49 protein-coding genes and 2 tRNA genes (1 of these 51 running past the window's edge) are annotated in these 56,063 nt (G+C 67.7%); 27 read left to right on the forward strand and 24 right to left on the reverse strand.

Annotated features, from left to right (window positions below; all coding sequences use genetic code 11):
• Positions 1–112: 112 nt before the first annotated feature.
• Positions 113–1,477 (forward strand): DNA recombination protein RmuC, encoded by a 1,365-nt coding sequence (rmuC, locus tag LPB260_RS26960; RefSeq protein WP_208710194.1) that lies wholly within the window; start codon positions 113–115, stop codon positions 1,475–1,477.
• 5 nt (positions 1,478–1,482) lie between these two features.
• On the opposite strand, the gene LPB260_RS26965 is transcribed toward rmuC, so the two are convergent.
• Both LPB260_RS26965 and LPB260_RS26970 read right to left on the reverse strand, forming a co-directional pair.
• Positions 1,483–2,739 carry an MgtC/SapB family protein gene (locus tag LPB260_RS26965; RefSeq protein WP_208708948.1) on the reverse strand — a complete coding sequence of 419 codons (1,257 nt, stop codon included), beginning with the start codon at positions 2,737–2,739 and terminating at the stop codon, positions 1,483–1,485.
• An 84-nt stretch (positions 2,740–2,823) separates the two neighbouring features.
• A complete protein-coding gene (locus LPB260_RS26970) occupies positions 2,824–6,306 on the reverse strand; it encodes a PAS domain-containing hybrid sensor histidine kinase/response regulator (RefSeq protein ID WP_208708949.1) in 3,483 nt (1,160 codons plus the stop codon).
• Positions 6,307–6,552: 246 nt separating this feature from the next.
• Here LPB260_RS26970 and LPB260_RS26975 point away from each other — a divergent pair, with 246 nt between their 5' ends.
• The 4 genes from LPB260_RS26975 to LPB260_RS26990 all read left to right on the forward strand — a co-directional run bounded on the left by LPB260_RS26975 (position 6,553) and on the right by LPB260_RS26990 (position 10,244).
• Positions 6,553–7,122 (forward strand): GNAT family N-acetyltransferase, encoded by a 570-nt coding sequence (locus tag LPB260_RS26975; protein WP_208708950.1) that lies wholly within the window; start codon positions 6,553–6,555, stop codon positions 7,120–7,122.
• 83 nt (positions 7,123–7,205) lie between these two features.
• Positions 7,206–7,919: an AzlC family ABC transporter permease gene (locus LPB260_RS26980; protein WP_208708951.1), complete on the forward strand. Its 714-nt coding sequence runs from the start codon at positions 7,206–7,208 to the stop codon at positions 7,917–7,919.
• On the forward strand, positions 7,919–8,248 hold the full coding sequence (locus LPB260_RS26985) for an AzlD domain-containing protein (protein WP_208708952.1): 330 nt from the start codon (positions 7,919–7,921) through the stop codon (positions 8,246–8,248). Before LPB260_RS26980 ends, LPB260_RS26985 begins: the two co-directional genes overlap by 1 nt.
• 118 nt (positions 8,249–8,366) lie before the next feature.
• Positions 8,367–10,244: an MFS transporter gene (locus LPB260_RS26990; RefSeq protein WP_208708953.1), complete on the forward strand. Its 1,878-nt coding sequence runs from the start codon at positions 8,367–8,369 to the stop codon at positions 10,242–10,244.
• A 37-nt stretch (positions 10,245–10,281) separates the two neighbouring features.
• Here the strand turns inward: LPB260_RS26990 and sugE are convergent, their stop codons facing one another.
• Together sugE and rdgC are read right to left on the reverse strand one after the other, a co-directional pair.
• Positions 10,282–10,596, reverse strand: coding sequence for a quaternary ammonium compound efflux SMR transporter SugE (sugE, locus tag LPB260_RS26995; protein WP_208708954.1), 315 nt, complete (start codon positions 10,594–10,596; stop codon positions 10,282–10,284).
• 153 nt (positions 10,597–10,749) lie between these two features.
• Positions 10,750–11,670 carry a recombination-associated protein RdgC gene (gene rdgC, locus LPB260_RS27000; protein WP_208708955.1) on the reverse strand — a complete coding sequence of 307 codons (921 nt, stop codon included), beginning with the start codon at positions 11,668–11,670 and terminating at the stop codon, positions 10,750–10,752.
• A gap of 161 nt (positions 11,671–11,831) precedes the next feature.
• On the opposite strand from rdgC, the gene LPB260_RS27005 reads away from it, so the two are divergent.
• From LPB260_RS27005 to LPB260_RS27035, 7 genes are all read left to right on the forward strand, one after another.
• Positions 11,832–11,907, forward strand: a tRNA-Val gene (locus tag LPB260_RS27005).
• A 21-nt stretch (positions 11,908–11,928) separates the two neighbouring features.
• Positions 11,929–12,005: transfer RNA gene (locus tag LPB260_RS27010), tRNA-Asp, on the forward strand.
• 197 nt (positions 12,006–12,202) lie between these two features.
• On the forward strand, positions 12,203–12,907 hold the full coding sequence (locus LPB260_RS27015) for an FKBP-type peptidyl-prolyl cis-trans isomerase (RefSeq protein ID WP_208708956.1): 705 nt from the start codon (positions 12,203–12,205) through the stop codon (positions 12,905–12,907).
• 367 nt (positions 12,908–13,274) lie between these two features.
• On the forward strand, positions 13,275–13,724 hold the full coding sequence (locus LPB260_RS27020) for a YkvA family protein (protein WP_208708957.1): 450 nt from the start codon (positions 13,275–13,277) through the stop codon (positions 13,722–13,724).
• Between the two features lie 221 nt (positions 13,725–13,945).
• Entirely contained in the window at positions 13,946–14,269 is a 324-nt protein-coding gene (locus LPB260_RS27025; protein ID WP_208708958.1) for a helix-turn-helix transcriptional regulator, read from the forward strand.
• On the forward strand, positions 14,266–14,631 hold the full coding sequence (locus tag LPB260_RS27030) for a hypothetical protein (RefSeq protein ID WP_208708959.1): 366 nt from the start codon (positions 14,266–14,268) through the stop codon (positions 14,629–14,631). Before LPB260_RS27025 ends, LPB260_RS27030 begins: the two co-directional genes overlap by 4 nt.
• Positions 14,631–15,098: a sel1 repeat family protein gene (locus tag LPB260_RS27035; protein WP_208708960.1), complete on the forward strand. Its 468-nt coding sequence runs from the start codon at positions 14,631–14,633 to the stop codon at positions 15,096–15,098. The genes LPB260_RS27030 and LPB260_RS27035 overlap by 1 nt, the downstream gene beginning before the upstream one ends.
• Here LPB260_RS27035 and LPB260_RS27040 read toward each other — a convergent pair.
• Together LPB260_RS27040 and LPB260_RS27045 are read right to left on the reverse strand one after the other, a co-directional pair.
• Entirely contained in the window at positions 15,095–16,855 is a 1,761-nt protein-coding gene (locus tag LPB260_RS27040; RefSeq protein WP_208708961.1) for a bifunctional diguanylate cyclase/phosphodiesterase, read from the reverse strand. The two genes, LPB260_RS27035 and LPB260_RS27040, sit on opposite strands and share 4 nt — an antisense overlap.
• 97 nt (positions 16,856–16,952) lie before the next feature.
• The gene (locus LPB260_RS27045) at positions 16,953–19,028 is read right to left on the reverse strand and encodes a carboxy terminal-processing peptidase (RefSeq protein WP_208708962.1); all 2,076 of its coding nucleotides are present in this window, start codon (positions 19,026–19,028) and stop codon (positions 16,953–16,955) included.
• A 128-nt stretch (positions 19,029–19,156) separates the two neighbouring features.
• Between LPB260_RS27045 and LPB260_RS27050 the strand changes: the two genes are divergently transcribed.
• The 3 genes from LPB260_RS27050 (at position 19,157) to ahpF (ending at position 22,575) form a co-directional block, all read left to right on the forward strand.
• The gene (locus tag LPB260_RS27050; RefSeq protein WP_208708963.1) at positions 19,157–20,122 is read left to right on the forward strand and encodes an NAD(P)H-quinone oxidoreductase; all 966 of its coding nucleotides are present in this window, start codon (positions 19,157–19,159) and stop codon (positions 20,120–20,122) included.
• A 177-nt stretch (positions 20,123–20,299) separates the two neighbouring features.
• Positions 20,300–20,863, forward strand: coding sequence for an alkyl hydroperoxide reductase subunit C (gene ahpC / locus LPB260_RS27055; RefSeq protein WP_208708964.1), 564 nt, complete (start codon positions 20,300–20,302; stop codon positions 20,861–20,863).
• A gap of 155 nt (positions 20,864–21,018) precedes the next feature.
• On the forward strand, positions 21,019–22,575 hold the full coding sequence (gene ahpF, locus LPB260_RS27060) for an alkyl hydroperoxide reductase subunit F (protein ID WP_208708965.1): 1,557 nt from the start codon (positions 21,019–21,021) through the stop codon (positions 22,573–22,575).
• A 118-nt stretch (positions 22,576–22,693) separates the two neighbouring features.
• On the opposite strand, the gene LPB260_RS27065 is transcribed toward ahpF, so the two are convergent.
• Positions 22,694–23,116 (reverse strand): organic hydroperoxide resistance protein, encoded by a 423-nt coding sequence (locus LPB260_RS27065; protein WP_208708966.1) that lies wholly within the window; start codon positions 23,114–23,116, stop codon positions 22,694–22,696.
• 156 nt (positions 23,117–23,272) lie between these two features.
• On the opposite strand from LPB260_RS27065, the gene LPB260_RS27070 reads away from it, so the two are divergent.
• From LPB260_RS27070 to LPB260_RS27080, 3 genes are read left to right on the forward strand one after another with little or no spacing between them, the layout of a single operon-like run.
• Positions 23,273–23,941 carry an ABC transporter ATP-binding protein gene (locus tag LPB260_RS27070; RefSeq protein ID WP_208708967.1) on the forward strand — a complete coding sequence of 223 codons (669 nt, stop codon included), beginning with the start codon at positions 23,273–23,275 and terminating at the stop codon, positions 23,939–23,941.
• 1 nt (position 23,942) lies between these two features.
• Positions 23,943–26,420, forward strand: a complete 2,478-nt coding sequence (locus LPB260_RS27075; RefSeq protein ID WP_208708968.1) for an FtsX-like permease family protein — start codon at positions 23,943–23,945, stop codon at positions 26,418–26,420.
• Positions 26,410–27,489 (forward strand): lipocalin-like domain-containing protein, encoded by a 1,080-nt coding sequence (locus LPB260_RS27080; RefSeq protein ID WP_208708969.1) that lies wholly within the window; start codon positions 26,410–26,412, stop codon positions 27,487–27,489. Before LPB260_RS27075 ends, LPB260_RS27080 begins: the two co-directional genes overlap by 11 nt.
• Before the next feature lie 5 nt (positions 27,490–27,494).
• Here the strand turns inward: LPB260_RS27080 and LPB260_RS27085 are convergent, their stop codons facing one another.
• The 4 genes from LPB260_RS27085 to LPB260_RS27100 all read right to left on the reverse strand — a co-directional run bounded on the left by LPB260_RS27085 (position 27,495) and on the right by LPB260_RS27100 (position 31,804).
• Positions 27,495–28,232, reverse strand: a complete 738-nt coding sequence (locus LPB260_RS27085; protein WP_208708970.1) for a TSUP family transporter — start codon at positions 28,230–28,232, stop codon at positions 27,495–27,497.
• Between the two features lie 25 nt (positions 28,233–28,257).
• The gene (locus LPB260_RS27090; protein ID WP_208708971.1) at positions 28,258–29,004 is read right to left on the reverse strand and encodes a DUF3726 domain-containing protein; all 747 of its coding nucleotides are present in this window, start codon (positions 29,002–29,004) and stop codon (positions 28,258–28,260) included.
• Positions 29,004–30,725: a hypothetical protein gene (locus LPB260_RS27095; protein WP_208708972.1), complete on the reverse strand. Its 1,722-nt coding sequence runs from the start codon at positions 30,723–30,725 to the stop codon at positions 29,004–29,006. The genes LPB260_RS27090 and LPB260_RS27095 overlap by 1 nt, the downstream gene beginning before the upstream one ends.
• 161 nt (positions 30,726–30,886) lie before the next feature.
• A complete protein-coding gene (locus tag LPB260_RS27100) occupies positions 30,887–31,804 on the reverse strand; it encodes a LysR family transcriptional regulator (protein WP_208708973.1) in 918 nt (305 codons plus the stop codon).
• A gap of 93 nt (positions 31,805–31,897) precedes the next feature.
• Between LPB260_RS27100 and LPB260_RS27105 the strand changes: the two genes are divergently transcribed.
• From LPB260_RS27105 to LPB260_RS27130, 6 genes are all read left to right on the forward strand, one after another.
• Positions 31,898–33,340 carry an aldehyde dehydrogenase family protein gene (locus LPB260_RS27105; RefSeq protein ID WP_208708974.1) on the forward strand — a complete coding sequence of 481 codons (1,443 nt, stop codon included), beginning with the start codon at positions 31,898–31,900 and terminating at the stop codon, positions 33,338–33,340.
• Between the two features lie 11 nt (positions 33,341–33,351).
• Entirely contained in the window at positions 33,352–34,341 is a 990-nt protein-coding gene (locus LPB260_RS27110) for a membrane dipeptidase (protein ID WP_208708975.1), read from the forward strand.
• A gap of 47 nt (positions 34,342–34,388) precedes the next feature.
• On the forward strand, positions 34,389–35,951 hold the full coding sequence (locus tag LPB260_RS27115; protein ID WP_208708976.1) for a BCCT family transporter: 1,563 nt from the start codon (positions 34,389–34,391) through the stop codon (positions 35,949–35,951).
• A gap of 76 nt (positions 35,952–36,027) precedes the next feature.
• Complete coding sequence (locus tag LPB260_RS27120; RefSeq protein ID WP_208708977.1) at positions 36,028–36,399, forward strand: RidA family protein; 372 nt, start codon at positions 36,028–36,030, stop codon at positions 36,397–36,399.
• A 398-nt stretch (positions 36,400–36,797) separates the two neighbouring features.
• A complete protein-coding gene (locus LPB260_RS27125) occupies positions 36,798–40,358 on the forward strand; it encodes a PAS domain S-box protein (protein ID WP_208708978.1) in 3,561 nt (1,186 codons plus the stop codon).
• Positions 40,355–41,329 carry a diguanylate cyclase domain-containing protein gene (locus LPB260_RS27130; protein ID WP_208708979.1) on the forward strand — a complete coding sequence of 325 codons (975 nt, stop codon included), beginning with the start codon at positions 40,355–40,357 and terminating at the stop codon, positions 41,327–41,329. Before LPB260_RS27125 ends, LPB260_RS27130 begins: the two co-directional genes overlap by 4 nt.
• Positions 41,330–41,368: 39 nt before the next feature.
• Here the strand turns inward: LPB260_RS27130 and LPB260_RS27135 are convergent, their stop codons facing one another.
• From LPB260_RS27135 to LPB260_RS27150, 4 genes are all read right to left on the reverse strand, one after another.
• Positions 41,369–41,953, reverse strand: coding sequence for an HD domain-containing protein (locus LPB260_RS27135; RefSeq protein WP_208708980.1), 585 nt, complete (start codon positions 41,951–41,953; stop codon positions 41,369–41,371).
• On the reverse strand, positions 41,953–43,080 hold the full coding sequence (locus LPB260_RS27140; protein WP_208708981.1) for a TauD/TfdA family dioxygenase: 1,128 nt from the start codon (positions 43,078–43,080) through the stop codon (positions 41,953–41,955). The genes LPB260_RS27135 and LPB260_RS27140 overlap by 1 nt, the downstream gene beginning before the upstream one ends.
• A gap of 346 nt (positions 43,081–43,426) precedes the next feature.
• Positions 43,427–44,704: a Coenzyme F420 hydrogenase/dehydrogenase, beta subunit C-terminal domain gene (locus LPB260_RS27145; RefSeq protein ID WP_208708982.1), complete on the reverse strand. Its 1,278-nt coding sequence runs from the start codon at positions 44,702–44,704 to the stop codon at positions 43,427–43,429.
• A 10-nt stretch (positions 44,705–44,714) separates the two neighbouring features.
• Entirely contained in the window at positions 44,715–44,885 is a 171-nt protein-coding gene (locus LPB260_RS27150; protein ID WP_208708983.1) for a hypothetical protein, read from the reverse strand.
• Between the two features lie 201 nt (positions 44,886–45,086).
• Between LPB260_RS27150 and LPB260_RS27155 the strand changes: the two genes are divergently transcribed.
• Positions 45,087–46,013, forward strand: coding sequence for a LysR substrate-binding domain-containing protein (locus LPB260_RS27155; protein WP_208708984.1), 927 nt, complete (start codon positions 45,087–45,089; stop codon positions 46,011–46,013).
• Between the two features lie 30 nt (positions 46,014–46,043).
• On the opposite strand, the gene LPB260_RS27160 is transcribed toward LPB260_RS27155, so the two are convergent.
• The 7 genes from LPB260_RS27160 to LPB260_RS27190 form a co-directional block, all read right to left on the reverse strand.
• Positions 46,044–46,457 (reverse strand): hypothetical protein, encoded by a 414-nt coding sequence (locus LPB260_RS27160; protein WP_208708985.1) that lies wholly within the window; start codon positions 46,455–46,457, stop codon positions 46,044–46,046.
• Positions 46,458–46,542: 85 nt separating this feature from the next.
• Positions 46,543–47,196, reverse strand: coding sequence for an HAD family phosphatase (locus tag LPB260_RS27165; protein WP_208708986.1), 654 nt, complete (start codon positions 47,194–47,196; stop codon positions 46,543–46,545).
• Entirely contained in the window at positions 47,196–48,185 is a 990-nt protein-coding gene (locus tag LPB260_RS27170) for an ABC transporter ATP-binding protein (protein WP_208708987.1), read from the reverse strand. Before LPB260_RS27170 ends, LPB260_RS27165 begins: the two co-directional genes overlap by 1 nt.
• Positions 48,182–48,979 (reverse strand): ABC transporter permease, encoded by a 798-nt coding sequence (locus tag LPB260_RS27175; protein WP_208708988.1) that lies wholly within the window; start codon positions 48,977–48,979, stop codon positions 48,182–48,184. The genes LPB260_RS27170 and LPB260_RS27175 overlap by 4 nt, the downstream gene beginning before the upstream one ends.
• Complete coding sequence (locus tag LPB260_RS27180) at positions 48,966–49,880, reverse strand: ABC transporter permease subunit (RefSeq protein WP_208708989.1); 915 nt, start codon at positions 49,878–49,880, stop codon at positions 48,966–48,968. Before LPB260_RS27180 ends, LPB260_RS27175 begins: the two co-directional genes overlap by 14 nt.
• Entirely contained in the window at positions 49,877–50,683 is an 807-nt protein-coding gene (locus tag LPB260_RS27185; protein WP_208708990.1) for an alkaline phosphatase family protein, read from the reverse strand. The genes LPB260_RS27180 and LPB260_RS27185 overlap by 4 nt, the downstream gene beginning before the upstream one ends.
• Positions 50,684–50,777: 94 nt before the next feature.
• Positions 50,778–51,836 carry an ABC transporter substrate-binding protein gene (locus LPB260_RS27190; RefSeq protein WP_208708991.1) on the reverse strand — a complete coding sequence of 353 codons (1,059 nt, stop codon included), beginning with the start codon at positions 51,834–51,836 and terminating at the stop codon, positions 50,778–50,780.
• 326 nt (positions 51,837–52,162) lie between these two features.
• Here LPB260_RS27190 and LPB260_RS27195 point away from each other — a divergent pair, with 326 nt between their 5' ends.
• Positions 52,163–52,879 (forward strand): UTRA domain-containing protein, encoded by a 717-nt coding sequence (locus LPB260_RS27195; RefSeq protein WP_208708992.1) that lies wholly within the window; start codon positions 52,163–52,165, stop codon positions 52,877–52,879.
• 10 nt (positions 52,880–52,889) lie between these two features.
• On the opposite strand, the gene LPB260_RS27200 is transcribed toward LPB260_RS27195, so the two are convergent.
• Together LPB260_RS27200 and LPB260_RS27205 are read right to left on the reverse strand one after the other, a co-directional pair.
• Positions 52,890–54,179 carry a M18 family aminopeptidase gene (locus LPB260_RS27200; RefSeq protein WP_208708993.1) on the reverse strand — a complete coding sequence of 430 codons (1,290 nt, stop codon included), beginning with the start codon at positions 54,177–54,179 and terminating at the stop codon, positions 52,890–52,892.
• A gap of 107 nt (positions 54,180–54,286) precedes the next feature.
• Positions 54,287–54,997, reverse strand: coding sequence for a 4'-phosphopantetheinyl transferase (locus LPB260_RS27205; protein ID WP_208708994.1), 711 nt, complete (start codon positions 54,995–54,997; stop codon positions 54,287–54,289).
• Positions 54,998–55,403: 406 nt separating this feature from the next.
• Between LPB260_RS27205 and LPB260_RS27210 the strand changes: the two genes are divergently transcribed.
• A protein-coding gene (locus LPB260_RS27210) for an AraC family transcriptional regulator (RefSeq protein WP_208708995.1) crosses the window boundary here: on the forward strand, positions 55,404–56,063 show its 5' portion. The gene runs 141 nt beyond the window's last position; only the first 660 of its 801 coding nucleotides appear in the window; it begins with the start codon at positions 55,404–55,406; the stop codon falls past the right edge of the window.

The following is a 56,063-nucleotide window of genomic DNA, read 5'->3' on the forward strand; positions in this document are numbered from 1 at the left end:
CTCTTCAATGTTGCCGGCCGTGCTGCTCGGTGTCGTCGCCGCGGGTCTGCCCGCGCTGGCGTTGGCCTGGGCGCTGCAGCGTCGCGCCGCCGAGGCGCGCCTGCAGTGCAGCCTGTTGCAGGAGCGCCTGAGCGCTGCCCAGCTGGCCCAGGCCGGCCTCGGCGCCCAGCTCGATGCCTGTCGCCAGGAGGTCTCGGAGATCGTCGAGATCAAGGCCGACCAGCAGGCCGAACTGGCCGCCCTGCGCCGCGAGACCGAGTTGCTGCAGCACGAGCGGCAGGTCGCCCGGGAAGCGGCCCAGGCCTGGCACGCGCAACGCGAACAGCAGGAAGCCGAGCTGCGCCGGCTGGGCGCCGAGAAGGCGGCCCTGAGCGCCGAGTTGCACGAGCAGCAGGACAGCCATCAGCAGCGTCTGGCGGACCTGCAGGGCTCGCGTGACGAGCTGCGCGCGCAGTTCGCCGAGCTGGCCGGGAAGATCTTCGACGAGCGCGAGCAGCGCTTCGCCGAAACCAGCCAGCAGCGTCTCGGTCAGTTGCTCGATCCGCTCAAGGAGCGCATCCAGGCCTTCGAGAAACGCGTCGAGGAAAGCTATCAGCAGGAAGCGCGCGAGCGCTTCTCCCTGGGCAAGGAGCTGGAGCGCCTGCAGCAGCTCAATCAGCGCCTGGGCGACGAGGCAATTACGCTGAGTCGCGCCCTGAAGGGGCAGAAGACCCAGGGCAACTGGGGTGAGCTGGTGCTGGAGCGGGTGCTGGAGCACGCGGGCCTGGAGAAGGGCCGCGAGTACCAGACCCAGGTCAGCCTGAAAAGCGCCGAGGGCGAGCGCTTCCAGCCGGACGTGCTGATCCAGCTGCCCGGCGACAAGCAGGTGGTGGTGGACGCCAAGGTCAGCCTGACGGCCTACCAGCAGTTCGTCGGTGCCGACGACGAGGCGGCCCGTCAGCAGGCCCTGAAGCAGCATGTGCAGTCGCTGCGTGCTCATCTCAAGGGCCTGTCGCTGAAGGACTACCAGCGCCTGGAAGGCCTGCACAGCCTGGACTTCGTCCTGCTCTTCGTGCCGATAGAGGCGGCCTTCGCCGCCGCCCTGCAGGCCGACCCGGGGCTGTTCCAGGAGGCCTTCGAGCAGAACATCGTGATCGTCAGCCCGACCACCCTGCTGGCCACCCTGCGGGTGATCGACAGCCTCTGGCGCCAGGAGCGGCAGAGCCAGAACGCCCGCGAGATCGCCGAGCGCGCCGGCGCGCTGTACGACAAGTTCGTCGCCTTCATCCAGGACCTCGACGAGATGGGCGCTCGCCTGCAGCAGCTGGACAAGGCCTATGCGGCCGCACGCAACAAGCTGTGCGATGGCCGCGGCAATATCATCAGCCGCGTGGAGAACCTCAAGCTGCTCGGTGCGCGGGCCAGCAAGAGCCTGCCGGCCGAGTTGCTCGAGCAGGCCGCCGGTGTGCCGCTGCTCGATGGGGTCGGCGACGACTGAGGGCGTTAGATCAGCAGCAGGATCAGCAGCCCGGCGCACAGGCCGGCGGCCATCACCGGCAGGGTGCGCAGGGCCAGTTCGCGCCCGCCGATCAGGGCGATGAGCAGGCCCTTGGCCAGGCTGTTGCTCAGGGTGGCGAGGAAGATGCCGCGCACCGCCACCTCGGCGTCCAGTTCGCTGCGGGCGCTGCGGGCCAGGGACAGGGTGATGGCGTCGACGTCCGCCAGGCCGGACAGCAGCGCCACCAGGTACACGCCGGCATCGCCGAACCAGCGCCGCGCCCCCTCGACGACGAACAGGATCGCCACCAGCAGCGCGGCGAAGCGCAGCGCCGGGCCGAGCTCGAAGGGGTTCTTCAGCGGCGGCTCGGCGTTTTCCGTTGGCGCCGGGTTGCCCTGCAGGGCGTAGGCCAGGGCGCCGCCGGCGTACACCAGCATGGCGGCGCTCAGGGGCCAGAGCAGTTGCGGTAGCAGCTGGGCGTTGACCAGGCTGACCTCCAGCAGCACCCGCGGGAACATCAGCGCCGAGGTGGCCAGCAGGCCGCAGGCGATGATGGCGCGTAGTTCGCGGGCGCGGTCGAGGCGGGCCAGGGTGATGGTCATCGCCGTGGAGGAGACCACGCCGCCGAGCAGCGCGGTGATCAGCAGGCCTTGGCGGGTGCCGGCCAGGCGAATCGCCATGTAGGCGACAAAGCCCATCCCGGCGATCAGCACCACCATCCACCAGGTGACGTAGGGGTTGAAGACCTGCCAGGGCCCGTAGCTTTGATTGGGCAGGGCCGGCAACAGCACCAGGGAGATGAACAGCAGCTTCAGCGCGCCGGACAGTTCGAGTTCGCTCAGCCGATGCAGCGAGCCGTGCAGCACCTGTTTGAGGCTCAGCAACAGGGCCACTGCCACGGCGCCGGCGGCGGCCAGTTGCGGATGGCCGGCGACCGCCAGGCTGCCGAGCAGGAAGGTGGTCAGCAGTGCCACCTCGCTGGTCATGCCCATGTCGCCGTGGCGCCTCAGTTCGCCGAAATAGGCGGCGATCACCAGGGCGCAGAAGCCGGCGAAGATCGATGCCCAGGCGATGACCCCGAGGTGTTCGCCGAGCAGTTCGGCCAGGCCGCCGAGCAGGCCGCACAGAGCGAAGGTGCGGATGCCGGCGGAGAAGCGGCCGTCCTCCAGATCGCGCTGCTGCCAGCCGCGCTCGGCACCGATCAGCAGGCCGACCGCCAGGGCGCTGGCTAGGTTCAATAGGGTGTCGAGGGCATCGGGCACGGCGCGTCCTTGAGCGGGGGCATCATGCAAGCAGTCTAGCCAGTGGCCAGCGAGCGCATGTTGCGCGAGGTCAAGGCGCGCGGCTCAGCGCAGGCTCAGATGGCGGCTCAGCAAGGCGCGCAGGGCCGCCGGCTTGACCGGCTTGGCCAGGTAGTCGAGGCCGGCGGCATGCACCTCGGCGATCAGCTCGGCGCGCCCGTCGGCGCTGATCACCACGCCGGGTACCGGCTCGCCCAGGCGGGTGCGCAGCCAGGCCATCAGCTCGGTGCCGGTCTCGCCCTCGTCGAGGTGGTAGTCGACCAGGGCCAACTGCGGGCGCACGTCCTCGCTGAGCAGGTGCTCGCACTCCAGGCGGTTGCGCGCCGTCCACACCTGGCAGCCCCAGCGCGACAGCAGGCTGTGCATGCCGGCGAGGATGCTGTCCTCGTTGTCGATGCAGATCACCTGGGAGCCGCTCAGGGGCTGGCCATTGATCTCGGCCGGGGCGCGCTGCGGCGCGGCCGCCGGCAGTCGCGCCAGCGGCACGCTGACGCTGAACACGCTGCCCTTGCCCGGCCAGGAGCGTACCTGCAGCGGATGCTCGAGTACCCGGCAGAGGCCGTCGGCGATCGCCAGGCCGAGACCCAGGCCTTTCTCCGCGCGGGTCTGGTGGCTGTCCAGGCGCTTGAACTCCTCGAAGATCACCTTGCGCTTGTCCTCGGGGATGCCCGGGCCGCGGTCCCAGACCTCCAGGCGCAGCTGCCCGCCCTGGCGGCGCACGCCGAGCAGCACCCGGCCCTTGGCATAACGGAAGGCGTTGGTGAGGAAGTTCTGCAGCACCCGGCGCAGCAGCTTGATGTCGCTGTCGATGCGCAGGCGGCTGCCGCGCAGGCGGAAGTCGATGCCCTGTTCGGCGGCCAGCACCTTGAACTCGGCGCCCAGGGTGTCGAACAGGCTGCTCAGGGCGAAGGCATTGCGATCGGGGGAGATGCGCCCGCTTTCCAGGCGCGAGATGTCCAGCAGGTCGGTGATCAGGTCCTCGGCCGAGCGCAGCGAGCTGTCCAGGTGGCGCACCAGCTCCTGGGCCTCGCGCGGCAGTGCATCGTCCTGGTGGGAGAGGGCGGCGGAGAACAGCCGCGCCGCGTTCAGCGGCTGCATCAGGTCATGGCTGACCGCGGCGAGGAAGCGGGTCTTCGACTGGTTGGCGCCCTCGGCGCGGGCCTTGGCCTCGCTCAGCGCCTGGTTCAGCTGCGACAGCTCGAAGGTGCGCTCTGCCACGCGCTGCTCCAGGCCCTCGTTGGCGGCCTTGAGCGCGCGCTCGGCCTCGCGGAACTCGGTGATGTCGGTGAAGCTCATGACGAAACCGCCGCCGGGCATGGGGTTGCCGATCAGTTCGATGACCCGGCCGTTGGGAAACAGCCGCTCGTATTTGTGCGCGGTGCCCTGGCGCATCCAGTGCAGACGCTTGGCGACGTTCTCCTCGATGTCGATGTCGCCTTTGCCGAGCATGCCGCGCTCGGCGTTGAAGCGGATGATCTCGGCGATCGGCCGGCCGACGTAGATCATGCCGTCCGGGTAGTCGAACAGCTCCAGGTAGCGGTGGTTCCAGGCCACCAGGCGCAGGGACTGGTCGACCACGCTGATGCCCTGGGTGATGTTCTCGATCGCCCCCTGCAGCAGTGCGCGGTTGAACTGCAGCACCTGGCTGGCTTCGCCGACGATGCGCACCACGTCCTCGACCTGCATCTCCCGGCCCTCGATGGCCGCCTTGACCACCGCGCGGGTCGAGGAGGCGCCCAGCACACCGGCGAGCAGGCGTTCGGTGTGGGCGATCCAGTCGCCGTTGGCCGGCTGGTCGAGGTCGAGCTCCTGGCCCTGGCGGGCGGCGATACGCTGGAAACTCTGCCGTGCGCGCTCGTCGCCGACGAAGCGGCTGGCCAGCAGCAGCAGGTCGTCGACCTGCACCGCCAGCAGGCTGCGGTTGCTCGGCTTGGCGCCGAAGTCATGGCCGATGAAGCGGCCGGCCTGCCAGTGCTCGGCCACCCGGGTGCGGGAGAAGTACGAGACCCCGGCAAACAGCAGGAAGTTGCCGGCCAGCGACAGCACCACGCCGCGGGTCAGCGGGTCGACCTCGAAGCCCAGCGGCGCGTAGAGCAGGGCGTGCAGGCCGGGCAGGCTCTCCAGCGGCCAGCCCAGGCTGCGCGCCACCAGCGGCATGATCAGGGTGTAGAACCACAGCAGGGAGCCGACGCCCAGGCCGGCGAACACCCCGCGGCGATTGGCCTGCTTCCACACCAGGGCGCCGAACATGGCCGGGCCGATCTGGCCGATGGCAGCGAACGACACCTGGCCGATGGTCGCCAGGCTGACGCCTTCGCCGAGCAGGCGGTAGCACACGTAGGCCAGCAGCAGGATCAGCACGATGCTCACCCGCCGGGCCGTGAGCATCCAGTGGCGGAAGGCCTCGAACGGCCGTTCGGTGTTCTGTCGGCGCAGCAGCCAGGGCAGCAGCATGTCGTTGGAGATCATGGTCGACAGCGCCACCGAGGCGACGATGACCATGCCGGTGGCCGCCGAGGCGCCACCGATAAAGGCCAGCAGGGCCAGGGCCGGATGGGCCTCGGCCAGCGGCAGGCTGATGACGAAGGAGTCCGGGCTGACCCCGGCCGGCAGCAGCATCTGGCCGGCCAGGGCGATAGGTACGACGAACAAGGCGGCCAGCACCAGGTAGGCGGGAAACACCCAGCGGGCCAGGCGCAGGTCATTCGGGTCGATGTTCTCCACCACGGCGACGTGGAACTGCCGCGGCAGGCAGACGATGGCGATCATCGCCACCGCGGTCTGCACCAGCATCGCGGGCCAGTTCACCGCCTCGGCCCAGAATGCCGTCAGCTCGGGGGTGACCTCGGCCTGGCCGAGCAGGTCGTCGAAGCCGTTGTACAGGCCGTAGGTGACGAAGGCGCCGACGGCGAGGAAGGCCAGCAGCTTGACCAGCGACTCGAAGGCAATCGCCAGGACCATGCCGCGGTGGTGCTCGGTGGCATCCAGGTTGCGCGTGCCGAACAGGATGGCGAACAGCGCCAGGACCATGGAGACGATCAGCGCGGTGTCCTGGGCACGGGTTTCGGCGGACTCGGCGCCAGTGTCGATCAGCAGGTTGACCCCGAGGACGATGCCCTTGAGCTGCAGGGCGATATAGGGCAGCACCCCGACCAGGTAGATCAGCGCCACCACCACGGCCAGCGCCTGCGACTTGCCGTAGCGGGCGGCGATGAAGTCGGAGATCGAGGTGATGTTCTCCTGCTTGCTGATCAGCACCATCTTCTGCAGCACCCAGGGCGCGCCCAGCAGCAGCAGGATCGGCCCGAGGTAGATCGGCAGGAACGACCAGAGCTGCTCGGCGGACTGGCCGACCGCGCCGAAGAAGGTCCAGCTGGTGCAGTACACCGCCAGCGACAGGCTGTAGACCCAGGCGCGCATCCGCGGCGGCAGGGGCGTGCTGCGGCGATCGCCATAGAAGGCAATGGCGAACAGGATGGCCATGTAGATCAGGGCGACCGTGGCGATCAGCCCGCTGGACAGCGACATGTACACTCCGGCGACAAACAGTGGTGACTCATCGATCCTGGCCCTCCGGGCCGATCGAGCGGCAACCCCGAAGCAGACGACTTCTACGGGTCTGCACAGTGTCGCAGCAAAGCCCTCCGGCGTCAGGTGCGACCAAGGTCGCAGCCCGCCGGCCAGGCGGCGCTTCGTGGCAGCGGGCCGGCAATTGTGCGCGGCAGCCAGCCCTGTTAGCGTGAACCGCCTGCGTCCATGTGCGAGGAGGGAGCCGTGTTCAAGCCGCAGTTGATTACCCTGCAGCGCGGCGCGTTGCGTATCGAGCCGATGCTCGACGCCGATATCCCGGCGCTGGTGGCCCTGGCCGAGGCCAACCGTCAGGAGCTGCTCTATATGAGCGGTGCCCAGCGCCTCGACTGGTATCGCCAGGGCCTGCTGGAGCAGCGCGAGGGCAAGGCCCTGGCGTTCGTCGTTCGCCTCGGCGAGCGGCTGGTCGGCACCACCCGTTTCGGCGACTTCATGCCGGCGCTGCCTGCGGCCGAGATCGGCTGGACCTGGCTCGACCGCAGTCAGCACGGCAGCGGGCTGAACAGCATGATCAAGTACCTGATGCTGCGCCACGCCTTCGAGAGCTGGCGCATGGTGCGCGTGCAGTTGAAAACCGCGGCGAGCAACCTGCGTTCGCAGCGCGCCATCGAGAAGCTCGGCGCCCAGCGCGAGGGCGTGCTGCGCAATCACCGCCGCCTGGCCGATGGGCGCCTGGACGACAGCGTGCTGTACAGCATCACCGACCAGCAGTGGCCGCTGGTAAAACGACAACTGGAGGCGCGTTTCGGCGCGTGAAGCATGGATGAACTGGCACTGCAGAACCTTCAAGACCGCGCGCTCCGCCGAGGATATCCTGGCGGGTCAGGAGGAGAGTTCCCATGACCCGCGCGCAAGTCTTTCTATTCGGTACCCGTGACAGCATCCCGATGATCGTCGGCATTCTGCCGTTCGGGCTGATCTACGGCGCCCTGGCCAGTGTCGCCGGGCTCAGCCTGTGGCAGGCCCTGGGCATGTCCCTGCTGGTGTACGCCGGTTCCGCGCAGTTCATCGCCATCAGCCTGCTGACCCTGGGCACCGGGGCGGCGGTGATTCTCCTCACCACCCTGGTCGTTAATCTGCGCCATGTGCTCTACAGCGCGGCCTTGCAGCCCTATGTCGGTCCATTGCCGCAGCGCTGGCGCTTGCCCCTGGCCTTCGGCCTGACCGACGAAACCTTCGCCGTGGTGCAGCGCCGCTACCTGGCCCGTGGCATGGACGGGCACGGGCGGTGGTATCACGCCGGGGTGGCGCTGGCGCTGTACCTGTCCTGGGTCGGCAGTTCGCTGGCCGGCATCCTGTTCGGCCAGAGCGTGCCGAACCTGGCCGGCTGGGGGCTGGACTTCGCCATGCTGGCGACCTTCATCGGCATCGTGGTGCCGGCGTTGCGCAATCGACCGCAAGTCGCGGCGGCGCTGGTGGCCGGCGCGGTGGCGCTGCTGTGCCACGCCTGGCCCTACAAGCTCGGGCTGATGGCCGCCGCGTTCAGCGGCATCGCCGTGGGCGTCGTCCTGGAGCGGCGGATACCCGCCGAGCCGTGCGGGGAGTGCGCCTGATGCAGATCTGGTGGTTGATCCTCGGCATGGCGCTGATCACCTTCGCCATCCGCTACAGCCTGTTCGCCTTTCCCGACCTGCGCTTTCCGCCGCTGGTGCGCCAGGGCCTGCACTACGTGCCGACCGCGGTGCTCACCGCCATCGTGGTGCCCGGCATGCTGCTGCCCGACGGCCAGCATTGGGCGTTGCGCCTGGATAACGCCTACCTGCTGGGCGGCCTGGCAGCCATCGCCATCGCGGCCACCACCCGGCATCTGCTGGCGACCATCGGCGGCGGGCTGCTGGTGTTCTTCCTGCTGCGCTGGGCATTCGGCCAGTTGCCGCTCTGAGTGCGGTCTTTTAGCCGAGGAGGTGGCAAAACTCGCCGAATCCTGTGGCTTTCCCCTGGGCTGTTGCAGTCCAATGCTGGACGACCCGTTTAGGTCATAGAAGACAGGTACAAGGAAGATGTCCCCAGATTCGCAATTCACCCTGCTCGGTAAAAAGCGTTTCCTGCCGTTCTTCATCACCCAGCTGCTCGGCGCCTTCAACGACAACATCTTCAAGCAGTCGCTGATCCTCGCCATCCTCTACAAGCTCAGCTCCGGCGCGGACAAGAGCCTGCTGGTCAACCTCTGCGCGCTGCTGTTCATCCTGCCGTTCTTCCTGTTCTCGGCGCTCGGTGGGCAGTTCGGCGAGAAGTTCGCTAAGGACGCGCTGATCCGCGCGATCAAGTTCGCCGAGGTCCTGATCATGCTCGCCGGCGCCGCCGGAGTGCTGCTCGACAGCCTGCCGCTGATGCTCGCCGTGCTGTTCTGCATGGGCACCCAGTCGGCGCTGTTCGGCCCGGTGAAGTACTCGATCCTGCCGCAGCACCTGCGCGAGGAGGAGCTGGTCGGCGGCAACGCCCTGGTGGAAATGGGCACCTTCCTGGCCATCCTCGCCGGCACCATAGGCGCCGGCATCATCATGGCCAACAGCGGCTACGCGCAGATCGTCGCCGCCTCGGTAGTGACGGTGGCGGTGCTCGGTTACCTGGCCAGCCGCGCCATTCCCCGGGCCCGCGCGGCCATGCCGGAACTGGCGCTGGACTGGAACATCTTCCGCCAGTCCTGGCGGATCATGCGCCTGGGGCTGGTCGAGCAGAAGGTCTCGGTGTCGCGCTCGCTGCTCGGCAATTCCTGGTTCTGGTTTCTCGGCGCGGTCTACCTGACGCAGATCCCGGCCTACGCCAAGGACTGGCTGCATGGCGACGAAAGTGTGGTGACGCTGATCCTCACGGTGTTTTCCCTGGGGATAGGCCTGGGCTCGATGCTCTGCGAGCGGATGAGCGGGCGCAAGGTGGAAATCGGCCTGGTGCCCTTCGGCTCGATCGGCCTGACCCTGTTCGGCATCCTGCTGTGGTGGCATTCCGGTGACTTCGTCCAGGGCGCGCAACCCCACGACTGGCTGGCGCTGCTGCAGTTCTCCCAGGCCTGGTGGGTGCTCGGGGCGATCCTCGGCATCGGCTTGTTCGGTGGCTTCTACATCGTGCCGCTGTACGCGCTGATCCAGTCGCGCACCGTGGAGCACGAGCGGGCGCGGGTGATCGCCGCCAACAACATCCTCAATGCCCTGTTCATGGTGATCTCGGCGCTCGTCTCGATCCTCTTTCTCAGCGTCGCCGAGCTGTCGATTCCGCAGCTGTTCCTGGCCATCTCGCTGATGAACGTCGCGGTCAACAGCTACATCTTCAAGATCGTCCCCGAGTTCAGCATGCGCTTCCTGATCTGGCTGTTGGGCCACTCGATGTACCGGGTCGAGCACAAGGGCCTGGAGGCCATCCCGGACGAGGGCGCGGCTGTGCTGGTGTGCAACCATGTGTCCTTCGTCGACGCGCTGCTGATCGGTGGCGCGGTGCGCCGGCCGGTGCGTTTCGTCATGTACTACAAGATCTACAACCTGCCGGTGCTGAACTTCATCTTCCGCACCGCCGGCACCGTGCCGATCGCCGGGCGCAGCGAGGACCTGCTGGTGTACGACGCGGCGTTCAAGAAGATCGCCGAGTACCTGCGCAACGGCGAACTGGTGTGCATCTTTCCGGAGGGCAAGCTGACCGGCGACGGCGAGATCAACGAATTCAAGAGCGGCATCGAGCGCATCCTCAAGGAAAACCCGGTGCCGGTGATTCCCATGGCGCTGCAGGGGCTGTGGGGCAGCTTCTTCAGTCGCGATCCGAAGCGGGCGCCATTTCGCCGGGTATGGTCGCGCATCGGCCTGGTCGCCGGTGCGCCGCTCGAGCCGCAGGCGGCGGACCGCCAGCGGCTGCAGGCCCAGGTGGCCGAGCTGCGCGGCGAGGTGCGCTGACCCGCAGAAGCCCGCCGGGTGGCGGGCTTCTCCTGCGTCAGTGACTGAGCTTGAGGCCGACCAGGCCGCAGAGAATCAGCGCCACGCTGGCCAGGCGTACCAGCGCCATGGATTCGCCGAACAGGATGATCCCGGCGATCACCGTGCCGAGCGCGCCGACACCAGTCCAGATGGCGTAGGCGGTGCCCAGGGGCAACTCCTTCATGGCCAGGCCGAGCAGCGCCAGGCTGACGATCATCGCCGCGACGGTGAGCAGGGTGGGCAGGGGGCGGGTGAAACCATCGCTGTACTTCAGGCCGACGGCCCAGCCGACTTCGAACAGGCCGGCGAAAAACAGAATGATCCAGGACATAGGCACCTCCGAGGGTTGGCAAAGGCTAGGGGCCGTCCCCGGATGGTCACTCGTGGAGTGCTGAGGTCGTCCTCAGGCTGCTGGCTATTGTCCACGGCTGGGCCGCCGGGGCAAGCCGCCGTGGACCGGCGGATGCCCCGAGGGCGGAGGCGATCAGATGCCCTGGGGGATCTCTTCGCCGCCCAGTGCCTCGAACAGCGCCGGGAGGAATTCGACGAAGGTCAGCATCATCAGGGTGAAGCTGGCATCCAGCTGGCCCAGGGCGTCATCGCCGCCGTCCTGCTCGGCCTGGTCCTGCAGCAGGTCCTCGAAGCGCAGGCGCTTGATCACCAGCTTGTCGTCGAGGACGAAGGACAGCTTGTCCTGCCAGCCCAGGGACAGTTGGGTGACCTGTTTGCCGGCGCTCAGGTGCAACTGGATCTCGTCGCTGGTCAGGTCCTGGCGCTTGCAGCGCACCACGCCGCCATCCTCATGGGTGTCGCGCAGCTCGCACTCGTCCAGCACATGGAAGTCGGCGGCGGCCTGTTGCGCCTTGACCCAGTCGGTCATGGTCGCGCTCGGCGCGATCTTCACCGTCAGCGGTCGCACCGGCAGCGAGCCGATGGCCTCGCGCAGGGTCGACAGCAGGTCCTCGGCGCGCTTGGGGCTCGAGGCATCGACCAGGATCAGGCCCTGGGCCGGGGCGATGGCGGCGAAGGTCGCCGACTTGCGGATGAAGGCGCGCGGCAGGAAGGTCTGCACGATCTCGTCCTTGAGCTGGTCGCGTTCCTTCTTGTAGACCTTGCGCATCTGCTCGGCTTCGATCTCGTCGACCTTCTCCTTCAGCGCGTCGCGCACCACGCTGCCCGGCAGGATGCGTTCCTCCTTGCGCGCGGCGATCATCAGGAAGCCCTGGCTCTCGTGCACCAGCGGCGCGTCGGCGCCCTTGCCGAAGGGGGCGATGAATCCGTAGGTGGTCAGTTCCTGGCTGGCGCAGGGGCGCGCCGGCTTGGCGGCCAATGCGGCTTCGAGTGCCTCGGCATCGAACGGGACATTTTGGGTGAGGCGATAAACCAGCAGGTTACGAAACCACATGAGCGGGTGATTCTCCATTAACGCAAAGCGCGCATTATTCTCCCCTCGACGGCGAAGGCCAACCCTGCGCTAAGCCTTTGCTACGCCAATAAAATTTTTTTCAATCAGGGCTTGCCAAGGTGTCGATGGCTCTCTAGAATGCGCCCCACTTCGAGAGTGAAGGGTGATTAGCTCAGCTGGGAGAGCATCTGCCTTACAAGCAGAGGGTCGGCGGTTCGATCCCGTCATCACCCACCAAACTCGCTTTTGAGGTTACGCGCAGCGGTAGTTCAGTCGGTTAGAATACCGGCCTGTCACGCCGGGGGTCGCGGGTTCGAGTCCCGTCCGCTGCGCCATTTTTTCCTCGCTTCATCTCCGCTCCATGTCCGCACCACACCTTCGCAACATTCGCAGTACTTCTCCGATTTTCCGTTAAAACACCTGAACTTATGCGCATTTTCCGGTTCGTATCCTGGTAGCCAGTGATCGCGGCGGCCTGCTAAGCTCGCGCCTTCACTCGATTGCCCTAGGGCGCACCGGACAAGGAATAAGCATGAAACAGCATCGTTTGGCAGCAGCGGTTGCGCTGGTTGGCCTGGTACTCGCAGGTTGCGATTCGAAGACCAGTGTCGAGCTGGAGACGCCTGCGCAGAAGGCCTCCTACGGCATCGGCCTGAACATGGGCAAGAGCCTGGCCCAGGAAGGCATGGACGACCTGGACTCCAAGGCCGTGGCCCAGGGCATCGAAGATGCCATCGGCAAGAAAGAGCAGCGCCTGAAGGACGAAGAGCTGATCGAGGCCTTCGCCTTCCTGCAGAAGCGTGCCGAAGAGCGCATGGCGGAGATGAACGAGGAGTCGGCCAAGGCCGGCAAGAAGTTCCTCGAAGACAACGCCAAGCGCGACGGCGTGGTGACCACCGAATCGGGCCTGCAGTACGAAGTGCTGAAGAAGGCCGACGGTGCCCAGCCCAAGGCCAGCGACGTGGTGACCGTGCACTATGAAGGCAAGCTGACCGACGGCAGCGTGTTCGACAGCTCGATCGAGCGTGGCAGCCCGATCGATCTGCCGGTCAGTGGCGTGATTCCGGGCTGGGTCGAAGGCCTGCAGCTGATGCACGTCGGTGAGAAATACAAGCTGTATATCCCCAGCGAGCTGGCGTATGGCGAGCAGAGCCCGACTCCGGCGATTCCGGCCAACTCCGTGCTGGTGTTCGAGCTGGAACTGCTGTCCATCAAGGACGCCGCAACCGAGCAGTAAGTTTTCGGTTGTTACAACGCCCCGTCTCGACGGGGCGTTGTCGTTTCTGGCGCCAATAAAAGGGCGAAAATTGACGACCAGTCGGTCCGAAAAGGGCCCGGTTCGATGTTCCGGTGTTACGGTTATGCACATTCGCTATCACGTGCGGCGACGGCCAGCAAGAACCTTGGTCGAGAAACCTGCTGGCTTTTTAAGTTATTGATTTGTATTGGTTTTATTGGCTGTATAAAAAATCGCCGATCTGTCTCAAGGCCTGATAAGACGGGCCTTTGGCCGGCTCATCCAGATTATGTTCACAGGGTTATCCACAGCTTGCGTGGATAACCTCAAGGAGCCCAGCAAGCATGCTGGCTGGCGAGGAGCGACCATGAAAACACCCTGGGGATTCGCCCGATTTCTGCCGCTGGCGCGGCAAATCCTGAGCCGGGCCCGGCTGCCGGGCCTTCTGTTGGCAGTCGCGCGCAAGAGTGCTCGGCCCGGTCGGCGCTTTGCCGAGCTGAAGGAGGATCTGCTCCTGCTGCAGAACCTCTGCCTGGCCTGGTGGCGCGGCGAATACCGGGCGATCAGTGGCGAGGCGTTACTGGCGGTGGTCGCCGCGCTGCTGTATTTCGTCACGCCGCTGGACGCGCTGCCGGACTGGCTGATCGGCGTGGGCTTTATCGATGACCTGGCAGTGCTGGCCTGGGTGCTACGGACCTGGAGTGGCGAACTCGACGCCTTCCGCGCCTGGCGGGAGGCCCAGGCTCCGGAGGTGCTCGAGATCATCGAGCGGCTGCCGGCGGACGACGCTGCCCTGACAGATGAGTCGAAACCCTGAGGATCGCGCTCAGCGCGCCTGCAGCGCTGGGCAGACCGGTGCTGCGCTCTGTCGTCGAGGTCCGTGGGGCGCCGGCAGCGTGACCGACGACCGCCCTCCGGCCTGCTCCACGAGCCTTCGCGCCGGATAGTTCGCGCTCCTGTCGGCGCCGGGCTGGTAACATAGGGCCCAGCAAGGAATGGACTGAAACGCTCAATAGCGCTTTCCATGGAGAGTTGATAATGAATGTGCAAGTGATCAAGAGTGACGGCGAACCGCAGTATGCGGTATTGCCGTGGGCGGAATATCAGGCGCTGTTGCAGGCGGCCGGCCGTGCCGAACAGGGCGCCGAGCCGCCAGCCGCGCCAGCGTCGGCGCCGGCATTGAGTCAGCTGGCGCGCCTGCGCGAAGCCAAGGGCCTGGCGCCCGAGGAGTTGGCGCGCGCCGTGGGCATCAGCCCGCATTATCTGGGAATGATCGAAAGCGGTGAGCGCCAGCCGGATGCGGCCATCCAGCGTGCGCTGGCCTGGACGCTCGGCGTTGCGGGCTGGGAGGCGGACTCTTGACAGTCAGTATCAGTCGTCAACATTGGCAGGCCCTGCTCACCGAACTGGAAGAGGCGCGGCGCCAGCGCCATCTGCTGACCTATCGCGCGCTGATCGAGCGTCTGGCCTTGCCGAGCCCGGCGATGCAGACCCTGACCGCCGCGCTGGAGCACCTGGCGGCACTGGATGCGCGCGCCGAACGGCCGCTGCGCAGTGCCCTGGTGATCAGTCAGGGCGCCAGTCGCCTGCCGCGTACCGGTTTCTTCGACTGCGTGACGCGCCTGGGGCGCTTCAGTGGCGCCTCCGACGGCATCGCCGCGGCGTCCTGGCATGCCGGTGAAGTGGCGCGGGTGTTCGAGTTCAGCTACCCGGACGAGGTCTAGTGCTCCACCGGCTGCGCGCTCGGCTGGGTTATGCCCTGGCCAGACGCCTGTTCCACTGGTCCTGGTGGGTCAGGCAGCCGCGTGGCTGGCGCTGGCTCGAGGGCCGGTTCGCGCGCATGGCCAACCTGGGTGATGTCGCGGCGCAAAGCTTCTATGGCCATATCCTGCTGTTTCGCGGCCAGGGGCTGGGGGCGCGGGACGAGGGCGTGCGGCTGCTGCGCCTGGCCGCCGCAGGTGGCGACGGCAAGGCCGCTTACCAACTGGGCGTGCTGAGTCTGGCCGGCGATGCCCGGCAGGCGCCCGATGGCCGGCAAGCCTTGCGCTGGTGGTCGCTGGCCAGCGAGGCCGGTCACCCCTTGGCCGCTCGGCGTCTGGCCGCGCTGTACCGTGATGGCGCCCCGGGCCTGCCGGCCGATCGCGCGGCGGCGGCGCGCCTGGCCGCCCGGGCCGAAGCGCTCGGACTCTAGGCCGAGAGTTTTTCCGTATCGATGATGTGCAGGCTGTAGCCGGGCACCGCCTTGGCCTGGCGCTTGGCCTCCGAAGCCAGGGCGGCGAGCTGCTCGGCGTCCAGCTGTGCGCACTGGGCGGGGCGCAGGTGTACCACGCCCAGGGACAGTGACAGCAGCGGGAAGTCCTGGCGCTGGCCCTGGCGGTTGAAGGCGCTGAAGTAGCCCGCGTGCAGGTGCTCCTCGCTGTAGAAGCGCCGGCAGCGACTCTGAAAGTCCTCCAGCAGGCGATTGAGGCGGGCACGCCAGTCTTCCGAGCCGAGCACCAGGAGGAAGTCGTCGCCGCCGATGTGGCCGACGAAGTCGCGCGCCCGGTCGACCCGCTCGCTCAGGCTCTGCGCCAGGCTCAGCAGCACCTCGTCACCCTTGGCGTAGCCATAGAGGTCATTGAACGGCTTGAAGCTGTCGATGTCGACGTAGCACACCACCGCTTCCCGGGCCTGCTGCAGCAGGCGGGTCAGGCACTGCTGGATCGGCACGTTGCCCGGCAGCATGGTCAGCGGGTTGGCATGCCGGGCGCGCTGGATCTTCATCTCGGTGATCAGCTTGAGCACGTCGATGACCCGTCCCATGCCGCAGTAGCGGCCCTCGAGGGTGATGATGAAGTCCTCCTCGATGCGCTGCCGGGCGCGGCTGGTGAGCAGGCGGCTGACCTTCTGCAGCGACTGATCCCGTTCGACGGCGAGAAAGTCGTCGCTCATCAGCCGGCTGATCGGTTTGCGCGAATACAGCTCGGTGGCGAAGGGCTTGAGCAGGGCGTCGGCCAGTGAGTGGCGGTGGATGATGCCCACGGGCTGCTGGCGCTCGTCCAGCACCGCCAGGGAGTTGAGGTTGGCCTGGGCGCGGAAGGCTTCGAGCACCGCGGCGGTGGAGGTCGACCAGGACACGGCGGCTTGCCGGTTGAGCAGGCTGGTTAGGTCGCCTTCGCTTTCGCCCAAGCCGGCCGGTGGGCTGGCCAGCGTCGGCAGCAGGGTGCGCACTTCACGTGGCGGCTGCTCAAGGGGGCGGCTGATCAGGTAGCCCTGGACCAGATTGACGCCCATTTCCGAGAGCACGGCCAGCTCTTGCGCCTGCTCGATGCCCTCGGCGATCACCTCGGCGCGCGAGGCCTTGGCCATCTTCAGGATCGAGCCGACGAACTCGCGCTTGACCGCATCCTGGTGAATGCCCTCGATGAAGTGGCGGTCGATCTTCACGTAGTCCGGTCGCAGCTCCGACCACAGGCGCAGGCTGGAATAGCCGGCCCCGAGGTCGTCCAGGGCGATGGAGAAGCCCATGGCACGGTAGTGATGCAGGGCCTTGTCGAGCAGGGCGAAGTCCTCGGTAGGCGACTGCTCGGTCAGCTCGATCACCACCCGGCTCGGCGGGATGCCCAGGCTCTGCAGCAACTGCAGGGTGCGCCCGGACTGGTGGTCGGACTCCAGCAGGGAGTCCGGCGAGACGTTGAGAAACAGCTTGCCGTCGAGCTGCAGCGCGCTGAAGCGTTGGCAGGCGCTCTTGCGACAGGCCCGCTCCAGCTCACTCAGGCGCCCGGCATGGCGGGCCACGGCGAACAGGTTGATCGGCGAGTGCAGGGCGCTGTTGGAGGGGCCGCGCGTCAGGCCTTCGTAGCCGTAGATGCGCCGCTCGGAAAGGGAAACTATGGGCTGGAACAGGCTGCTCAGGTCGCCGTGAGCGAGGATATGGTCCAGTGCGCTCAACTGCTCGGTGACGGTCATCTAGGGCCTCTATCTCCAGAAAAACAAAGGGGCTGATCCTGCGATCAGCCCCCTGCATTTCACGACGGTTTCGTGACCGTTTGATGACTGCGCGGTTCTAGTGCTTCGCCACGGCGGCATTGAGCCCGAGGTAGTCCAGGAGGATGTGCCCACTTTCGGCGAGGAAGGCGTCATCCTGGCCCTGGTCTTGCTCCTCGCTCGCTACCTCGGGATCTTCTTCCTTCAGCTCGGTCAGCGGCGCCAGGCCCTTGGCCTTGCGCCGGTTGTTCTCGATGACCAGCTGCTGGGCCTCGATCTCGGCCTGCTGGGCGCGGCGCTTGCTTTCGTTGAGGCTGACGCTGGTCTCGCCCATCAGCTTCTTCGCCAAGGCCAGGCGTTCGCGGGTGAAGGTGAAGTCCGGGTTCTTCGCGGTACGGCTGTCATAGCGGCTCTGCAGCTCGGCGAGGAACGGCATGATCGGGTCCCGCTCGGGTTTGATCGCCGGGCGGATGCTGTCCCAGGGCAGGGCCTCGGGCAGCGCGCTCTCGCCGATCTCCTTGGTGTCCATGACGTCCGGATACTGGATGTCGGGGATCACCCCCTGGTGCTGGGTGCTCTGCCCGGAGACGCGGTAGAACTTGGCCAGGGTCAGTTTCAGCTCGCCATGATTGAGCGGCTGGATGGTCTGCACCGTGCCCTTGCCGAAGGTCTGGCCGCCGAGGATCAGCGCGCGGTGGTAGTCCTGCATGGCGCCGGCGAAGATCTCCGAGGCCGAGGCCGACAGGCGGTTGACCAGCACGGCCAGGGGGCCGGAGTAGTAGGTGCCGCGGTTCTCGTCGGCCAGCACGTCCACGCGGCCGTCGCTGTTGCGCACCAGCACGGTCGGCCCCTGGTCGATGAACAGCCCGGTCAGCTCGGTGGCTTCCTGCAGCGAGCCGCCGCCGTTGTTGCGCAGGTCGATGACCACGCCGTCGACCTTCTCCTTCTCCAGTTCGCTGAGCAGGCGTTTGACGTCGCGGGTGGTGCTCTTGTAATTCGGATCGCCGGCACGGTAGGCCTTGAAGTCCAGGTAGAAGGCGGGAATCTCGATGACCCCCAGCTTGTAGTCGCGGCCTTCATGCTTGAGTTCGAGCACCGACTTCTTCGCCGCCTGCTCCTCCAGCTTGACCGCCTCGCGGGTGATGCTGACCACCTTGCTGCTCTGGTCGTTGGGCGCATTGTTGGCCGGGATCACTTCCAGGCGCACCAGCGAGCCCTTCGGCCCGCGGATCAGCTTGACCACCTCGTCCAGGCGCCAGCCGATCACGTCGACCATCTCGCCGTCGCCCTGGGCCACGCCGATGATCTTGTCCGCCGGGGCGATCTGCTTGCTCTTCTCCGCCGGACCGGCCGGCACCAGGCGCACCACCTTGACGTGCTCGTTGTCGGTCTGCAGCACCGCGCCTATGCCTTCCAGGGACAGGCTCATGTTGATGTCGAAGTTTTCCGCATTGTCCGGCGACAGGTAGGTGGTGTGCGGGTCGTAGGTGGTGGCGAAGGCATTGATGTAGGCCTGGAACACGTCCTCGCCACGGGTCTGGCGCAGGCGCGCCAGCTGGTTCTTGTAGCGCTTGGTCAGCAGCTCCTGGATGGCCTTGGGCTCCTTGCCGGCGATCTTCAGGCGCAGCACCTCGTCCTTCACCCGCTTGCGCCAGAGGTCGTCGAGTTCCGCGACATCCTTGGCCCAGGGGGCGTTCTCGCGGTCGATCAGCAGGCTCTCGTCGCGGCTGAAGTCGAGCTTGTCGATGCCCTGTTCGAGCAGGCCGAGGGCGAACTGCAGGCGCCCCTGCAGGCGCTCGAGCTGGCGCTTGTAGATGGTGAAGCCCGGTTCCAGGTTGCCGCTTTTCAGCAGGTCATCGAACTGCTCGCGCCACTGGTCGAACTCGGCGATATCCCCGGCGGTGAAATAGCTACGCGCCGGGTCGAGCATCTTCAGGTAGCCCTGGTAGATCTTCGCCGAACGCGCGTCGTCCAGCGGCGGCTTGTTGTAGTGATGGCGTTTCAATAGCTCGACGACGTTGAGGCTGGCGATGACCTGCTCGCGGTCCGGCTGCAGGTATTCCCAGGAATCGGCCTGGGTGGTCTTCGCGGCCAGGGGCAGCGCGCTCAGACCGAGGGCAAAGGCGAGGGTGGCGCAGAGCAGTGAGCGCTTCATGCTGATTCGACGCGAGGGTAATTGATAACGCATATTAGGCCGTCTAGAGGGGCGCCGAGTTCCATGGGCGCAAAGCAGAGGCCCAGCGCTGAGCGCCGGGCCCGGTTCAAATCCACTATGGAGGCAGCGTGAAGGCATTGCAAGGCGTTGAAGGCCGGACGGAATGGGCGCAACAGCCCACCCCGGCCTGTGATGTAGGGGAAATTCGCATTCGCGTGGCGGCGGCCGGCCTCAACCGGGCCGACCTGCTGCAGCGCGCGGGACTCTACCCGCCGCCGCCCGGGGCCAGCGAGGCGCTCGGCCTGGAATGCGCCGGCATCGTCAGCGAAGTCGGCGCCGGTTGCGACTGGCAGGTGGGTGACCGGGTCTGCGCCCTGCTCGCCGGTGGCGGCATGGCCGAGGAGGTGGTGGTCGATGCGCGCCACGCGCTGCCGCTGCCCGACGGCCTGTCGCTGGCCGAGGCGGCAGCCGTGCCGGAGGTCTATGCCACTGCCTGGCTCAACCTGTTCCAGCTGGCCGCGCTGAAGCCGGGCGAAAAGGTCCTGCTGCATGCCGGCGCCAGCGGCGTCGGCTCGGCGGCGATCCAGCTGTGCAAGGCCTTCGGCAATCCCTGCTGGGTCAGCGTCGGCTCGCCCGAGCGGCTGGCCTATTGCCAGGCCCTGGGGGGCCAGGGCGGCGTGTTGCGTGGCGATGACGGCCTGCAGGCGCTGCGCGACTTCGGGCCCTTCGATGTGATCCTCGACCCGGTGGGCGGCAGCTACGCGGCGCTCAACCTGGAGCTGCTGGCGCGCGATGGTCGCTGGGTGAATATCGGCCTGATGGGCGGGCGCAAGGCGGAGCTGGACCTGGCGTTGCTGCTGGGCAAGCGCATTCAGCTGATCGGCTCGACCCTGCGCACGCGCGACGACCAGTTCAAGGCGGACCTGCTGCGCGACCTGCAGCAGCACCTCTGGCCGCTGTTCACCGAGGGCCGGCTAAAGCCGCAGTTGGAGCGCTGCTACCCGATCGAGGAGGCGGAGCTGGCCTTCGCCGAACTGGCCGGCAACCGGGTCAACGGCAAATTGGTACTGCTGATCGACGAAAGCCTGGCCTGAGCCGGGGAGGGGCATTGCCGGCGCCTGCGGCAATGCCCTGGATAGATTTCTTGATGAAATCCATGGGCGTGGATTGAGTTGCTCAATCAATCCAATGGGCTCAATCAATAAGGTTTTTAGATCGTCTCGCTCTAAGATTCTCCGGGTCAACTTTCCAACCCTCAGAAGGAATCAGAGATGAACCTCATCAACACCCAGGTCCAACCGTTCAAGGCCAACGCTTTCCACAACGGCCAGTTCATCGAAGTCACCGAACAGTCCCTGAAGGGCAAGTGGTCCGTGCTGATCTTCATGCCGGCCGCCTTCACCTTCAACTGCCCGACCGAGATCGAAGACGCCGCCAACAACTATGCGGCCTTCCGCGATGCCAACACCGAGGTGTACATCGTCACCACCGACACCCACTTCTCGCACAAGGTCTGGCACGAGACTTCCCCGGCGGTCGGCAAGGCTCAGTTCCCGCTGATCGGCGACCCGACCCACGCCCTGACCAACGCCTTCGGCGTGCACATCGCCGAAGAAGGCCTGGCCCTGCGTGGCACCTTCGTGATCAACCCGGAAGGCGTGATCAAAACCGTGGAAATCCACTCCAACGAGATCGCCCGCGACGTCTCCGAAACCCTGCGCAAGCTCAAGGCTGCCCAGTACACCGCGGCCAACCCGGGCCAGGTTTGCCCGGCCAAGTGGAAAGAAGGCGAAGCCACCCTGGCCCCGTCGCTGGACCTGGTCGGCAAGATCTAAATCTGCCGCCTTCCCGCTCCCGAGCAGCTGCTTAGGGGCGGGAAACCTTTCTGCGCTGCCAGGGCTGCCACCCAGCCCGGCCAGCGCCCGAATGCCCGGGCGCGATCCGCCCGGGCATTTTATTGCCCGAATTTCGTCATAGAGGACACGCCGCCATGTTGGACGCCAACCTGAAATCCCAGTTGAAGGGCTACCTGGAAAAGGTCAGCCAGCCGTTCGAGATCGTCGCGTCCCTCGATGACAGCGACAAATCCCGCGAGCTGCTCGCACTGCTGCAGGACATCGTCGGCCTGAGCGACAAGATCGCCCTGAAGACCGACGGCGTTGATGCGCGCACGCCGTCCTTCTCGCTCAATCGCCCGGGCGCCGATATCGGCCTGCGCTTCGCCGGCATCCCCATGGGCCACGAGTTCACCTCGCTGGTGCTGGCCCTGCTGCAGGTTGGTGGCCATCCGTCCAAACTGGCGGCCGAGCTGATCGAGCAGGTCAAGGGCCTGGAGGGCCAGTTCAGCTTCGAGACCTACTTCTCGCTGTCCTGCCAGAACTGCCCGGACGTGGTCCAGGCGCTCAACCTGATGGCGGTGCTCAACCCGAATATTCGCCACGTGGCGATCGACGGCGCGCTGTTCCAGGCCGAGGTCGAGCAGCGGCAGATCATGTCGGTGCCGAGCATCTACCTCAACGGTGAGCCCTTCGCCTCCGGCCGCATGGACGTCGAGGAGATCCTCGCCAAGCTCGACACCGGCGCCAGCGCCCGCGATGCCGAGAAGCTCAACGCCAAGGCCGCGTTCGACGTGCTGGTGGTCGGTGGTGGCCCGGCCGGCGCCGCGGCGGCCATCTACGCCGCGCGCAAGGGCATCCGCACCGGCGTGGCCGCCGAGCGTTTCGGCGGTCAGGTGCTCGACACCATGGCCATCGAGAACTTCATCTCGGTGCAGGAGACCGAGGGGCCGAAACTGGCCCGCGCCCTGGAGGAGCACGTCAAGCAGTACGAGGTGGACATCATGAACCTGCAGCGCGCCAGTGCGCTGATTCCGGCCAGCAGCGCCGGCGGCCTGCACGAAGTGAAGTTCGACAGCGGTGCCAGCCTCAAGGCCAAGACCCTGATCCTCGCCACCGGCGCCCGCTGGCGCGAGATGAACGTGCCCGGCGAGCAGCAGTACCGTGGCCGCGGCGTGGCCTACTGCCCGCACTGCGACGGGCCGCTGTTCAAGGGCAAGCGGGTGGCGGTGATCGGCGGCGGCAACTCCGGCGTCGAGGCGGCCATCGACCTGGCCGGCATCGTCGCTCAGGTGACCCTGATCGAGTTCGACAGCCAGCTGCGCGCCGATGCGGTGCTGCAGAACAAGCTCAACAGCCTGGGCAACGTACGGGTGATCAAGAGCGCCCTGACCACCGAGGTGAAGGGCGATGGGCAGAAGGTCAACGCCCTGGTCTACCGGGACCGCAACAGCGACGAGTTGCATGAAATCGAGCTGGAAGGGATCTTCGTGCAGATCGGCCTGCTGCCCAACAGCGACTGGCTGAAAGGTGCGATCGAGCTGTCGCCACGGGGCGAGATCATCGTCGATTCGCGCGGCGAGACCTCGGTACCGGGCATCTTCGCCGCCGGCGACGTGACCACCGTGCCCTACAAGCAGATCGTCATCGCCGTGGGCGAGGGGGCCAAGGCGTCGCTCTCCGCCTTCGATCACCTGATCCGTTCGGCTTGATCGGCTCGGCCAGATCGGCTCGGCTTGATTGGCCGCTTGCGCGGTCGTCAGAGAAAAGACGGCTAACCCTCGGGTTAGCCGTTTTTTTTGCCAGTCCGGCGCAGCTGCCGGACGTCAGCTACAGCACCAGGGTACGCACCACCAGGCCGTTGCGGGTGGCATGGGAGTAGGGGCAGACCACATGGGCCTGGCCCACTATCGCCTCGGCCTGGGCGTGATCGATGCCCGGCAGGCGCACCTCCAGAGCCACGTCCAGGCCGAAGCCCTCGCCGTCGTCGCGGGCGCCGATGCCGACGGTGGCGGTGACCGTGCTGTCGTCGTCGATCGTCACCTTCTGCTTGCCGGCGACGAACTTGATCGCGCCGAGGAAGCAGGCCGCATAGCCGGCGGCGAACAGCTGTTCCGGATTATTGCCCTCGCCACCCGGGCCGCCCAATTCCTTGGGCGTGGTCAGGGTCACGGCCAGGGCGCCGTCCGCGGTGCTGGCCTTGCCGGTGCGGCCGCCGGTGGCGGTGGCCTGGGTCGAGTACAGAACATTCATCGCGTATCTCCTGTGCGGTTGCGGGAACGGACGCTGCATAGTTTCAGTAAATCAGCTTCTGCCCGATGCGCCCGGTCGAGTGCCGGGCGGCGCTAGACTCTCCCTGGCCAGTGCCCGGGATTTTCCCTGGGCCACACGCGCCAAGGTGGCTTGCCGATGCTCAGCATTCAGGGCCTGTACAAGAGTTACCCGACGCCCCAGGGGCCGCTGCCGGTGCTGCGCGGCGTCGACCTGCACCTGGCCGCCGGCGCCAGCCTGGCGCTGATGGGCGAGTCCGGCAGCGGCAAGAGCACCCTGCTGCACCTGGTGGCCGGGCTCGACCGCGCCGATGCCGGCAGCATCCGGGTCGGCGAGCGGGCGCTGGAGCGGCTCGATGAATCCGCGCTGGCCGCCTGGCGGCGCAATGGCATCGGCCTGGTGTTCCAGCAGTTCAACCTGATCAGCAGCCTGAGCGTCGCCGACAACCTGGCCTTCCAGGCGCGCCTGGTGGGCCGTCACGACCCGCGGTGGCAAGGCGAGCTGAGCGAGCGCCTGGGCCTGGGCGCCTTGCTGCGCCGTTACCCCGAGCAGCTGTCGGTCGGTCAGCAGCAGCGCGTGGCCCTGGGCCGGGCGCTGGCGTCCCGGCCGCCGCTGCTGCTGGCCGACGAACCCACCGGCAGCCTGGACGAGCACAGTGCCGACGAGGTGCTGGCGCTGTTGCTCGAGCTGCTGGCCGGCAGCCGTACCAGCCTGCTGATGGTGACCCATAGCGCGCGGGTGGCGGCCCGCCTGCAGCGCCGCCTGACCCTGCAGGGCGGGCGCCTGCTGGAGCCGGGGGCGGATTGAGATGGCCGTCCTCGGGTGGACCCTGCGCGCCCTGGCCGGCCATTGGCGGCGCCATCCGCTGCAGCTGTTCGCCGTGCTCACCGGGCTGTGGCTGGCCTGCGGCCTGTGGGCCGGGGTCCAGGCGCTCAACGGCCAGGCCCGCGACAGCTACGCGCGGGCCAGCCAGCTGTTCGGTGGCGATCGCCACTACGCCCTGGTCGCACGCCAGGGCGGGCTGTTCGACCAGCAGGCTTTCGTCACGCTGCGCCGCGCCGGCTGGCCGGTCTCGCCGCTGCTGCAAGGCGTTCTGCGCCTGCGCGGGCTGGAGCAGGAGCGCCTGCAGCTGATCGGCATCGAGCCCCTGACCCTGCCCGCCGGCACGGGGCTGGCGGGCGCGGCGGGTGATCGCGAGCAGCTGGCCAATTTTCTCGGCCCGCCGGGACGCACCTGGATCACCGCCGAGACCCTGGGGCAACTCGGCCTGGCGCCCGGTGCCCGTCCGCTCAGCACGTCCGGCCGGGCCCTGCCGCCGCTGCAGATCCGGCCGGGACTGGCGCCCGGGGTGCTGCTGGTGGACATCGGCGAGGCCCAGCGCCTGCTCGACGCCCCCGGGCGGCTGTCGCGGCTGCTGCTCGATGGCGACTTCGTCGCCGCCGACAGGCCACTGCCGGCGGCGTTGGCCGCGCAGCTGGTGCTGCGGCGCAGCGACCCGGCGGCCGATCTGGCGCGCCTCACCGACAGCTTCCACCTCAACCTCAGCGCCCTCGGCCTGCTGGCCTTCGTCGTCGGCCTGTTCATCGTCCACGCCGCCTTCGGCCTGGCCCTGGAGCAGCGCCGCGCGCTGCTGCGCAGCCTGCGCGCCTGCGGGGTCAGCCTGCGCGGCCTGCTGCTGGCGCTGGTCCTGGAGCTGGCTGCGCTGGGCCTGCTCGGCGGCCTGGCCGGCCTGGCCAGCGGCTACGCCCTGGCGGCCTGGCTGCTGCCGGATGTCGCCGCCAGCCTGCGCGGGTTGTATGGCGCCGAAGTAGCCGGCCAGCTCAGCCTCGCGCCGAGTTGGTGGTTGGGCGCGCTGGCGATCTGCCTGCTCGGCGCGCTGCTGGCCGGCGCCGCCAGTTTGCTGCGCGCCGCGCACCTGCCGGTGCTGGCGCTGGCCCAGCCGCAGGCCTGGCAGCAGGCCCAGGCGCGCAGCCTGCGCCGCCAGGCTTGGCTGGCCGCCGTCCTGGGGCTGCTGGCCGGGTTGGCGCTGTGGCTGGGCGACAGCCTGCAGGCCGGCTTCGTCGGCCTCGCCGCGCTGCTGCTGGGGGCGGCCCTGGCCCTGCCGGTGCTGCTCAACCTGCTGTTGGAGGCCCTGCTGCCGCATTGCCGCGGGCCGCTGATTCAGTGGTTCGTCGCCGACAGTCGCCAGCAGCTGCCGGGCCTGGCCCTGGCGTTGATGGCGCTGCTGCTGGCCCTGGCGGCGAATGTCGGCGTCGGCAGCATGACCGAGGGCTTTCGCCAGACCTTCGGCAGCTGGCTCGACCAGCGCCTGGCCGCCGAGCTGTACCTGACGCCGAGGGACTCCGAGCAAGGCGCGGCCATCGAACGCTGGTTGCAGCGCCAGGAACAGGTACAGGCCGTGCTGCCGAGCTGGCGGGTCGAGCTGCCGCTGAACGGCTGGCCGGTCGAGCTGACTGGCATCCGCGAGCACCCCCACTACCGCGCGCACTGGCCGTTGCTGAACGCCGCGGACGCGGCCTGGGAGCGTTTGGCCGCCGGCCAGGGCCTGCTGCTCAGCGAGCAACTGGCGCGGCGCCTGGGCCTGGGTCTGGGCGCGCGCCTGAGCCTGCCCACCCCGCAGGGCGACTGGAGCCTGGAGGTGCTGGGCATCTACGCCGACTACGGCAACCCCAAGGGGCATGCGCTGGTCGACGCGACGGGCCTGCTGCGCCACTGGCCGGGACTGGCGCCGCGCAGCTACAGCCTGCGCCTGGCGAGCGACGCGGTGCCGGCGCTGATCCAGGCCCTGCAGGCGCGCTTCGCCCTGGATGACAGCCGGCTGATCGACCAGGCCGCGCTCAAGGCCTGGTCGCGGCGGGTGTTCGAGCGCACCTTCGCCGCCACCGCCGCCCTCAACAGCCTGACCCTGGGGGTGGCCGGCGTGGCGCTGTTCATCAGCCTGCTGACCCTGGGGCAGACGCGCCTGAACCAGCTGGCGCCACTCTGGGCGCTGGGGGTGGCGAGGGCACGGCTGGCCTGGCTGAGCGCCGGCCAGACCCTGCTGCTGGCCGCGGCGACCCTGTTCCTGGCGCTGCCGTTGGGCCTGTTGCTGGCCTGGTGGCTGGTGGCGGTGATCAACGTGCAGGCCTTCGGCTGGCGCCTGCCGCTGCAGGTCTTTCCCTGGCAGCTGCTGCAATTGTTCGGCCTGGCCCTGCTGGCGAGCCTGCTGGCGGCGGCCTGGCCGCTGTGGCGCCTGGCGCGCAGCACGCCGGCGGCCTTGCTGCGGAGCTTCGTCGATGAACGCTAGACGCCTCGGCCTGGTGATGGCCGCGTGGCTGCTGGCCGCCTGCGAGGGCGAGGCGCCGCCGCCCCAGGGCTTCGCCGGACTGGGCAGCACCGCCGAGGCGTTCGCCCGGGTCGAACCAGGGCGCGTGCTGACGTTCCCCGCCGACCACGCTGCCCATCCGGACTACCGCATCGAGTGGTGGTACCTCACCGCCAACCTCAAGGACCGGCAGGGCCGCGACTGGGGCCTGCAGTGGACGCTGTTTCGCAGCGCCCTACAGCCGGGCGCCAATGCGGCGGACTGGAGCAACCGCCAGCTGTGGATGGGCCATGCGGCGCTGACCGGCCCCCATGGCCACCGCTTCGCCGAGACCTTCGCCCGTGGCGGGGTCGGCCAGGCCGGGGTGGCGTCCGCGCCGCTGCAGGCCTGGATCGACGACTGGCGGCTGCGCAGCCTGTCGCCGCAGCAGGGTGGCCTGGGCGCGCTGCAACTGCAGGCCCGCGGCCGCGACTTCGCCTATCGCCTGCATCTGACCAGCGACCAGGGGCCGGTGCTGCATGGTGAGGGCGGCTACAGCCAGAAGTCCGGCCAGGGCCAGGCGTCCTACTACTACAGCCAGCCGTTCCTGCGGATTCGCGGGGAAGTCGAGCTGGACGGCCAGCGGCATCAGGTCAGCGGCCAGGCCTGGCTCGACCGCGAATGGAGCAGCCAGCCGCTGGCGCCCGATCAGCTGGGTTGGGACTGGTTTTCCCTGCACCTCGACTCGGGCGACAAGCTGATGCTGTTCCAGCTGCGCCACGCCGACGGCCAGCACTACCGCGCCGGCACCTGGATCGGTGCCGATGGCAGCAGCCAGGCCCTCGCCGGGACTGATATCCAGATGACCCCGCGCCACCACAGCCGGGTCGCCGGTCGTCGCCTGCCGACCGCCTGGACCCTGCGCGTCCCGGTCAAGGGCCTGGCCATCGACAGCGTGCCGTTGCACGAGCAGGCCTGGATGGCCACCCGCTTCCCCTACTGGGAGGGGCCGATCCGCTTCGGCGGCAGCCACGCGGGCGTGGGCTACCTGGAGATGACGGGTTACCGATAGGCCGCTCAGCCGCCGCGCAGTAGTCGCCACAGGCTGACCAGCACTAGGCCGCCGGCGGCCAGCAGCGACAGCAGCAGGAGCAGCTGCCGCGGGCTGCGCTGGTTGATGCGGCCCTCCAGGCAGCGGGCCAGGCCGTAGCCGGCCAGTACCGCGGGCGCCAGCTTCACGGCGCCGGCCAGCTGGTCGAGGGGCAGGCGGCCCTGGTGCAGCAGGACCAGCAGCGACAGTGGGGTGCTCAGCAGGAAGAAGGCGGCCAGCTCGTCGCAGGCATCGACGCGGCTGCGCCCCTGGTAGACCAGGGCCATGGGCGGGCCGCCGACCGAGGTGGCGGTGCCCATCAGGCCCGAGCAGAAACCGGCGATGCCGAGGTTGCGCGGGCTGCACGGCAGGGCCAGCCAGCGATAGCTGGACAGCGTCGCCAGCAGCACGCTGCCGCCCAGCAGCAGGCCGAGCCAGGCGGCGGGCAGCAGGCCGAGCAGCAGGGCGCCGCACCAGGCTCCGGGCAGGCGCCCGAGGATGGCCGGCAGCGGCCGGCGCCAGGCCAGCGGCTGGCGCTTGCCGAGCAGCATGCAGCAGGCCAGGACGAGGCCCAGCAGCAGGATCGGCCCCGGCACATAGCCGGGGTCGAGGAGAAACAGCAGCGGCGCGGCGAGCAGGGCGAAGCCGATGCCCAGCAGGGCCTGCACCAGGCTGCCGCCCAGCACGATCAGCAGCGCCAGGCAGTCGACGGCACCGTAGGTCATGGTTGTGCGGCTCGGGCCGAGGTCCTCAGCGGCCGCCGGCGCCGCTGCGCGACTGCTCGGAGTTCTCCACCAGCACCGCTTCGGCCAGCTGGTTGAGCTGTTGCCAGAGTTCGATGGAGATATCCATGCCGCCTTCCAGGGCGCCCTGGTAGGCGCGGGCGAACTGCTCGGGGCTGACCTGGCGGTAGCCGCTGCGCTGGCTGGCGTTGCCGTGCAGCTGGCCGAGCAGGTCGATGCGGGTGCTCAGCAGCAGGGTCAGGGTCTGGGTGTCGGCCGTGGCCGGGTCGACCAGCAGGGCCTCGCTGTAGGTCGGGTAGGCGGCGCCGGCGGCGATGCTGGCGACATGCTCGCTGACCGGCTGCTTGCCGTTCTGCCAGTAGGCCAGGCCGCTGATGCCCTGGCGCGCGCAGTCGACCAGCAGCTTGAGGACGAACTTGCGGTTGTGGCAGTTGCGCACCTTGACGTTGACGCAGCCCTGTTCCAGGGCCTTGGTCTCGGCCAGCTCGATGATGCTCGGCAGGCAGTTCAGGGCGCTGCGGCCGTGGCAGTCGAACAGCAGAGCCTGGCTCTCCTCGGCCAGCAGCTGCAGCGCCGGGCGCTCGCGGTCGGCGACGAAGGGCAGCGCCCGCTGCAATTCGCCGAAGCCCTGCTCGCCGTGCACCTGCAGCCATTTGACCAGGGCGGCGGCGTCCTCGTAGTAGCCCACCGGGTAGCCCATGCCCTCGAACACGCGCTTGAGCAGGGCGGTCAGTTCATTCGACGAAATCAGCATCAGCACGTCTCCAGGGTCGGGGCCAGGGGCAGGAACCAGTCGTCCTCGAACGGCTGGCCGATGTCCTCGAGCAGCGGGGCGCCCTGGAACATGGTGTTGCGCACCCACAGGCGCGAGCGCGGGTCGAACTTGCTGACGCCGAAGAAGGCCAGCTTGCAGCGCAGCAGGTGCATCGGCAGCACGTCGCGGTCGAGCAGGTTGGCCTGGATCTCGCCGTAGTGGGTCTTGGCCATGCTCTGCATGCGCCGCACGATGCCGCGCTGCTCGGGATGACGCAGGAGGAAGCTGGCGGTGCACTGCTCGGGGTGCTCGGCCAGGTAGGCGCAGAGCTGGCGATGGCACTGCTGGGCCAGGTAGCCGATGCCCAGGGGCATCTGCTTGTCGCGCCCGCTCTCCAGGCTGCAGTTGCCCAGGCGCGGCTCCTGTTTCTCCTCGGAACGGTACCAGAAGGTCTCGGTGGCGCCCTCGGCCTCGAAGTCGATGGCCAGGGCCCAGGCGTAGTGCTGCTCGATCAGCCTGCGCAGCTCGCGGGCCGGCATCTGCGGTTGCAGCTCCAGGGACTCGACCAGGGCGAAGCTGTCCTCCAGGTTGTCGACCAGCTCCGGGTAGAGTTCCAGCAGGATGCAGTTGAGCAGCTCCTGGGCCTGCAGGCTGAGCTGGCGCTCGGCCCAGGCCAGCAGCTGCGCCCAGCTCTCCAGGCGCACCGTGGCGAGCCAGTCCTGCAGGGCGGCGAAGTCCTCCAGCACCACCCGGTTGTTCTCGGTCTGCCAGGCGTCCTCGGTGACGGTCTGCTCGATGTGCAAGATGCCGCGCGTGACCAGGACGTGCAGGCGCGCCAGGCGCTCGGCGGTGACCTGGCCGAGGCTGCGTACCCGGGCCAGGGCCAGCTCGCGCATCTCGATCCAGCGGCCGACCAGCTGCGGATGGTTGATCAGGTAGGGCGCCATACCCAGGCCCGTGGAGTTGCCGATGCCGAAGTAGCGCTTGAGCTGCGGCTGCAGCGCCACGGCGGTGTCCGGCGCGCGCCGGCGGGCGATGTGCTCGGCCTGCTGCAGGCTGAAGTTGCGCAGCATGAAGCAGTTGAACATCTCCGCGGCGAACGGGCGGGCGAAGTCCGGGTGCTTGCTGCTGACCTTCTCCCAGTCGGCCATGCCCAGCTTGCCGCTGCCATACACCGCGGTGGTGCGGTAGAGGTAGCCGACCCGGGCGATCTGCTCGACTTGCGGCTGGCGGCCGGCGCTCAGCGCCTCGACCACGCTGTCGAAATTGCGCACGCTGCGGTTGGCCCGCGACAGCACCATCACCCGCGAGTCCAGGCGTCCGGCTTCCTGCAGCGGCACGTTGCGGCGCAGGAACTCGACGTAGTCGTCGTCCACCTCGCCCTCGCACAGGGCCATGGTCAGGTCCCACTCGCTGGCGATCACCCGGTCGTTGCGCTTGTCCGGGTCGAGGTACTGGGAGAACAGCACGAAGCTGAACAGGTCGCCGCTGGTCTGGATGCGGTAGATCACCGTGCCGTAGCCCTGGTCATCCAGGTCGAAGCGCCGTGGCTCGATCCGCCAGCCCTCGCGCATGATCTTGCGCACCAGGCAGCGCATGAAGCTCAGGCGGCTCTGGTGCAGGCTGCCGAGACGCTCCAGGTCCATGACCACGTGGGCTGGACGCATGCGCAGGGACTGGGCCCCGCCGCTCGCGGCATCGATGCTGGAAGGAGTGCTCATAGGCTTGCCCTCGACTGGTGCAGTGCACACCCGGCGGTTTGACCCGCAGGGTGCGGCAGATTGTTTTTATCTGCCGCCGATGGTGGTGCAAGGCCGGGCCCGGAGCAATTCAGATCGGCCTATCAGCTGATAAGTGAAACTTATATAGATGGTGGTTTCGATCAGCTGGAGCCATCGTCGGCCCGCGCCGGATTCAGTGCGTTCTCGCGCAGGATGAATTCGTAGAGCGCCTGGGCCGCCACCGGCAGGGAACGGTTGGCCAGGCAGACGATGCCGATGTCGCGGCTGACCAGCGGATCGCTCAGGGGAATGAAGCGCAGGCGCTCATGCCCGGCCGCAAAGGCGAAGCGCGGCAGGGTGGTGATGCCCATGCCGGCCTCGAGCATGGCCAGCAGCGAGATCATGTTGGACATATAGAACTGCGAGTCGGCCACCAGCTCCTCGGCCTCGGTGCCGGCCAGCAGGCGCGAGGTGCCATTGGCGATCAGCCGCTCGCCGTTCAGCTGTTGCCAGCCCAGTTGCGCCTCGCCGGCCAGGCGATGGTCGTCGCGGCAGACCACGCCGATGCTGTCCTCCCAGATGGGGGTGAAGCGGATGTCGCTGTCCGCCTCCCACAGGCTGGCGATGCCGAAGTCCACCTGCTGGTTCTCCACCATCGCCAGCACCGCCTCGGAGCTGTCGTCGAACAGGCTGACGTGCAGGTCGGTGGCATCGCCGATGAAGCGGGCGAGGATGTCCGGCAGCAGGCGGCTGGCGATCGAGGGAACCGAGGCGATGCGCAGGTGCCCGGACTTGTGCTGGGCGATCAGGTTCATGTCGTTGACCACCCGGTCGTGGTGGGCGATCAGCTCCTTGGCGTAGACCATGAACTGCACGCCGAAGGGCGTCAGCTCCGGTCGCGCCGCGCGGGCATTGCGCTTCTCGAACAGGGCCTGGCCGAGCTTGCCCTCCAGGTCGCGGATCGACAGGGAGATCGCCGGCTGGGTGCGGTGCGCTTTTTCCGCCGCGGCGTGGAAGCCCTGGAGCTCGGCGACCCAGACGAAATGCCGCAGTTGGGCGATCTTCAGCTCGGGCAGCATGGTAAGTTTTCCTTATCAAACAATATTTACTATTAATTTTAGTTTATTTCGGAGCGCGCCTACCATTCGGCTACAGCTTGAGAGGAGGCGCACATGTCCACTGATATCTTCCGCAACTACATCAACGGTGAATGGGTCACCGGCACCGCCAGCGTGAGCAACATCAGCCCGGCGAACATCCAGGACGTGCTGGGCCAGTATGCCCAGGCCGATGCCGAGCAGGTCGAGCAGGCCCTGGCCGCCGCCGAGGCAGGGCAGGCGCAGTGGCAGCAGAGCGGCCTGGAGCAGCGCTACCAGGTGCTGATGGCCATCGGCGACGAGCTGATCGAGCGCAAGGCCGAACTGGGCGAGCAACTGGCCCGCGAAGAGGGCAAGACCCTGGCCGAGGGCATGGGTGAAGTCTACCGCTCCGGCCAGTTCTTCCATTACTACGCCGCCGAAGTGCTGCGCCAGATGGGCGAGACCGCCGATTCGGTGCGCCCCGGCGTGGAGATCGAGACCCGCCGCGAGCCGGTGGGCGTGGTCGCCGTCATCACCCCGTGGAACTTCCCCATGGCCACCGCGGCCTGGAAGATCGCTCCGGCCCTGGCCTTCGGCAACGCCGTGGTGTTCAAACCGGCCAACGCGGTGCCGGCCAGCGCCTGGTCGCTGACCGAGATCATCTCCCGCCAGGGCCTGCCCGCCGGCACCTTCAACCTGGTGATGGGCAGCGGCGCCACGGTCGGCGACGCGCTGATCCACTCCAACAAGATCCAGGCCCTGAGCTTCACCGGCTCGGTGGAGACCGGGCGCAAGGTGGCCGCCGCCACTGCCGCCAACTTCGTCCGCTGCCAGCTGGAGATGGGCAGCAAGAACGCCCTGATCGTGCTCGACGACGCCGACCTGGAGCAGGCCGTTGACTGCGCGCTGAACGGCGCCTTCTTCGGCACCGGGCAGAAGTGCACCGCCTCCTCGCGGCTGATCGTCACCGCCGGCGTGCACGACCGCTTCGTCGCCAGGCTGGTCGAGCGCATGGGCCAGCTCAAGGTCGGCTACCCGTTGCGCGAGGGCGTGCAGATCGGCGCGGTGATCGACGGCAAGCAGCTGGAGCAGAACCTGCGTTACATCGAGCAGGCCAAGGCCGAGGGCGCGGTGCTGGCCTGTGGCGGCGAGCGCATCGACGAGGAGTACGAAGGCTTCTATATGCGCCCGGCGCTGTTCGTCGACACCCGCAACGACATGCAGATCAACCGCGACGAGGTGTTCGGCCCGATCGCCTGCGTGATCAAGGTCGATGACTACGAGCAGGCCCTGGCCACCCTCAACGACACCGACTTCGGCCTCACCGCCGGGATCATGACCCAGTCGCTGAAGGTCGCCAGCGACTTCAAGCGCCGCGCCAAGACCGGCTGCGTGATGGTCAACCTGCCGACCGCCGGCACCGACTACCACGTGCCCTTCGGCGGCCGTAAGAACTCCAGCTTCGGCCCGCGCGAGCAGGGCACCTACGCCCGCGAGTTCTACACCGTGGTCAAGACCACCTACATCCGTGCCTGAGGGCGTGCGCCATGCATGACGAACTGATCGTGATCGACGGGTTGCAGTACTCCAACTGGTCCCGCGAGATCTTCACCCAACTGCGCGAGGGCGGCGTCAGCGCCGTGCACGCGACCCTGGTGTACCACGAGAACGCCCGCGAGACCCTGAGCCGCCTCGGCGAGTGGAACCGCCGCTTCGAGCAGCACGGCGACCTGATCATGCCGGTGGCCGGCGCCGCCGACATCCGTCGGGCCAAGGAGCTGGGCAAGGTCGGGGTGTTCTTCGGCGCGCAGAACTGCTCGCCGATCGAGGACGATATCGCCCTGATCGAGGTGTTCCGCCAGCTCAACCTGCTGATCATGCAGCTGACCTACAACAACCAGAGCCTGCTGGCCACCGGTTGCTACGAGGGCAGCGACAGCGGCATCACCCGCTTCGGCAAGCAGGCCATCGCCGAGATGAACCGGGTCGGCATGCTCATCGACATGTCCCACAGCGCCGAACGCAGCACCCTGGAGGCGATCGAGCTGTCGAGCCGGCCGATCATCATCTCCCACGCCAACCCGGCGTTCTTCCACCCGGCCAAGCGCAACAAGTCGGAGACCGTGCTGCGCGAGCTGGGCCAGTCCGGTGGCCTGCTCGGCTTCAGCCTGTATCCCTTCCACCTGCACAACGGCTCGGACTGCAGCCTGGATCAGTTCTGTGACATGGTCGCGCGCACCGCCGACCTGATGGGCATCGACCACATCGGCATCGGCACCGACCTGTGCCAGAACCAGCCGCAGTCGGTGCTGGAGTGGATGCGCAGCGGCCGCTGGTCGAAGCAGGTCGACTATGGCGAGGGCTCGGCGAGCAACGCCGACTGGCCCAAGCCGCTCGGCTGGTTCGGCGACAGCCGCGATTTCCCCAATATCACCCAGGGCCTGCTGCAGCGCGGTTTCACTGCGCAGGACACCGCCAAGGTGATGGGTCTCAACTGGCTGAACACCCTGGAACAGGGGCTCAAGCCTGCCCAATAACGGTCCTGAACAACCAACAAGTACAAGATTCTTGTCAGGAGGCTGTAATGAATAGCACCCAAACGGCTACCCAAACGGGGGCACCGGTGATGAGCGACAAAGGCAAACTGCTGCACGGCGTGGATATCCCGGTGTTCCTCATGAGCGGCGGATTCGTCCTGCTGTTCGCCGTCCTCGCCCTGTGGGACATCGAACTGATGACCCAGTGGGTCAACGGCGCCTTCGCCTGGTCGACCAAGTTGTTCGGCGCCTACTGGCAGGTATTGCTGCTGCTGACCTTCGTCATCGGCCTCTACCTGGCCCTCGGTCGTACCGGCCGGGTGCGCCTTGGCGCCCTGGCCAAGCCGGAGATGCCGACCTTCACCTGGGTCTGCGTGATCATGTGCACCCTGCTGGCCGGCGGCGGCGTGTTCTGGGCCGCGGCCGAGCCGATGGCGCACTTCCTCTCGCCGCCACCGCTGCACGGCGGCGAGACCGGCACCCCGCAGGCGGCCTACAACGCGCTGGCGCAGAGCTTCATGCACTGGGGCTTCCTGGCCTGGGCGATCCTCGGCAGCCTGACCGGCATCGTGCTGATGCACCTGCACTACGAGAAGGGCCTGCCGCTCAAGCCGCGCACCTTGCTCTACCCGCTGTTCGGCGAGCGCGTGATGACCGGCTGGTTCGGCGCCCTGATCGACGCCTGCTGCGTGCTGGCGGTGGTCGCCGGCACCATCGGCCCGATCGGCTTCCTCGGCCTGCAGGTGAGCTTCGGCCTGGAGAAGCTGTTCGGCGTCAGCAACGACTACGCCACCCAGGTGACCATCATCGGCGTGCTGGTGGCGGTCTACACCCTCTCGGCGGTGTCCGGAGTGGCCCGCGGCATCCAGTGGCTGAGCCAGATCAACGTGGTCCTGGCGGTGGCGCTGATGCTGTTCATCCTGCTGCTGGGGCCGACCGGCTTCATCGTCGACGCCTACCTGCAGGCCATGGGCATCTACCTGGACAAGTTCATCCCGATGGCCACCTTCCGCGCCGACCCGGCCTGGCTGGACTGGTGGACGGTGTTCTTCTGGGGCTGGTTCCTCGGCTACGGCCCGCTGATGGCCATGTTCGTCGCGCGCATCTCCCGCGGTCGCACCCTGCGCGAGCTGGTGCTGACCATCTCGGTGGTGGCGCCGGTGATCACCTGCTTCTGGTTCACCATCGTCGGCGGCAGCGGCCTGTCCTTCGAGCTGAGCAACCCCGGCTCGGTGTCGGAGGCCTTCGCCGGCTTCAACCTGCCCGGCGCCTTGCTGGCGATCACCGCGCAGCTGCCCCTGGGCTACCTGATGTCGGTGCTGTTTCTGATCCTCACGGTGATCTTCGTCACCACCACCGGCGACTCGATGACCTACACCATCTCCATGGTGATGACCGGTACCGACCACCCGCGCGCCGAGATCCGCGTGTTCTGGGGCGTGATGATGGGCGTGGTGGCGGCGCTGCTGATCTCCATCGGCGCCGGCGGCATCAGCGCGCTGCAATCGTTCATCGTCATCACCGCCGTGCCGGTGTCGCTGATCCTGCTGCCGTCGCTGTGGAACGCGCCGCAGATCGCCAAGCGCATGGCCGACGAGCAAGGGCTCTAATCCCCGCAACTTTTGGGGGAACGTGGCGCAAGCCACCTCCCTCTTTTTTATTCCTCTCTCGAACCAGGAGCACGCCATGAAACAGGCCGTGAAGACCCAGCTGTTCCCGTCCAAGGCCCCGCTGGAGTGGGCGGTGATCGGCAACGGCACGCTGTACACCGCGCAGATCCCCATCGACGTCCAGGGCCAGGTGGTGCCCGGCGGCATCGAGGCGCAGACCCGCCAGACCCTGGACAACCTCAAGCACACCCTGGAGTGCGCGGGGCTGGGCCTGGACGCGGTGAACCAGGTGCTGATCTACGTCACCGACCGCAGCTACCTGGCCACGGTCAATGCGGTGTATGCCGAGTACTTCAGTGCCCCTTACCCGAACCGAGCGGCCATGGTCATCGCCGGCCTGGCCCGCGAGGAAATGCTGGTGGAGCTGGTGGTCTACGCCAGCGCCTGATTCCGGCATCCGCATGGCGTGCCTGAGCGGTGATCCCGCCGGGCGTGCCGAGCGCCCTCGGCGCTCACCCACCTTGTCGGCCGACCGCGCCGACCAAGGTCTCTTTGACCCCCGCCTGCGCAAGCGCCGCCTGTCCACAAGACAGGCGGCGCTTGTCACCCTCGGTCGGCCTGGCGCCGGCGCAGCGTCTACCTTTAATGCTCAGGGCAAGGGAAGGCTCCTTGAACGGCGCGTTCGTCTCATGCGCGGGCCTCGGCCAGCTTGAGATTCGCGCCCAGCGCAGGCAGCATGCAGCCTGCGCTGGCGGGCCTGACGCGCCAGTGGGCGAGGGTCCGGGCGGCGAAACCCATGGTTTCGACTGCACGCCGTCGCATCAATTGAGCCGAAGGAGCGAGCAAGTGCGTGCAACCCGAGCCAAGCTGTTGCGCAACCTGGATTGGCGAATGGCGCTCGGCGCGTTGCTGCTGTGGGCGCTGCTGGCCGCAGCGGTAGCCTTCGTCGCCGGGCGCAGCGAGCGCGAGCGTGCGCTGCAACTGCTGCACAGCGAACTGCAGTCGCTCAGTCAGCTGCGTGTCGAGTCGCTGGCGCGGCAGATCGACCGGCGTCGCCAGCAGGTGCGTTTGCTCGCCAGGACGCCCCCGGCCCTGGGAATGGTGGCGGCCAGCCATCAGCAAGGCCTCGACGCGCTTGGGCAGAGCTCCTATGAGTCGTGGCAGAGCCGCCTGGAAACCATCTTCAGCGCCTTCGTCAGCACCACCCCCGACGTGCTGCAGGTGCGCCTGATCGGCGTCGCCGACCAGGGCCGCGAGCTGATTCGCGTGGTCCAGCGCAAGGGCCGGGTGCAGGTGCAGGCGCCCAACCAGCTGCAGTCACGCGGCGATGCCGCGTACTTCCGCGAGGCTGTCCGCCTGCAGGACAACGAGGTGCATATTTCCGCCATCGAACTGAGCCGCGAGCACGGCGACGAGCGGTCGCCGCTGGTGCCGACCATGCGGGTGGCGACCCCGCTGTTCGACAGTGCCGGCGAGCTGTTCGGCATCGTCCTGGTGGACCTGGATGCCGGCCGACTGCTGGCCACCATGCAGACCGGTTCGGACGAGAAGCAGCTGCGGGTCTATATGACCGATCAGAACGGCTATTTCCTCCTGCACCCGGACCCGAACAAGGCGTTTGCCTTCGAACCCGGCCGCACCTGGCGCTGGCAGGACGAGTTCCGCGAGCTGGATTCGCCGGCCGGCTCGCGCAAGCTGCAACTGCTGCAGAACGCCGCCACCCAGGCCTATGCGGTGACCCGTCGCTTGCGCCTCAATCCCGGTGCCCGCGACGGCCGTAGCCTGACCATCGCCATGGCGGTGACCGAGGCGCCGGTGGTGGCCGCCGTGGCCTCCGCGCGTCAGACCGCCCTGCTGGCGATGCTCGGCGGCGGCCTGCTCGCCGCCTTGCTGGCGTTCGCCTTTCAACGCCAGCGGCGCACGCTCTATCGCCGCCGCGCCGAGCTGGCGGCCATAGTCGGCGGCGCCCAGGACGCGATCATCGGCACCGACCTGGCTGGCGTGGTCAGCAGCTGGAACCCGGCCGCCGAGCGGATGTTCGGCTATGCCGCCAACGAGGCCGTCGGCCGCCCACTGGCCGAGCTGATCGTGCCGCCGGAGCAGATCGAGGAGGATGCCTCGATTCACCGCCGCGCCGCCGGCGGTGAGCCGGTGCCGGGGATCGAATCCGTGCGCCGGCGCCGCGATGGCAGCGAGTTCGCCGTATCCCTGTTGGTCACGCCGATCATCGCCCAGGGCAACGGCGTCGCCGGCCTGGCCGACACCATTCGCGACGTCAGCGCGCAGCGTCTGGCCGAGCGCAAGGTCCGCGAGATGAACGCCGCGCTCGAGCGCCAGGTGGCCGAACGCACCCAGCAGATTCAACGCCTTGCGTCCCTGCAGCAGGCGATCGTCGCCGATGCCAGCTACGCCATGGTGGCCACCGACCTGGACGGCTTGATCACCCTGTTCAACCCGGCCGCGGAGAAGCTGTTCGGCTATGCCGCCGAGGAGCTGTTGGGGCGCCAGACGCCGCTGCTCTGGCACGATGGCGAGGAGCTTGCGGAGCGCGCCCAGGCGTTCGCCCGGGAACTGCAGCAGCCGCTGGGGCCAGGGTTCGAGGTGCTGGTGGCCAAGTCCCGCCGTGGCGTGGCCAATCGGCACCAGTGGTCGGTGCTGCGCAAGGACGGCACCCGGCTGGCGGTGCTGCTGGATATCAGCGCGCTGCGCGACGAGCACGGGGTCATCCAGGGCTACCTCGCCATGGCCTCGGATATTTCCCGGCAGCAGCAGAGCCAGCGCGAGTTGCTGGCCACCCGGGACCAGCTGGCCAAGATCGTCGAGGTCGCCAGGCTCGGCATCTGGACCTGGGTGCCGGCCGACGATTCGTTGATCTGGAACGCCCGCATGTTCGAGCTCTATCAACAGCCGCCGAGCCTGAACGGACAGGGCCTCAACTACGCCCATTGGCGCTCGCGGGTCCATCCCGAGGACATCGAGGCGACGGAGGCGGCGCTGCGGGCGGCCGTCGAGGGGCGTGGGGAGTATGACCCGGTGTTCCGCATCGTGCTGCCGGATGGCCAGATCCGCCATATCCAGGCCGGCGCCTATGTGGAGCGCGACGATCAGGGCCAGGCCCTGCGCGTTACCGGCATCAATCTCGATATCAGCGCGCAGCGCCAGGTCGAGTCGACCCTGCGCGGGGCCAAGGAACAGGCCGAGGCAGCCGGCCAGGCCCAGCTCGGCATGTTCGACTTCTCGACGAGCGAGGGGCAAACGATCACGCACGATCCACAGGCGTTCAGCCTCGATTGCCAGCGCGCGGAGGCGCCCGAAGGCAGTGGGCCGGCCGCGAGCAAGGCGCCGTCGGCCGCCCGCGCTACGCCGGGCCGACCGCGCGGGCTGTCGGGTCTGCGCCTGCTGCTGGTCGAGGACAATCCGACCAACCAGCTGGTGGCCCGCGAACTGCTGATCAGCGCCGGGGCCGAGGTGGCGGTGGCCAGCGACGGCCAGGTGGGCATCGCCGCGGTACAGGGGGCCGATCCGCAGTTCGATGCGGTGCTGATGGACATCCAGATGCCCGGCATCGACGGTTACGAGGCCACCCGCGAGCTTCGCCGCCATTACACTCGCGAACAACTGCCGATCATCGCCATGACGGCCAACGCGATGCCGGCCGACCGCGCGGCCGCTCTGGACGCGGGGATGAACGAGCATGTCGGCAAGCCGTTCGAACTGGCGACGCTGGTGGCGGTGATCCGTCAACTGAGCGGGCGTGGCGCCGACGCTGCGCCCGCGCCCGCCGTGGCGCCGCCGCGGGCGGCGCGCAGGGTGCTCGATGACGAGGCCGCATTGCGCCGTTTCGACGGCAGCCGGCGGATCTACCAGCAGGCGCTGGGTAAGTTCAGCAGCGATGCGCAGGCCCAGCTTGCCGAGCTGCCGATTACCCTTGAGCCGGAAAGGGAAGGGCTGCTGCGCCAGCTGCACAGTTTGAAGGGGCTGGCCGCGACCATCGGCGCCGAGACATTTGCCGCGCTGGCCGCCGATGCCTGCAAACTGCTCGCCCCGGGCTGTTCGCAGGAACGCTGGACGGCCATGCGGGCGGCGCTGATGGAGGCGGGCCAGGGCGCGGTGAGCGCGGCGCAGGCGCTGCTCGAGACCGCAGCCGAACCAGCCGAGCTGGCCGCCGTGCCGCCGCCAGCGGCGCCGCTGGATGACCAGGACGGCAGAAATGAGCTGTTGGCGTTGTGGCGGCTGCTCGAGGCCAATAACATGGACGCCCTGTGCGTCTACGACCGACTGCACAAGCATTATCAGGGGGCGTCAGTGCACGCATTCAAGCAGCTCGGCGAGGCGATCGAGCAACTCGATTTCACCGCGGCAGCGGCACAGTGCCAGGCGCTGTTGGAGAGCACGGAGGGGGCATGAGCATAGGCGGCGAAGGGCCAGGCCCCTACGACCTCGGCGGCAGGCGTGCGCGCCTGCTGGTGGTCGACGACGAACCGGTGTTCGTCAAGTTGATCCACCAGTTGTTTTCTGCCGAGCATGAGGTGTTCATGGCCACCAGCGGCGAGGAGGCCTTGAGGATCTATGCCCGTTCGGCCCCCGACCTGATCCTGCTGGACGTCATGATGCCGGGCATGGACGGACTCGAGCTGTGCCGGCAGTTGAAGCGGTTGCCGGATGCCCGGGCGATCCCGGTGATCTTCGTCACCGGACACGAGTCGCTGGACGAAGAGACGGCCTGCTGGAACGCCGGTGGCGTCGACTTCGTCAACAAGCCGTTCAATCCGCTGACCCTGCGCAATCGCGTGAATGTCCACCTGGCGCTGAAGTTTCAGGCCGATCGCCTGCGCGAAATGGCCTTCGTCGACGGCCTGACCGGGATCGCCAATCGGCGTCAGTTCGAGGAGCGGCTGGGGCAGGAGTACCGGCGCAGCCGGCGCAACGGCACCTCGCTGGCCTTGCTGATGATCGATGTCGACTGCTTCAAGCCCTACAACGATCGCTATGGCCACCAGGCCGGCGACGAATGCCTGCGCCAGGTGGCGGCGCTGTTGAGTGCGAACATGCAGCGTCCCGGCGACCTGGCGGCGCGCTACGGTGGCGAGGAGTTCGCCTTCCTGCTGCCGGAGACGGACGCCAAGGGCGCACGGGTCATCGCCGAGCGTCTGGTCGAGACGGTGCGCCAACTCAACCTGGAGCACCTCGACTCCAGTGTCGCCGCCGTGCTGACCGTCAGCATCGGTGCGGCCGTGCTGGACCCGGACTCGAGCGACTCCTGCGAGGCGCTGATCACCCAGGCCGACGCGCAGCTCTATCGGGCCAAGAAGCAGGGGCGTGGGCGCGTCTGCTGCGGCCTGACCTCGGCGCCGCGTGGTGAAGCGGCGCGGCCCTGAGCCCGGTCAGCCAGGCCCTGGGCGCGCCGCGTCTGAACCTCAAAGCAGTGCGTATTCCTCGCCGATCACCGCCGGGTCGAAGGGCTTGCGGCTGAACACGCGCTGAACCATGGGGCGGAAATGCTCCAGGCTCGGCGTCGGGTAGGCCGGGTCGAACGAGGCCTGGTCCCATTTCTCGCAGAAGTCGACGCACAGCTGGTAGGCCGGATGGTCCTTGTAGCGGTCCCGCTCGTTACGGTCGCCGCCGAAGTGGTGGGCATAGTAGAAGTTCTGGAACAGCCCGTGGTGGTGCAGTACCCAGGTGACCTCGCCACGCACGTAGGGCCTGATGACCGAGGCCGCCAGTTGCGAGTGGTTGTAGGGGGCCAGTTCGTCGCCGATGTCGTGAATCAGGGCACCGACGATCATGTCCTCGTCGGCGCCGTCGGCCTCAGCGCGGGCGGCGGTTTGCAGCGAGTGCTGCAGGCGACTGACCTGATAGCCGCTCAGGCTGTGCTCCAGTTCGGCCAGGGCCTTGAGGATGCGCTCGGGCAGGTTCTGGTTGAACTCGGTTTCCAGGCGGTCGAGGAATTCGTACTCCTCGGCGGTGCCGTCTTTCATCTGGGTGAATTGCACGCTGTTCATCAGGCGACTTCCTTGATGGTTTTGAGCTGGATAAGGGTGCTGGCGTAGCGTTCGCGCGGGCCGTCGAGGTCGATGTAGCAGCCTTGCAGGTGTCTTGGACCCTCGGATGGATCGAAGCTGCTGCGCCCGTGCAGCACCCGGCTGTTGTCGAACAGCATCAGTTCGCCGGCGCGCAGGGGGAAGCGGATCTCGTAGGCCGGGTCGCAGAACAGCTCGCCGAGGCGCTTGCGCGCACGGTGATAGGCCTTCATCTGCTCGATCGGCAGAAGCGGCAGGCCATCGAGGCGGGGGCTGTAGTGCACGCCCAGCGTGCGCCCGTGCTCGTCGGTCTTGATGATCGGCTTGTGGCTGACCAGCTCGGTGCCCTTGTCGATGAAGCGGTATTTGACCGAGGTGTCCTTGAGCAGCCGATAGCCCTCTGGATCGGTCGCGGCCAGCTCGCGCACCACGCTGACGCTGTCGACCAGGGTCGACAGGCCGCCGCTGGTCTCGTTGACCAGGCAGTGCAGCAACTGGATGCCCGGCACCGGGTCGCGGTAGGGGTTGTCGGTATGGGGGCCCAGGTGCACGCCGGTATAGGCCAGGTCGTTGGCATCGGGCTTGGAGAAGACCTCGAAGTAGCGGCCGAAATTGGTTTCCTTGAGGTAACCGAACTTGGCGGCCACATCGAGAATGCTCTCGGGTTCCGTGGGTACCTGGGTCAGGACGATGAAGCCGTAGCGCAGGTAGGTATCGAGCGCCGCCAGGAACTGCTCGGGAACCTGCATGTTCGGCCAGCCGAAGCGCACCGAGCGCTGATCGAGGCTGCTGTCCCAGCCCTGGGCGGCCGGAAAGGCGTCATCGGCGTCCAGCTCGGCCTGCAGGAACGAGAAGTCATACAGGGAGCGGTGACCGTCGCTGAACTCGAGCCGTGCCTGCCGCGCGCCGACCGGCTCCACGGCAAGCAGGGCGATTTCCGGATCGATGGCGTGGGAGTCGAACAGGCGCTGCTGGGTCTTGTGATCCAGTTGCGTGGGGTCCTGGCTGCGTTCACGCAGCCAGAGCGCCGGTAGCTCGGTGATTGCGCCATCGGCGCGGACGCTTACCGCCGGTGGAGCCTGCTCGAAGATGACCTCAATGTTTTTCATCGCCTGTATCCCGTGATGCAGATGCTGTTTGGGGGGCAGTTTTTCGAGCGCTTTCGCTGGCGCGCCGAGGCCAAAGTCGCTGCATTGCCTGGCCGCTCTTCGGCGGCTTCGTTGCAACCTACCCATGCCATGGTTGTCGCAGGTGGTAAGCGAATGGTCGCATCTGGCGCGGTGGCGGCCCAGCCGCGTTAGTTGATACGCAGGCATGCAAAAAACTTATGGATAGTCGACCGCGCCCGAGGCTGGGCGGGCCGCTCGGCGCGGCATTGCCGCGCGCAGCAGAGGGGGCGATCCGGCGCTGTTCGCGGGCCGAGCCCGCTTGGGGCGCACAGCCGCAGTGAGGGGGCTAGCCGCGTTCGGGCGTGACCACCGCGTCGGGACCACGGGGGCTGGGGCGGGGTTCGCTCATGCGCCCGCTCTTGGCCCGCGCACGGGTGCCGCGGGCCTCGTGGAGATTCTCGGCTAGCGAGTTGAGCTGGGCGCATTCGATCAGGCGCAGGTTGTGCACCTCCGGCACGGGTTGGCCTGCGGCCTTCATGCCGGTCAGGCGCGCCCACACCGCGCGTTTCTTGCGCACCTGGTGCGGCTGGAAGCGATCGAAGTCGCGAAAGCCGACCGGCTCGGGCAGCACCTCGATAGCGCCGGCGGCGAGCGCCGCCTGATAGAGCTCGAGGCCGCGCCGGGTGCGCACGATGATGCCGTTGAAGCCTTCATCCTCGCCGCTGGGCCCGCCCCCGGGCCAGACATCCGAGGCGGCCAGGTCGGCGCTCTCGCCGATGGCATCCGCACAGATCTTGCAGCGTGGCTGCAGCATCCATTTGTCTTCTTTTTCCCACATCGACTGGTAGGTCAGTTCGAAGGCCTGGCCGCTCTTGGTTTCCAGGCGGGTCAGGCCCGGGTTGCCGTTGCCGCGGTAGCGGAACAGGCTGAGCTGGTCCTCCTGGAGACCGAACTGGGCCAGTACCTCTTCCGACTTGGTCAGGTCCGAGGCGCCGCCGCAAACCAGGGTCAGTGCGTACCGCATGTACTGGTCGACGCGCGGGTCCAGCCGGGCCAGGTTGCGCACCGCCGTGATATCGCAGGGTTTGGCGATCAGGGCGAAGGGCTGGCGGCGCTCGAGGATTTCGTTGAAGTCGAGCAGCGGCGCCGCCGGGCCGTAGCGCGAGCCGGCACCCTCGAGGACCGCGGCCGCATCGAAGCTGAGACGGCGCTCGCTGCGCATCGGCTGCTGGCGCGAGGCGCCGACATGCAGAATGAAATCGACCCGTCCGCTGTTCAGCAGGAACTGCCCCAGGGCGGTCAGTACGCCGCCGGTGGAGGCGCGAAAGCGCACCTGTGGGTCGCCGGCATAGCCGATCGCCAGCCGTTCGGCCGCGCCCCAGATCAGGTCATGCTGGGCGTCCGGCGTCTGGCTTGCCGGCTGCGCGCCCTCGATGCGCGTGCCGGGGCAGACGGCGTTGATGCGTTCAAGCGTCGTCTCGCTCAGGGGCGCATGCACCAGCGGCCGTTCGCGCCCCTCGGGGGTGAGTACCAGGCTGATCTGTTGCGGCTCGGCAATGGTGCGGCACAGGCCGCAGCCGATGCACAGGCCGTTCTCGACTATTTCTTCAACGGCGAGGGGCATCCGCGTCTACCTAGATCAGAGGCGGGGTCAGCCAGCGCTGGGCCGGGATCTCCAGGCTCTGGCGGGCGCGCGCGAAGCTCGGCACGGCCGCCGTGCTCAGGCGCTCGGCCAGGTTTTCCTGGGGGGTTACGGGGGCGCGGCGGTTGGCCCGCGCGAGCTTGAAGAGTTGGGTCAATGCCATGGTGATGAGCCTTATTCTTATTTTGGCCTTGCGGCAGCCATGGGTTGCTCTAGGCATCCCTTGGTCGAAGCCGCTGGAGTATGTAACGATCTGCCGGCGCGACTGTTTGCCCGCCCGCATCCATCTCGCGGCGAAGAATAAGCAGCTTTCTTCCCAATTGCACAGCCCTTTTTTCTTGATGCCGAGGCATGCAGTATTTTTATGATTTCCGATCGCCATCAGCCGCCCTCGATGAAAGCCCTGCTCGCTTTCGAGGCGTCGTTTCGCCTCGGCTCGATGACGGCGGCGGCTCAGGAACAGGGCACCACGCAACCGGTGATCTCGCAGCGCATCCGCGTGCTGGAGGAGAGCATCGGCCGCGTGCTGTTCGATCGCACCGGCAGCCGCCTGGCGCCGACCGAGCAGGGCCGCTTCCTCTACGGCGAGTTGTCTGGCGCCCTCGCCAGCATCAACGCCGCGGTGGCCAAGCTGCGTGACGAGGCCCAGGCCGTCGAGCCGAACCTGTCGCTCGCCGCCAACTTCGGCTTCGCCCATGCCTGGCTGCTGCCGCGCTTGAGCGAGCTGCAGCGCGCCTTTCCGCGCTACCGCTTCGAGGTGACCCCGGTGGACTCCGACTCCGCCCTGGAAATGGCCGAGGCGGACATCGCCATTCGCTTCGGCCACCTGAGCAGCTGCCGGGCCAATGAGGTGCAGCTCGCGGCGGAAGTGGTGTTTCCCATCTGCAGTCCGGCGTTCGCCCGGCGCCATGGCCTGGCTGGCCACGTCGACGACAAAGTGCTGGCGCAGGTGCCGCTGCTGCACATGGACCAGAACAATCCGCGCTGGCTGGATTGGCCCCGCTGGTGCACGCTGGCCGGCCTCGCCCCCGTGGCGGACGCGGCGCGTTTCAAGTTCAACAACTATCCGTTGCTGCTCGGTGCCGTCCTGCAGGGCGAGGGCATGGCGCTAGGCTGGTCGGAGCTGGTGCAGCAGCCGATCGCCGAAGGGCGCCTGCTCGCCCTGCAGCCCAAGGTGGTCAGGGGCGACCACGGCTATCTGCTGGCGAGCAAGCACCGCAACAGCAGCCTGGTGCAGCCGGTCGTCGAGTGGTTGCAGGCGCAACTCGCCGAGACGGTGGCGGCGACCTGAGGACGCGTCCGGCCCCGGCCCGGGTCGGTTTCAGTCCAGCGATTCGTCGTCGCGGATCAGCACGTAGCTGCGGCCGTTGTCCGCGTCCACGCAGTCGTGCACATAGAACATCACCACCTCGCCCAGGCCCGGCATGGTCGCTACGTAGTCGCCGATTTCCGCGCTGAAGTAGGCCGCCGACGAGGGCTTGGCCTCGCATTCGATGGCGGCGGTCATGAACAGCTCGGGGGCGCTGTCGCCGCAGTACTCGTCGCGTTGCCGGGCATCCCACTCCTGCGGCGGCTGGAAGGAGCCGGTGAAGAGGATCTTGGCATCGCCCAGGTCGCGCTCCTCGGCGTCGGGATCGTTGTCGTCCGGGCGGTAGACCGTGCAGTCCTGGGCGTCCGGGTGGCTGAGGATGGCCTGGCGGGCGGCCAGGCGTTGCTGAGGGTCGAGCTGGGACATGGAGCGCTCCGCGGTCAGAGGGTCGGCTGCTGGGCAGGGTTGCCAGGGGCGCCACGTTACCGCTGTGCGCCTCTGCCGGGAAGGCTTAGCGCCAGTGCAATATCGGCCAGCCGACCTGTTCGGCGTGGGCGCGCAGCAATGGATCGGGGTTGACCGCGTGGGGCTGGCTGACCAGCTGCAGCAGCGGCAGGTCATTGCGCGAGTCGGAGTAGAAGTAGGCGCCGTCCAGGGTTTCGCCCTGCTGCTCGAGCCACTGCTGCAGGCGCGTGACCTTGCCCTCGCGGTAGGTCAGCACGCCCTGGGTGTAGCCGGTGTAGCAGCCGTGCTGCAGCTGCAGATCGATCGCCAGCACCTCGTCGATGCCGAGTCGCGCGGCGATGGCGCTGACCAGAAAGTGCGCCGAGGCGCTGATGACCAGGATGCGGTCGCCGGCGACGCGGTGCCTGGCCAGGCAACGGGTGGCGTCGCTGTAGAGCAGCGGCTCGATCACCTCCTCGACGAAGGGCTCGACGACGTAGGCCACTTCCTCGGCGCTGCGTCCGACCAGGGGCGAGAGGCTGAAGGCCATGTAGTCCTCCATGGCCAGCCGGCCTTCGGCGTAGAGCGCCATCAGCGCGTGGTCGCGGGCCAGGAAGCTGTCGCCATCGACCCAGCCGAGCTTGGCCATTTCGGCGCTCCACAGGCTGGCGCAGTCGCCGTCGATCAGGGTTTCGTCCAGGTCGAAGATTGCCAGGGCCATCAGGCCACCTCATGGATGGCGTGGGCGTCGATGTTCAGCGCGATGCGCTGGCCGCTGGCATGCATGTCGGCCGCCGAGCGGTTGAGCACGTCGACCAGCAGTTCGACGCCGCGGGCCTCGACGCGGTAGCGGATGACGTTGCCGAGCAGGCTGTGGCTGCGCACCAGGGCCTCGATCTCGCCCTGGGCGCCGAGGGCGATGGCCTCCGGGCGGATGGCGATGCGCCCGCCGACCGGGCGGCCGAGCAGGCGAGTGGCGGCCTCGGCATCCAGCAGGTTGTAGTTGCCGATAAAGCCGGCGGCGAAGGCGTCGACCGGCGCGGTGTAGAGCGTCTCAGCATCGCCGCTCTGGACGATCTGCCCAGCGTTCATCAGGAAGATGCGGTCGCTCATCACCAGCGCCTCCTCCTGATCGTGGGTGACGAAGATGGTGGTCAGGCCCAGCTCCTGCTGGATGCCGCGGATCTGCTCGCGCAGGTGCTTGCGAATCCGCGCATCCAGCGCCGACAGCGGCTCGTCGAGCAGCAGCAGGCGCGGCCGGGTGACCAGCGAGCGGGCCAGGGCCACGCGCTGGCACTGGCCGCCGGACAGCTGCTGCGGGTAGCGCGTGGCGAACTCGCCCAGTTCGACCATGTCCAGGGCTTCGCGCACGCGCCGGCCGCTCTCGTCCGCCTTGACCTGCTGCATGCGCAGGCCGAAGGCGACGTTTTCCTGCACGGTCATGTTGGGGAACAGCGCGTAGCTCTGGAACACCATGCCAATGCCGCGCTTCTGCGGCGCCAGCGGCACCAGGTCCTGGCCATCGAGGAGGATCCGCCCACCGTTGACCCCGGTCAGCCCGGCGATGCAGCGCAGCAGGGTGGACTTGCCGCACCCCGAGGGGCCGAGCAGGGTGACGAATTCGCCCTGGCCGATTTCGCAGTCGATATCGCTGAAGATCGGGGTCTGGCCGTAGCTTTTGTGCAGGCCTTGGATGCTCAGGAAACTCATGTCTTGTCCTTGTTCAGGCGGTTGGCGGCCCAGGTGAACACCAGCACGAAGAAGAAGTAGGAAATCACCAGCGCGCTGTTGAAGTGGCCGCTGCTGTTACGCATGTTGTTCAGGTACACCTGCAGGGTCTCGTAGCGCGTGCCCACCAGCAGGTTGGCGAAGACGAACTCGCCGAACAGGAAGCTGAAGGAGAGGAACAGCGAGACCATCAGGCCCTTGCGCAGGTTCGGCAGCACCACCAGGAAGGCCGCCTTCCAGGTGCTGGCGCCGAGCAGGTGGGCGGCGTCCATCAGGTCGCGCAGGTTGATCGCCTGCAGGTTGTTGGTGATCGCCCGGTACATGAAGGGCAGGGCGATGGTGAAGTAGCAGCCAATCAGGATCCACGGCGTGCCGACCATGGCCAGCGGCCCCGAGCCGTAGACCTGCAACAGGCCCACCGAGGACACCACCGGCGGCACCGCGAAGGGCAGCAGGATGAGGATGTTCATCAGGCCGTCGAGCCTGGGGAAGTGGTAGTGCACCACGAACAGCAGCGGCAGGATCAGCAGCACCGCCAGCAGCAGGGCGCCGAAGCACACCAGCAGCGACTGGCCGAAGGCGGCGAGAAAGCGCGCGTCGCTCCACAGCGCCAGGTACCACTTGAAGGTCAGGCCGTCCGGCAGGATGGTCGCGCCCCAGCTGGTGGACAGCGAGTAGAGCAGGGTGGCGGCCAGCGGCAGCAGCAGGATCACGAACAGCAGCCAGACCACTACCCGGTGATACAGCTCGCCGGGCTTGGCGTCAGCGCGAGACATGGTAGCTCCTCTTGAGCAGCAGCTGGTGGGCCACGGTGATCACCGCCATCAGGCCGACCAGCACCATGGCCAGGGCGCTGGCCAGGTCCGGGTTGAGCGAGATGTCGCCGGACACCAGCCCGGCGATGCGGATCGGCAGCACGTTGAAGTTGCCGGTGGTCAGGTAGTACACCGTGGCGTAGGCGCCCAGGGCGTTGGCCAGGAGGATGACGAAGGTGCCGAGCAGCGCCGGGGTCAGCACCGGCAGGCCGATGTGCCGCCAGTAGTCCCAGGTGCCGGCGCCGAGCAGGGCGGCCGACTCGCGCCAGTCCTCGCGCAGGGCGTCGAAGGCCGGGTACAGCAGCAACACGCCGAGGGGAATCTGGAAGTAGGTGTAGAGCACGATCAGGCCGGTCTTGGAGTAGAGGTTGAAGTCCTCGATGATGCCGATCTGCTTGAGCAGCAGGGTCAGCGCGCCGTTGAAGCCGAGCAGGATGATGAAGGCGAAGGCCAGCGGTACCCCGGCGAAGTTGCTGGTCATGTTGGAGAAGGCGATGACGAAGTCGCGCAGCTTGGAGTCCACCTGGCGCAGCGAATAGCTGCCGAGGATGGCGATGACGATGCCGAACAGGCTGGACCAGAAGGCGATCTGCAGGCTGTGCTTGATCGCCTGCAGGTAGAACCTGGAGCTGAATATCTTCTCGAAGTTGTCCAGGCCCCAGCCGTCTCCGACGCTCAGGCTGTGCACGGCGACCCACGCCAGCGGGGCGATCTGGAAGGCGATGAAGAATACGGCGAAGGGCAGCAGGCAGAGCAGGGCCAGCCATCTGCCCGGCACGCGCAGTCGAGCTGGCGGTGCGGCCACGCGCTCCGGCAGCAATGTGCCGGGGTGCTTCGGGGTGTTTTCCAGTGGCACGGTCATTTCAGCAGCTCGCGGCAGACGGGTTTGTCGTGAGGCACGCCGAGCAGCTCGCAGACGGTGCCGCACAGCTCGGTCTGCTTCGGCAGCGCCGCCTCGTCCAGGCTGAAGGCCTCGCCCAGCACGAACAGCGGTACTTCGCGCTCCTCGGGCAGCAGGCCGTTGTGCGAGCGGTCGTCGTTCATGCCATGGTCGGCGGTGACCAGCACCTGATAGCCGGCTTGCAACCAGCCCTGCAGGTAGTCGGCCAGGATGATGTCGGCGCGCCGTGCGCTGTTGCGGTATTGGGCGCTGTCGAGACCGTGCTTGTGGCCGGCGTCGTCGACGTTCATCGGGTGCACCAGAAGGAAGTTCGGCTGGTGGCGCAGGCGCAGGCTTTCCGCGTCGGCGAACAGGTGCGAGTCCGGGTAATGGTCGGCGTAGTAGAAATGGCCGTGCTGGATCGGCAGGTCGGGCGCCGCGGTATGGCGGTCGCGGGCCGCGACGAAGGGCGCGCGGTTGTACAGCTCGCTGATCCAGTGATAGGCCGCGGCGGCGGTGCTCAGGCCGGAGTCACGGGCGTAGTGGAAGATGCTGCGCTGGTTGGACAGGCGCACCACATCGTTGTGCACGATGCCGCTGTCGATCGGCGTCACGCCGGTGAGGATGCATTCATAGAGCGGCCGGGACAGCGAGGGCAGCTCGCAGTCGAGCTTGTACAGCGCGGCGCGCCCGGCTTCGCGGTAGGCCTGCAGGTGGCCCAGGGCATGGCGGGCGACCTGGTAATTCAGGCCATCCAGTACGACCAGGATGACGTTGTGTTTCATCGTTGCTGTTGACCCCATTGCGTTCGTTTGACGGCGCGCCGGAGGAACTGCCTCAAGGGCAGTCCCTCCGGCGCGTGCGGATGGCGAACGCGGCTTACTCCATATTGATGATCACGTGTTCCTGCCACAGCTGTGGCAGCGCCTTGGAGGTGGTCTCCCAGGCCGCGGCGTCCTTGATCGGCTGGACCTTGGCGTACTGCTCGTTGGGCAGCAGCTTGGCCTGCACTTCGGCCGGCAGGGTCAGGTGCTCGGCGCGGATCGGCCGGGCGTTGCCCTTGGCCAGGTTGATCTGCCCGGCGTCGCTGAGGATGTACTCGCGCGCCAGCTTGGCGGCGTTGGGGTGCTTGGCGTACTTGTTGATGATGGTGCTGTAGCCGGAGATCACCGAGCCGTCGGAGGGGATCAGCACTTCGAAGCGGCTCGGGTCGATCTGGTCGCGATAGCTCAGGCCGTTGAAGTCCCACACCACGCCGACCTCCACCTCACCCTTCTCCAGGGTCTGGATGGTCGGGTTGGACAGCGACAGGCGGCCCTGCTCGGCGATGCCGGCGAAGAAGTCCAGGCCCGGCTGGATGTTCTTCTCGTCGCCACCGTTGGCGATGGCCGCGGCCAGCACGCCATTCACCGCCTGGGCGGCGGCGCTGACGTCGCCGATGGCGACCTTGTACTGGCCGTTCTTCAGGTCGGCCCAGGAGGTGGGGATGTCCTTGACCAGCTTCTTGTTGACGATGAAGGCGATGGAGCCGGTATAGGCCAGCATCCAGTGGCCGTCCTGATCCTTGGCCCAGGCCGGGATCTGCTCCCAGGTGCTCGGCTTGAACGGCTGGGTCACGCCCTGCTGCACGGCGATGGGGCCGAAGGCGGCGCCGACGTCGCCGATATCGGCGGTGGCGTTGTCCTTCTCGGCGGCGAACTTGGCGATCTCCTGGGCCGAGCTCATGTCGGTGTCCAGGTGCTTGAGGCCGTACAGCCTGTTCAGATCCTCCCAGGTGTCCTTCCAGTTGGCCCAGCTGTCGGGCATGCCCACGCTGTTCACCTCGCCCTCGGCGCGGGCGGCCTGTTCCAGCGCTTGCATGTCCATGTCAGCGGCCATGGCCGAGGTGGCCAGGGCGATGGCCGAACCCATCAGTGAAGCCAGCAGCAATCGTTTCATTGGAAACTCCTTTGCGATGAGAGTGTTGGTCTAGATCAGCAGAGTCCGGGTCAATCTAGGCGGCGGAGGTGACAGTTTTATGTCCGCCGCGCGCGTGCGCATTTCCAGGCCGTTCGCCAGATTGGCGCTCATCTAGCGTAGACCATGGATTACCGGGCGCTTGGCCGGTTTGACGGCGATCTTTCCGGCTAACCCGGATGCTGCGATTGGCCTGTTGTCATCGACTGGTCATGCAGATTGCCTAGACTTGCAACAGACTCGCCGGACTCCAGCCCTGGAATCTTGGCGTCCGGGTCGAGCTGGACTAGGCCAAAGGGGAATCGTTGATGCGCGAAGAAGCGCCGCGTGCCGTCACCACCATCTGCCGTGCACTGGAAGAGCAGATCGAACATGGCTTGCTGCCCTCTGGCAGCAAGCTGCCGGCCGAGCGCAAGCTCAGCGAGCTGTTCGACACCACGCGCATCACCCTGCGCGAGGCGCTCGGCCAGCTGGAGGCGCAGGGGCTGGTCTACCGCGAGGAGCGTCGCGGCTGGTTCGTCTCGCCGCCGCGGCTGACTTACAACCCGCTGGTGCGCAGCCACTTCCATGCCATGGTCGGCGAGCAGGGGCGGGTGCCGGCCACCGAGGTGCTGAGTGCGCGGCTGATGCCGGCCAATGCGGAAATCTGCCAGCTGCTGGCGCTACCGGCGCTGTCCAGCGTCTACCAGATCCGCCGCGCCCGGCGCATCGACGGGCGCCTGGTGCTGTACGTCGAGCACTACCTCAACCCGGCCTATTTCCCGGGAATCCTGGGGTTCGACCTGACCCGCTCGCTGACCGAGCTGTACGAGCACGAGTACGGGGTGCGTTACGGCCGGGTGCGTTTCGACATGGTGCCGACCGCCCTGCACAGCGAGGCCGCGGCCGCGCTTAAGGTGGCCCTGGGCAGCCCGGCGCTGCGCATCGTGCGGGTCAACCGTGACCAGCACGGCCGGCTGATCGACTGCGACCTGGAGTTCTGGCGCCACGACGCCCTGCATGTGAGCGTCGAGGTGCCGGAGTAGCGCCGCCGGCTCAGGGCAGTTCGGCGCTGGCGTAGAAGGCGGTGAGCACCTTGACCAGGTGCGCCAGGTCCTGGCTGCCGGCCAGCTCGCGGATCGAGTGCATGGCGAAGGTCGGCAGGCCGATGTCGACGGTGCGCACGCCCAGCTGGCCGGCGGTGAGCGGGCCGATGGTCGAACCGCAGCCCATGTCGCTGCGGGTGACGAAGCTCTGCACCGGCACTTCGTTCTCCAGGCACAGGTGGCGGAAGAAACCGGCCGTTTCGCTGTTGGTGGCGTAGCGCTGGTTGCTGTTGATCTTGATCACCGGGCCGGCGTTGAGCTTGGGCCCGTGGTTCTCGTCGTGCTTGTCCGGGTAGTTGGGGTGCACGGCGTGGGCATTGTCGGCGGAGACCAGCAGCGAACGCTGGATGCAGCGCACGAAGGCATCGCCCTCCGGCAGCACCCGGCGCAGCACCTGCTCGAGCATCGGCCCGTCGGCGCCGCAGGCGGAGGTGGAGCCGACCTCCTCGTGGTCGTTGCACACCAGCACGCAGCTCTCGGCGTCCGGGGCGGCCAGCAGCGCCTGCAGGCCGGCGTAGCAGGACAGCAGGTTGTCCAGGCGGGCGCCGGCGATGAAGTCGCGATTGAGGCCGATCACCGCGGCGGCCTGGGTGTCGTAGAAGCTCAGCTCGTAATCCAGCACCGCATCGGCGCTCAGGCCGTGTTCGCTGGCCAGCTGGTCGGCCAGCAGGGCGCGGAAGTCCGCCGCCTCGCTGCCGGTGAGCTGGGCCAGGATCGGCGGCAGCTCGGTCTGCGCGTTGATGTTCCAGCCCTGGTTGGCCTCGCGGTTGAGGTGGATGGCCAGGTTGGGGATCACCGCGATCGGCGCCTGGAAGTCGATCAGCTGGCTCTGCACCTTGCCGCTCTCGCGGAAGGTCACCCGTCCGGCCAGCGACAGGTCGCGGTCGAACCAGGGGGTGAACAGTGCGCCGCCGTAGACTTCCACGCCGAGCTGGAAGAAGCCCTGGCGCTGCAGCTCCGGATGGGGCTTGACCCGCAGGCAGGGGCTGTCGGTGTGGGCGCCGACCAGGCGCAGGCCACCCTCGACGGGCGGACGCTGGCCGAGCTTGAAGGCGATGATCGAGGAGTCGTTGCGGGTCACGTAATAACGGCCGCCGGCCTCGGTGTGCCAGGAGGCGCGTTCGTCCAGTGGCTGGAAGCCGGCTGCCTGCAGGCGCTGGGCGAGGGCGGCGGTGGCATGAAAGGGCGTCGGCGAGGCCTTGAGGAAATCGATCAGGCCTTGGTTCAGTTCTTCGCGCATGGGGCACTCCTGGCGGCAATGCGCGGAGTTTATCGGATTTGTCGCCGGCATTGGCGCGGCCTGTGTCTCGCCAGCGTCCGCCATGGCCGAGATTGGATGGGGTGGGCTCAGGCCGGGATGCTGACCAGGCTGAGCAGCTGGCCGTCGCACTCGGCGAACTGGCCCTGCAGCTCGCTGCCGGCCGGCCAGTCGGCGCCCAGGTCGATCAGCAGGCGTAGGCGCGCGCGGCCGTCGTCCTGGCAGTTCAGCAGCTCGGCGTCGTGGAAGTAGAAGCGGCGCAGCACCAGGGGGTAGAGCGCCTTGAACAGGCTTTCCTTGAGCGAGAAGGTCAGGCTGACGCGCCAGGCGCGCTGCTCGGCGGGCAGCGACTGGAGCCGGTGCAACTCGGTCGGGGTGAGGATCTCCGCGGCCAGCCGCTCGGCGCGCGCGCTCGCCAGGGGGGGCTCGATATCCAGGCCCAGGCCGCGCCAGGCGCTTCTGTGCGCCACCAGGGCAGCGGCCCAGCCGTGGCCGTGGCTGATCGAACCGACCACCCCAGCCGGCCATTGCGGTGCCCGGTCGGCGCCGACCGCGGGAACCTGCGGCTGCCCGGTCAGGCGGCGCAATGCCTCGCGCGCGCACAGGCGGCCGGCCAGGTATTCGGCCTGGCGTTTGGCCACTCCGCGCACCGGGGCGATGGCGCAGCGGCTGAAGTCCTCGCCATCCAGGCGCTCGGCGCTAAAGCTTGTGCTGAGCAGGTGCACGCCAGGCAGCGCGTGCGGCAGAGGCCAGCGGTCGCTCAGCGGGGTGCAGCAGGACGGCAGGTAGGGTTCGCTCATGCCGGCATTCTGCCGGGAGCCGCCGGCGGCCGCCAGCCGCCCGGGTGGTTACATTTCTTTGCAAAAGCGCAACAAAGCTAAACGGATAGTCGCTCGGGCATTTGCCAGACTGGCGCCGCGTTTCTTCGGGGACGCAGGTGAGGTTGTAGTTGGTGCCGGTGTCCGCCGGCCCCGACCTTTTCTCAGATTCGAGTACGGGAGCCCGTTTGGGCTCCCGTTTTTTTTGCGCGGCTGCCTACCGGCCCCGCCGGGCAGGCTGCCGCATTGGCTGGGGGCGCTGCACCGCTGCGTGCCTATACTTGCCCAATGAGTAGCCGCGCGGGTGTGCCTGTGAATCGCCGGCAGGCCTGTGCCAACGATGACCCTGCTCACCGTTCGCGGGCGGGGTGAATAGGCTGGGAGGCGAATGATGAGTTTGCCGGGCCTCGTCTGGACAGATCTGCGCAGCGACACCCATGAGCCCAGTCCTGTCGGCGAGTTGAAGGCGCATTTTCGGCTGCATCATCTGGTCGGAACCGCGAGCCTCATGCAGGACATCGATCAGCACGCGCCGCTGCTGGCCTGCTTCGAGTACGACTACCCGAATCTGCCTGGCTTGAAGGCGCTGCGTGCGACCAAGCGTGCCTATCCCGCCCTGCCCATTCTGATGCTCACCGTCCATCATTCCGAGGCGCTGGCGGTGTGGGCGTTTCGCACCCGGGTCTGGGATTACCTGGTCAAGCCCGTCTCGGCCGAGGAGCTGTGGCGACGGATCAGGCAGCTGCTGTCGGTGTTGCCGGCCAACCCGGACGCTGCCCGGCGGATCGCCATGCCCGCGCCGCTGATTCCCCGGGAGGCGCGCATCGGCGCTCCAGGCCCGACGGAGCGGCTGACCCAGCAGGCGCTGACCTATGTTCAGCGCCACTATGGTGAAGTGCTGCGCCTGGAGGATGTCGCCGGCTGCTGCCGCATGAGCGTCTATGAATTCAGCCGTTGCTTCAAACGCGTGTACGGGCTGACCTTCCGCGAATACCTGTGTCGCTACCGGCTGCAGCGCTCCCTGGAGATGCTGCTCAACTCCCACGCC

The sequence above is a fragment of the Pseudomonas sp. LPB0260 genome (assembly GCF_013388395.1).

Excerpts from the sequence above, each read along its gene's own strand:
- LPB260_RS26970 (WP_208708949.1), bottom strand. The coding sequence starts at position 6,306 with ATGTCGCTGTCCAGCGGGCTGATCGCCACGGTCGCCCTGATCTACATG.
- LPB260_RS26980 (WP_208708951.1), top strand. The coding sequence starts at position 7,206 with ATGACCCGCGCGCAAGTCTTTCTATTCGGTACCCGTGACAGCATCCCG.
- LPB260_RS26985 (WP_208708952.1), top strand. The coding sequence starts at position 7,919 with ATGCAGATCTGGTGGTTGATCCTCGGCATGGCGCTGATCACCTTCGCC.
- LPB260_RS26990 (WP_208708953.1), top strand. The coding sequence starts at position 8,367 with ATGTCCCCAGATTCGCAATTCACCCTGCTCGGTAAAAAGCGTTTCCTG.
- sugE (WP_208708954.1), bottom strand. The coding sequence starts at position 10,596 with ATGTCCTGGATCATTCTGTTTTTCGCCGGCCTGTTCGAAGTCGGCTGG.
- rdgC (WP_208708955.1), bottom strand. The coding sequence starts at position 11,670 with ATGTGGTTTCGTAACCTGCTGGTTTATCGCCTCACCCAAAATGTCCCG.
- LPB260_RS27015 (WP_208708956.1), top strand. The coding sequence starts at position 12,203 with ATGAAACAGCATCGTTTGGCAGCAGCGGTTGCGCTGGTTGGCCTGGTA.
- LPB260_RS27020 (WP_208708957.1), top strand. The coding sequence starts at position 13,275 with ATGAAAACACCCTGGGGATTCGCCCGATTTCTGCCGCTGGCGCGGCAA.
- LPB260_RS27025 (WP_208708958.1), top strand. The coding sequence starts at position 13,946 with ATGAATGTGCAAGTGATCAAGAGTGACGGCGAACCGCAGTATGCGGTA.
- LPB260_RS27040 (WP_208708961.1), bottom strand. The coding sequence starts at position 16,855 with ATGACCGTCACCGAGCAGTTGAGCGCACTGGACCATATCCTCGCTCAC.
- LPB260_RS27045 (WP_208708962.1), bottom strand. The coding sequence starts at position 19,028 with ATGAAGCGCTCACTGCTCTGCGCCACCCTCGCCTTTGCCCTCGGTCTG.
- ahpC (WP_208708964.1), top strand. The coding sequence starts at position 20,300 with ATGAACCTCATCAACACCCAGGTCCAACCGTTCAAGGCCAACGCTTTC.
- ahpF (WP_208708965.1), top strand. The coding sequence starts at position 21,019 with ATGTTGGACGCCAACCTGAAATCCCAGTTGAAGGGCTACCTGGAAAAG.
- LPB260_RS27065 (WP_208708966.1), bottom strand. The coding sequence starts at position 23,116 with ATGAATGTTCTGTACTCGACCCAGGCCACCGCCACCGGCGGCCGCACC.
- LPB260_RS27070 (WP_208708967.1), top strand. The coding sequence starts at position 23,273 with ATGCTCAGCATTCAGGGCCTGTACAAGAGTTACCCGACGCCCCAGGGG.
- LPB260_RS27075 (WP_208708968.1), top strand. The coding sequence starts at position 23,943 with ATGGCCGTCCTCGGGTGGACCCTGCGCGCCCTGGCCGGCCATTGGCGG.
- LPB260_RS27080 (WP_208708969.1), top strand. The coding sequence starts at position 26,410 with ATGAACGCTAGACGCCTCGGCCTGGTGATGGCCGCGTGGCTGCTGGCC.
- LPB260_RS27085 (WP_208708970.1), bottom strand. The coding sequence starts at position 28,232 with ATGACCTACGGTGCCGTCGACTGCCTGGCGCTGCTGATCGTGCTGGGC.
- LPB260_RS27090 (WP_208708971.1), bottom strand. The coding sequence starts at position 29,004 with ATGCTGATTTCGTCGAATGAACTGACCGCCCTGCTCAAGCGCGTGTTC.
- LPB260_RS27095 (WP_208708972.1), bottom strand. The coding sequence starts at position 30,725 with ATGAGCACTCCTTCCAGCATCGATGCCGCGAGCGGCGGGGCCCAGTCC.
- LPB260_RS27100 (WP_208708973.1), bottom strand. The coding sequence starts at position 31,804 with ATGCTGCCCGAGCTGAAGATCGCCCAACTGCGGCATTTCGTCTGGGTC.
- LPB260_RS27105 (WP_208708974.1), top strand. The coding sequence starts at position 31,898 with ATGTCCACTGATATCTTCCGCAACTACATCAACGGTGAATGGGTCACC.
- LPB260_RS27110 (WP_208708975.1), top strand. The coding sequence starts at position 33,352 with ATGCATGACGAACTGATCGTGATCGACGGGTTGCAGTACTCCAACTGG.
- LPB260_RS27115 (WP_208708976.1), top strand. The coding sequence starts at position 34,389 with ATGAATAGCACCCAAACGGCTACCCAAACGGGGGCACCGGTGATGAGC.
- LPB260_RS27120 (WP_208708977.1), top strand. The coding sequence starts at position 36,028 with ATGAAACAGGCCGTGAAGACCCAGCTGTTCCCGTCCAAGGCCCCGCTG.
- LPB260_RS27130 (WP_208708979.1), top strand. The coding sequence starts at position 40,355 with ATGAGCATAGGCGGCGAAGGGCCAGGCCCCTACGACCTCGGCGGCAGG.
- LPB260_RS27135 (WP_208708980.1), bottom strand. The coding sequence starts at position 41,953 with ATGAACAGCGTGCAATTCACCCAGATGAAAGACGGCACCGCCGAGGAG.
- LPB260_RS27140 (WP_208708981.1), bottom strand. The coding sequence starts at position 43,080 with ATGAAAAACATTGAGGTCATCTTCGAGCAGGCTCCACCGGCGGTAAGC.
- LPB260_RS27145 (WP_208708982.1), bottom strand. The coding sequence starts at position 44,704 with ATGCCCCTCGCCGTTGAAGAAATAGTCGAGAACGGCCTGTGCATCGGC.
- LPB260_RS27150 (WP_208708983.1), bottom strand. The coding sequence starts at position 44,885 with ATGGCATTGACCCAACTCTTCAAGCTCGCGCGGGCCAACCGCCGCGCC.
- LPB260_RS27155 (WP_208708984.1), top strand. The coding sequence starts at position 45,087 with ATGATTTCCGATCGCCATCAGCCGCCCTCGATGAAAGCCCTGCTCGCT.
- LPB260_RS27160 (WP_208708985.1), bottom strand. The coding sequence starts at position 46,457 with ATGTCCCAGCTCGACCCTCAGCAACGCCTGGCCGCCCGCCAGGCCATC.
- LPB260_RS27165 (WP_208708986.1), bottom strand. The coding sequence starts at position 47,196 with ATGGCCCTGGCAATCTTCGACCTGGACGAAACCCTGATCGACGGCGAC.
- LPB260_RS27170 (WP_208708987.1), bottom strand. The coding sequence starts at position 48,185 with ATGAGTTTCCTGAGCATCCAAGGCCTGCACAAAAGCTACGGCCAGACC.
- LPB260_RS27175 (WP_208708988.1), bottom strand. The coding sequence starts at position 48,979 with ATGTCTCGCGCTGACGCCAAGCCCGGCGAGCTGTATCACCGGGTAGTG.
- LPB260_RS27180 (WP_208708989.1), bottom strand. The coding sequence starts at position 49,880 with ATGACCGTGCCACTGGAAAACACCCCGAAGCACCCCGGCACATTGCTG.
- LPB260_RS27185 (WP_208708990.1), bottom strand. The coding sequence starts at position 50,683 with ATGAAACACAACGTCATCCTGGTCGTACTGGATGGCCTGAATTACCAG.
- LPB260_RS27190 (WP_208708991.1), bottom strand. The coding sequence starts at position 51,836 with ATGAAACGATTGCTGCTGGCTTCACTGATGGGTTCGGCCATCGCCCTG.
- LPB260_RS27195 (WP_208708992.1), top strand. The coding sequence starts at position 52,163 with ATGCGCGAAGAAGCGCCGCGTGCCGTCACCACCATCTGCCGTGCACTG.
- LPB260_RS27200 (WP_208708993.1), bottom strand. The coding sequence starts at position 54,179 with ATGCGCGAAGAACTGAACCAAGGCCTGATCGATTTCCTCAAGGCCTCG.
- LPB260_RS27205 (WP_208708994.1), bottom strand. The coding sequence starts at position 54,997 with ATGAGCGAACCCTACCTGCCGTCCTGCTGCACCCCGCTGAGCGACCGC.